This window comes from Cupriavidus sp. C2SS-8b (assembly GCF_057073745.1).
In genome coordinates this window covers 2,492,834-2,548,889 of record NZ_CP172716.1, presented here as the reverse complement: position 1 = coordinate 2,548,889, position 56,056 = coordinate 2,492,834, and the positions used below count along the sequence as shown (strand labels likewise).

Here is a 56,056-nt window from a genome sequence, read left to right as displayed (position 1 = left end):
CTTCATCCGGCAACTTCGTGCTGGTACGCGTGGGCGATGACGATGACGCCGGCGCGCGTGTCAATCTGGCATTGCTCAGGCAGGGCGTGATTGTCCGTCCCGTGGGCAACTACGGTTTGCCGCGCTGGCTGCGTGTCACGATCGGCTTGCCTGATGAGAACGCTGCATTGATCGCGGCGCTGGAGCGCGCGCTGAAGTAAGCTGCGCGACGACATGCATCCCTGTTTTCGCTATTTTCAAATTCGCTGTATTGCCCGCCCCCGAGGGCTGAGATTGTGAGCGCTCTGCATTTTTCCCGTGTTGTGATTGTTGGTGTCGGCCTGATTGGCGGTTCGCTCGCGCTTGCGCTCAAGCGCGCCGGTGTGGTCGGCACGGTAGTGGGCGTGGGTCGTTCGCCAGCCTCGCTGCAGAAGGCGCTGGACCTCGGTGTCATCGACGAAGCTGCATCGCTGGAAGACGCAGCACGCGATGCCAGCCTGATCGTGCTGTGCGCGCCGGTGGCGCAGAATTTTGCGCTGCTGCACGCGCTGGAGCCGCACCTGCAGCCGGGCACCATCGTGACCGATGCGGGCAGCACCAAGTCCGATGTGATCATGGCGGCCAAGACGGCGCTTGGCGACAAGGCGGCACAGTTTGTCCCGGCGCATCCGATTGCGGGTCGCGAGCTCAATGGTGTGGAAGCCGCGCTCGCCGACCTCTATGTCGGCAAGAAAACCGTGGTATGCCCGCTGCAGGAAAACGCGAGAGCCGATGTCGCTGCGGTGCGAGCGATGTGGGAAAGCGCCGGTGCCGAGTGCCACATCATGTCGGCGGTGCAGCACGACGCAGTCTTTGCCGCCGTCAGCCATTTGCCACACGTGCTGTCGTACGCGCTGGTCGCGCAGGTAGGCAATGCCGAGGACGCTGCGCTCAAGCTCGCGTTCGCCGGTGGCGGCTTCCGCGACTTCACGCGCATTGCCGCGTCGTCACCGGAAATGTGGCGCGATATCTGCGTGGCCAATCGCGAGGCACTGCTGCGCGAGCTGAATACCTACCAGTCGGTGCTGACGCATCTGAGGTCGCAGATCGAGAAGGGCGACGGCGCGGCGCTGGAGCGCATTTTTGCGCGCGCTAGCAAGACTCGCCTGCAATGGGGCGCGGACCGCGAGGCCGCGGCCAACACTGAACCCTGAATCGGCGCAGCCGTGATGCGCGCCCTAGTGTGAAGACCATGGAACACCTGACGATTGGCCCTCTTACCCGCGCCGCGGGCACCGTCCGTCTGCCGGGCTCGAAGAGCATTTCCAACCGGGTGCTGCTGCTGGCAGCGCTGGCAAGCGGCGAGACACGCGTGCGCGACCTGCTCGACTCGGACGACACCCGCGTCATGCTTCAGGCGCTGAAGACGCTCGGCGTCGCGTGGCGCCAGGAAGGCAACGACTATATCGTCACCGGCTCGGGCGGCAATTTTCCCGTCAAGGCGGCGGAGCTGTTCATGGGCAATGCCGGCACCGCGATTCGTCCGCTGACCGCTGCGCTCGCGCTGCAGGGTGGCGACTACAAGCTGTCGGGCGTACCGCGCATGCACGAGCGGCCTATCGGTGATCTCGTCGACGGCCTGCGCCAGGTTGGCGCGGACATCGGCTACCTCGGCAATGACGGCTTTCCTCCCTTGCATATCCGCGCCGCGCAGATCCGCATCGATGCGCCGATCCGCGTGCGCGGCGATGTGTCGAGCCAGTTCCTGACCGCCTTGCTGATGACCTTGCCCATGGCCCAGGCAGCCAGTGGCAGGATCGAGATCGAAGTGGTCGGCGAACTGATCTCCAAGCCGTATATCGAGATCACGCTGAACCTGCTCTCGCGTTTTGGCATCGAGGTGGAGCGGCAAGGCTGGGAGCGCTTCATCGTTCCCGCCGGTGCGGTGTACCGGTCGCCGGGAGAGATCTTTGTCGAGGGCGATGCGTCCTCCGCGTCCTATTTTCTTGCGGCCGGCGCAATTGGCGGCGGCCCCGTGCGGGTGGAGGGCGTGGGCATGGCGAGCATCCAGGGCGATGTGCGCTTTGCCGAGGCGCTGAACCGGATGGGCGCCAACGTCATGGCGGGCGATAACTGGATCGAGGTGCGCGGCACCGAACGCGACGACGGACGCCTGAACGGCATCGAGCTGGACTGCAACCATATTCCCGACGCCGCCATGACGCTGGCGGTGGCTGCGCTGTTTGCCGAAGGCACGACAACGCTCACCAATATCGCCAGCTGGCGGGTCAAGGAAACCGATCGCATCACGGCCATGGCGACGGAGTTGCGCAAGCTCGGTGCGCAGGTCGAGGAGGGCGCGGATTACCTGAAGGTGGTACCGCCCGCACAGTGGCAGACCCCGGCCGATGGCATTGGCACCTATGATGACCATCGCATGGCCATGTGTTTCTCGCTGGCCGCATTCGGCCCGCTGCCGGTCCGGATCAACGACCCGGGCTGCGTGGCCAAGACGTTCCCGGACTATTTCACGGTATTCGGCGGCATCACGCGCTAAGCGCCGTGGTGCCCGTTTGCGCCGGTTCGTGCCGGCGCTCCCGTCGTTCCCAGTAGCGGTCGAAGAAGTAGTGCGCCACAGTATTGATGGCAGGCTCGATAAAGGTAACCGCACCACTGACGGCCAGGCTGCCCGTCAGCGTGTAGGTCACGCTGAAGGCGATGCCGAGGTGCATGATGCCGAACGTCAGGGTCTTGGCCATGGTAGATTGCCTCGCGCATGAAGAGGGAATAACCGGAACGAGCGGGGCGCTGCGTCCTGGTAGGATGAATCAAATGATAACGATTCTCAATTGATTTTCAAATCGAAGTTTTCTGTCGGCATCATCAGCAATGACTATCGTTCACGTCATCACCATTGACGGTCCAACCGCCTCCGGCAAAGGCACTGTGGCGCACAAGGTGGCCGATGCGGTCGGTTACCACCTGCTCGACAGCGGCGCGTTGTACCGCCTGGTGGCGCTTGCCAGTGACCGCGAGGGCGTGGACATCGGTGATGTCGAGGCCCTTGCAAGAACCGCCTCCCGCCTCGATGTGAAGTTCGGCCCGGACCGTGTCTGGCTGTCCGGCGAGGAGGTAAGCCTGGCGATCCGTGCCGAGGCGATCGGGAACCGGGCCTCGGCCCTGGCTGTGCACCAGCCGGTACGCGACGCGCTGACCAAGCTGCAGCGCGATTTCCGCAAGCTGCCGGGGCTGGTTGCCGACGGGCGCGATATGGGCACGGTGATCTTCCCCGATGCCCAGCTCAAGGTATTCCTGACGGCAAGTGTTGAGGCGCGCGCTCGCAGGCGCTATAAACAATTGATTGATAAGGGAATTTCTGCTAATATCGAAGACCTTTTGCGTGACCTGGAGTCGCGCGACGCGCGGGATCGAAACCGTGCCGCCGCGCCGCTGCGTCCCGCCGAGGATGCGAACCTGCTCGATACCTCCGACATGACGGTGGATCAGGCAGTGGCGCAGGTGCTGGAGTGGTTCGCCGCTGTGCGCAAACACTGACTTTCGTCAGGCGTACCCAAGCGATGGACGCTACCTGCACCATGGTGCCGGCCCCCATGTGGGAGTGGCCGGCAGTGTTCAACTTGACCCCGCTGCACATGGCAGACTGAGCACGATCGTCGTGCCGGCCGGTGTACCGCGGATTGCTACTTACGTTTATGTCCGACCTGCAAACTAACGAATCCTTTGCCGCACTGTTCGAGGAATCGATCGCCCGCTCCAATATGAAGGCTGGCGAAGTGATCTCCGCTGAAGTCGTGCGCATCGACCACAACTTCGTGGTCGTCAACGCCGGCCTCAAGTCCGAGGCATTTGTGCCGGTGGAGGAGTTCCTGAACGACCAGGGCGAACTCGAAGTGCAGGCCGGCGACTACGTCTCCGTGGCCATCGATGCACTCGAGAACGGCTATGGCGACACCATCCTGTCCCGCGACAAGGCCAAGCGCCTGGCATCGTGGCTGAACCTCGAGAAGGCGCTGGAAGACGGCGAGATCATCTCGGGTACCGTGACCGGCAAGGTCAAGGGCGGCCTGACGGTCATGGTCAACGGCATCCGCGCGTTCCTGCCGGGCTCGCTGGTTGACGTGCGCCCGATCAAGGACACCACCCCGTACGAAGGCAAGACCCTGGAATTCAAGGTCATCAAGCTGGACCGCAAGCGCAACAACGTTGTGCTGTCGCGCCGTGCCGTGGTTGAAGCCACGCTGGGCGAAGAGCGCCAGAAGCTGATGGAAACCCTGAAGGAAGGCGCCATCGTCAACGGTATCGTCAAGAACATCACCGACTACGGCGCGTTCGTTGACCTGGGCGGCATCGACGGCCTGCTGCACATCACCGACCTGGCCTGGCGCCGTGTCCGCCACCCGAGCGAAGTGCTGTCGGTTGGCCAGGAAATCACCGCCAAGATCCTCAAGTTCGACCAGGAAAAGAACCGCGTTTCGCTGGGCGTGAAGCAGCTGGGCGAAGATCCGTGGGTGGGCATCTCGCGCCGCTACCCGCAAGGCACCCGCCTGTTCGGCAAGGTCACCAACCTGACCGACTACGGCGCGTTCGTCGAGATCGAAGCCGGCATCGAAGGCCTGGTGCACGTGTCCGAAATGGACTGGACCAACAAGAACGTGGCGCCGTCGAAGGTTGTCCAGCTGGGCGACGAAGTGGAAGTCATGGTCCTGGATATCGACGAAGACAAGCGTCGTATCAGCCTGGGCATGAAGCAGTGCAAGGCCAATCCGTGGGACGATTTCGCGCGCAACCAGAAGAAGGGTGACAAGCTGTCGGGCCAGATCAAGTCGATCACCGACTTCGGCGTGTTCATCGGCCTGCCTGGCGGCATCGACGGCCTGGTGCACCTGTCCGACCTGTCCTGGCAAGAAACCGGCGAAGAAGCCGTGCGTAAGTACAAGAAGGGCGACGAAGTGGAAGCCGTGGTTCTGGGCATCGACGTCGACAAGGAACGCATCTCGCTGGGCATCAAGCAGCTGTCGGGCGATCCGTTCAACAACTTCATCTCGGCCAACGACAAGGGCTCGCTGGTGACCGGCACCATCAAGGCTGTCGATCCGAAGGGCGCCGTGGTTCAGCTGGCTGACGACGTGGAAGGCTACCTGCGTGCATCGGAAATCTCCGCTGACCGCGTGGAAGACGCCCGCAACGTGCTGAAGGAAGGCGAGCAGATCACTGCCCTGGTTGTGAACGTCGACCGCAAGTCGCGCAACATCAACCTGTCGATCAAGGCCAAGGACAACGTCGAGCAGCAGGAAGCCATGCAGAAGTTCCAGGCCGACACCAGCACCGCTGGTACGACCAACCTGGGCGCACTGCTGAAGGCCAAGCTCGGCCAGGACAACCAGTAATCGCAGGCCCTGACGCCCGCGCGAACGCCAATGACCAAGTCGGAGCTCGTCGAAAAACTGGCTGCCCGTTTCCCGCAGTTGCTGCTGCGGGATGCGGACATCTCGGTAAAAACGATACTCGACGCGATGTCCGATGCGCTGGCCGATGGCCATCGCATCGAGATCCGCGGATTCGGCAGTTTTGGTCTGAACCGGCGTCCGCCGCGCGTTGGGCGCAATCCCAAGTCCGGCGAGCGAGTGCTGGTGCCCGAAAAACGGGTGCCGCACTTCAAGGCGGGCAAGGAGTTGCGCGAACGGGTGGACCGCAGCCTGACGCCGCCTTCGGGTGGCGCAAGCAACGGACACCTGACCGGTTCGCCGTCCGGCAAGGGGCCCCAGGGAACCACGCCGGCTGGTTCGACGGTGGTGCATGACGGAAGCGGGCTGAATCTGGCTCGTTCCTGACCGCCTCCGAAGGCCGGCACTGTGTTGTCGTGAAAGAAAAAAGCGCTCCACCCGGGGCGCTTTTTTTGTTCAAGGCATCCCCCGGTGGCGTGCCGTTTTCGATTGCGCGAAGTGATTCCGCTACAATGCCGGGGTCTGCCGCACGCAGGGATGCGCCTGTGCGCTCCCGCAACGCCACGCCTGCCACTACCGCATGAAACTCGTCGCCTGGATTATCCGCATCGTCCTGTTTGCGCTGCTGTTCGTGCTGGCGCTGCGCAATACCGCGGACGTTTCGCTGCAGCTTTTCTTTGACGCCGTCTGGCGCGCACCACTGATCCTGATCCTCTTCGTGGCCTTCGTCCTGGGTGCGGTTGCCGCCCTGGCCGCGATTGCACCAGGCCTGATGCGCCAGCGCATGGAGGTGGCGCGGTTGCGCCGCGCGCTCGGGGATGCCTGCCGCCAGCCGCCATCTGTCGATACCGAACGTGACGGCAAGAGCGCTCCTTACAACGTAGTTGGCCCGAAAGTCTGATCCATGATGTTTGAAACCTGGTGGCTGCTGGTGCTGCCACTTGTCTTTGGCCTGGGATGGATGGCGGCACGCCTCGATGTGCGCCAGCTCATCAGCGAGCAGGGTGCCTTGCCGCGCTCGTATTTCAAGGGCCTGAATTTCCTGCTCAACGAACAACCGGACCAGGCCATCGATGCCTTCATCGAAGTGGCCAGGCTCGATCCCGAGACGACCGAGCTCCACTTCGCGCTGGGCGCACTGTTCCGGCGTCGCGGCGAAACCGAGCGTGCCATTCGGGTCCACCAGAACCTGGCCACGCGTCCGGACCTGCCCGAACCCGAACGCGAGCATGCGCTGTATGAACTGGGGCAGGATTTCCTGCGCGCCGGGCTGCTCGACCGGGCCGAAGAATCATTGCGCCGGCTGATGTCCGGCCCGTATGCGGCCGCGGCCAAGCGCGTGCTGCTCGAGCTCTACGAAGTGGAGAAGGAGTGGCAGAAGGCCATCGACGCCGCGCGCGAGCTGCAGTCGCTCGAGAAGACCGACTATCGCTTGCAGATCGCCCAGTTCTGCTGCGAAATCGCGCAGGATGCGCTGCAACGCAAGCGCCCTGAAGACGCGATCAAGTGGCTGCACCAGGCCATCCAGGAAAATCCCGCCAATGTGCGCGCGCCGATCCTGCTGGGCGACGTGGCCGCCGCGGCCGGCGACGCCCGCGCCGCGCTGGGCCATTGGCTCGGCATCGAGCGGCAGGATGCCTCGTACCTACCGCTGGTGGCCGAGCGCGTGGTGAAAGCCTATGCCGGGCTCGGAGAACAAGGCGCCGCGCTCGACTGGCTGCGCGGTCTGCTCAAGGGCAGCCTTGCGCCGGAGTTGCTCGATGTTGCATTCAAGACCGAGCTGGAACAAAACGGGCCTGAAGCCGCGACGCGCCTCATGCGTGAGCAATTGCGCCGCCAGCCGACGCTGCTGGCGCTGACCAAGTATTTCGAAGCGCAAGCTGCCGATATGGCGCCAGCCACCGCGGTTGCCGACGCCGGCGATGCGCTGGTGGCTGCCGATGAATCCGCTGGCGACGAAAAGGCCAGGGAGACGGTGGCGATCCGTGATCTTCTGCAATTGCGTACGCGCAACCTTGCCCGCTACACCTGCCGCGAATGCGGCTTCCGCGCGCGTCTATTCTATTGGCAGTGCCCCGGTTGCAACCGCTGGGAGACCTATGCGCCCCGGCGCTCGGAAGCGCTGGGCTGACCCGGCCGCAGTGCGAAACCATTCCATGTACATGCTATGAAAGTCACCATTATTGGCAGTGGCTATGTTGGCCTTGTCACCGGCGCGTGCCTGGCCGAACTCGGCAACGATGTGTTCTGCCTCGACGTCGACGAAAAGAAGATCGCCATGCTCAACGCTGGCGGCGTGCCGATCTACGAGCCGGGCCTGCAGGAAATCATCCAGCGCAACCGCGCGGCGGGACGGCTGACGTTCTCGACCGACGTGGCCGCCAGCGTCGACCACGCGGATGTGCAGTTCATCGCCGTAGGCACGCCGCCTGATGAAGACGGCTCCGCCGATCTCAAGTATGTGCTGGCCGCGGCACGCAATATCGGCCGCCATATGACCGGGTTCAAGGTCGTGGTGGACAAGTCCACCGTGCCGGTGGGCACGGGCGACCGCGTTGCGGCAGTCATCCGGGAGGAACTCGCCGCGCGCGGCCTGGAGGATCTCCAGTATTCCGTGGTGTCGAACCCAGAGTTCCTCAAGGAAGGCGCTGCGGTGGAAGACTTCATGCGGCCGGACCGCATCGTGCTGGGCTGTGGCGCCGACGCCGCCGGCCGCCACGCCCAGGCCACCATGCGCCAGCTCTATGCGCCGTTCAACCGCAACCACGAACGCACCTTCTATATGGATGTGCGCTCGGCCGAGTTCACCAAGTACGCGGCCAATTCGATGCTGGCCACGCGGATCTCGTTTATGAACGAACTGGCCAACCTGGCCGACGAAGTGGGCGCCGATATCGAACTCGTGCGCATGGGCATCGGCTCTGACCCGCGCATCGGCTACAGTTTCCTGTATGCGGGTGCCGGCTATGGCGGTTCCTGTTTCCCCAAGGACGTGCAGGCACTGATGCGCACGGCGGCGGACCACGGCAAGCCGATGCGCGTGCTGGAGGCCGTCGAGGCCGTCAACGGCGCGCAGAAGCAGGTGCTGGGCGACAAGGTGGTGCGCCACTTCGGCGAGGACCTCAGCGGGCGCACGTTCGCGCTCTGGGGCTTGGCCTTCAAGCCCAATACCGACGACATGCGCGAAGCGCCGTCGCGCGTGCTCGCACGGGAACTGGTGTTGCGCGGCGCCACGCTGCGCACGCATGACCCGGTGTCGATGGACGAGGCCCGGCGCGCTCTGAAGGCGGATCTCGCGGATATCCCGGGCGGTATCGACAAGATCAGCTTCCATACCGGCCAGATGGAGACGCTCGATGGTGCCGACGCGCTGGTGATCGTGACGGAGTGGAAGGTGTTCCGCAGCCCGGATTTCGAGCAGATCAAGCGGCGCCTGAAGACGCCGGTGATCTTCGATGGCCGCAACCTGTACGAGCCGGAGGCCATGGCACAGGCCGGCATCGAGTACCACGCGATCGGGCGTTCGGCCGCGAAGCGCTGAACGTATCGGCAGGCAACCGTGTCCGAGTAGGATCGGTATGCCGGAGGAACCAAGGGTATGAATCAAATTTCGCAGGATCAGATCCGCCAGGCGCGCATCCTGGTGGTCGGCGACATGATGCTGGACCGCTACTGGTTCGGCGACGTCGAGCGTATTTCGCCGGAGGCGCCCGTCCCGGTCGTCCAGATCAAACGCAGCGATGAACGCCTGGGCGGCGCCGCAAACGTGGCCCGCAACTCGGCCGCGCTGGGTGCGCAGGTCGGCATGCTCGGCGTCGTGGGCGACGACGAGCCCGGCCGGACCATCGAATCGTTGCTGGCCGCCTGCAAGGTCCAGCCGTACCTGCACCGCGACGCCAGCGTCAACACGACGATCAAGCTGCGCGTGCTGGCCCACCAGCAGCAGCTGCTGCGCGTGGACTTCGAGAATCCGCCGGCACATGAAGTCCTGCTGTCCGTGCTGGACGGTTTCCAGGAGCTCGTGAAGCAGTACGAGGTGCTGCTCCTCTCGGACTATGGCAAGGGTGGCCTGACGCACGTCGGCCGCATGGTCGAGGCCGGCCGCGCGGCGGGCCGGATGGTCCTGGTCGATCCCAAGGGCGATGATTACTCTCGCTATCGCGGCGCCACGCTGATCACGCCCAACCGTGCGGAGATCCGCCGGGTCGTGGGGGCCTGGAAAAGCGAACAGGACCTCACCGCGCGCGCGCAGAACCTGCGTCGCGACCTGCAGCTCGAAGCGTTGCTGCTGACCCGTTCGGAAGAGGGCATGACCCTGTACACCGAGGCGGAAGTGCTGCATGTCTCGGCACAGGCGCGCGAAGTCTATGATGTATCTGGTGCCGGTGATACCGTGATCGCCACACTGGCGACCATGCTCGCCGCCGGCGTGCCGCTGAAGCAGGCGGTGCAGTTCGCCAATCGCGCGGGCGGCATTGTCGTCGGCAAGCTCGGTACGGCCGTCGTCAGCTATCCGGAGCTGTTCGGCTCGGCGAGCTGAACGCCAGGCTTGCGGCGCCCCTGTTGAACTCTCTGTCGGACCGATCATGACCATCATCGTCACCGGCGCTGCGGGATTCATCGGCAGCAACCTTGTCAAGGGACTGAACGCGCGTGGCGAGGACCAGATTGTCGCGGTCGACAATCTCCATCGCCCCGACAAGTTCCACAACCTGGTTGATTGCGAGATTCGCGACTACCTGGACAAGGACGACTTCCTGCCCCGCTTCGAGCGCGGCGAGTTCGGCAGGGTGCGCGCGGTGTTCCATCTGGGCGCCTGCACCGACACGTTGGAGCAGGACGGCCGCTACCTGATGGAGAACAACTACCGCTACAGCAAGCGGCTGATGGAATCCTGCCTGGCGCAGGATGCGCAGTTCCTCTATGCATCGTCGGCGGCGGTCTACGGCGAGTCGCCGACCTTTCGCGAAGTGCGTGACTGCGAGCGGCCCGTGAGCATCTACGGCTACTCCAAGTTCCTGTTCGACCAGGTCGTGCGCAAGCGGCTGGAAGGTGCGCTGTCGCAGGTGGTCGGCCTGCGCTATTTCAACGTGTATGGTGCCGGCGAGGCGCACAAGAACCGCATGGCCTCGATCGTCTGCCAGCAGTTCGAGCAGTTCCGTGCCGAGGGCACGGTCAAGCTGTTCGGCGAACATGCTGGCCATGGGCCGGGCTGCCAGAGCCATGATTTTGTCGCGGTCGAGGATGTGGTGAGGGTCAACCTGTTCTTTCTCGACCATCCGCGCCGCTCGGGCATCTTCAATGTCGGGACCGGACAGGCGCGTTCGTTCAACGACGTCGCCGCGGTCGTGGTCAACACGCTGCGCGCGGCAGAGGGCAAGCCACCGCTGGCGCCCGACGAACTGGTGCAGGAAGGCCTGCTGGAATACATCCGCTTCCCCGATGCGCTGCGCGGCCGGTACCAGAGCTTCACGCAGTCGGACCTGTCACGCCTGCGCGACACGGGCTATGCCACGCCCTTTGTCCCGATGGAAGAAGGTGTGGCGCGCTACTGCCAGTGGTTGCTCGAACGCTGCCATTGATTGTGCCCGGCGGGGCTATCGCAGAAGCGTTCCGAAACATCTCCGTGCAATCCACGTGAACTTTGGTTGCGGCGCGCGCCGGCGTACGCGGCCGGTCCTATCCTGAGCGCACCTTGCCAATCCCGGCGAGGCAACGCAAACGCAAACGGATAAGGAACTCACCCATGTTCAAGACATTGCTCAGGCGCGGCTGCCTGGCCGCAGCGCTCTGGATGTCGTTCACCGGAGCCGCGATGGCCGCGGTGGACGTCAATTCGGCGGACGCTTCAGCGCTGACCTCGGTGAAAGGCATCGGGCCCGCAACCGCCAAGAACATCATTGACGAGCGCACCAAGCACGGGCCCTACAAGAGCGCGGAGGATCTTGCCGAGCGCGTCAGCGGCGTCGGCACCAAGTCGGTGGCCCGCATGCAGGAAGCTGGCCTGACGATCGGCGCCAAGGCCGCTCCGGCAGCGGCGCCCGCTGGCGCGGCGGCTGCCTCTCGCCCCGCCAAGCGCTGATATCGCATGGCGCCGCCGGTGCAAGGGAGGGCACCGCGGCGCCATGGTCCTGCTGCTTCAAGTCCAATCCATCGGGGCCCATGTTGCGCCATGGGTATGTGCGTGCCTGACAGTTGCCCGCTGCTTCGCTTGCCGACAGCAGCGGAGTATCATGCGGCAGCCAGCGAAGGCCCCGGTGTTCCGTCGGCCGCGCGCGATCCGAAAAAATCAGGCCGGGCCTCGCCCTTTACCGAAGGGCCAGGGAGAGCCGGACAGAACAACAGGGAGCATGACAATGACGAATGGCGAGGACGCAGGGTTCCTGCCGAAATGGCGGTTGAAGACGGAAGGGGTCATCGGCCCCGATGAGCGTCTGCCTGCGGGGCAAACCGTGCTTGCCGGCATCCAGCACGTGGTGGCGATGTTCGGCTCCACGGCGATCGCCCCGATCCTGATGGGCTTCAATCCGAATATCGCCATCCTGTTTTCGGGCATCGGCACGCTGATCTTCTTCCTGTGCGTGCGCGGTCGGGTGCCGAGCTATCTTGGTTCCAGCTTTGCGTTCATTGCCGTCGTGATCGCGGCCACCAGTTACGCTGGAAGCGGGCCTAATGCCAATATCCCGGTGGCCCTGGGCGGCATCATTGCCGCTGGCGCGCTGTACACGGTCATCGGGCTCGTTGTGCAGGCGGTTGGCTATGGCTGGGTCGAGCGGTTGATGCCGCCTGTGGTTACCGGCGCGATCGTTGCGGCCATCGGGCTGAACCTGGCCCCCGTCGCGGTCAAGGCGGTGAGCGGCTCCTCGTTCGACACCTGGGTTGGCCTTCTGACCGTGCTGGCGGTCGGGCTGCTGGCCGTTCGGGCGCCGGGCATGATCGGACGCCTTCCGGTGCTGATCGGGGGCTTGTTTGGCTACCTGATCTACTATGCCGGCGCGAACCAGATGGGGCTGGGCAAGCCGATCGATTTCTCGGGCGTGGCAGCCGCGAGCTGGTTCGGGCTGCCGTCGTTTGCCTCGCCGGTGTTCCAGGCCAGCGCCATGCTGCTGATTGCCCCGGTGGCCATCGTGCTGGTGGCGGAGAACCTGGGCCACATCAAGGCCATCGGCGTGATGACCGGGCGCAACCTGGATCCGTACATCGGCCGCGCCTTCATTGGCGACGGCATCGCGACCATGCTGTCGGCCAGCGGCGGCGGCACGGGCGTCACCACGTATGCCGAGAACATGGGCGTGATGGCCGTCACCAAGATCTATTCGACGCTGATCTTTGTCGTGGCGGCCGTGGTCGCCATCGTGCTTGGTTTCTCGCCCAAGTTCGGCGCGCTGATCCTGACCATCCCGGGCCCGGTCATCGGCGGATTGACCATCGTGGTGTTCGGCCTGATTGCCGCTACGGCTGGCCGTATCTGGGTCCAGAACCACGTGGACTTCTCGAGTTCGCGTAACCTCATCACGGTTGGCGCCACGCTGACGGTGGCCGCGGGCGACCTGACGCTGAAGCTCGGAGGCATGACGCTGGGCGGCATCGGCACCGCAACCTTTGGCTGCATCCTGCTTTATCACTTGCTGGGCGAAGGCAACAAGGAGGCGTGAGCCACTGCGGCCCTACCGGCAGTGGGCCTAACGGCCCTGCCGGCGAGGCTCGAAGGCCTGGTTTACAATGTGCGGGACCAATTCCACCCCGCACCATGGCCTACAAGACAATCGAAGACACCATCGGCAATACGCCGCTGGTCAGACTGCAGCGCATTCCCGGTGCCGCCAACGACGCACGCGGCAATGTCATCCTGGGCAAGCTAGAGGGCAACAACCCGGCCGGATCGGTCAAGGATCGACCGGCAGTCTCGATGATTGCCCGCGCAGAGGCACGTGGCCGCATCAAGCCCGGGGATACGCTGATCGAATCCACTTCCGGCAACACTGGCATCGCGCTTGCCATGGCTGCGGCAATCCGCGGCTACAAGATGGTGCTGATCATGCCGGAAGACCTGAGCCTGGAGCGCCGCCAGAGCATGGCCGCCTATGGTGCGGAGATCATCCTGACGCCGGTCAAGGGCGGCATGGAGTACGCGCGTGACCTCGCGGATTCCATGGAGCGCGACGGCAAGGGCGTCATCCTGGACCAGTTCTCCAATCCGGACAATCCGCTGGCCCATTACGAAACGACCGGGCCGGAGATCTGGCGCGATACCGAAGGCCGGATCACGCATTTCGTTTCGGCCATGGGTACGACCGGCACCATCACGGGTGTCTCGCGTTACCTGAAAGAGCAGAATCCCGCCATCGAGATCATCGGCGCGCAGCCGGAGGAAGGCTCGCGCATTCCCGGTATTCGCAAATGGCCGGAGGCCTATCTGCCGAAGATCTATGACCCGAAGTATGTGGATCGCACCGAGCCTGTCAGCCAGGCCGATGCGGAACATATGGCGCGCCGCATGGCGAGCGAAGAGGGCATTTTTTCCGGTATTTCGGCTGCGGGGGCGCTGTGCGTGGCCATGCGCGTTGCCGAGGAAGTGGAAAACGCGACGATCGTTTTCGTCGTCTGCGACCGCGGGGACCGGTATCTGTCCACCGGGGTATTTCCGGCCTGAGAGGCTTGCGTCAGCAGCATTCGGCGGCCGGCCTTGCCAGTTGCCGAATGTTGATGCGTGGGCTTATGCCGCGGCCTTGTCCCGGATCCACCCCTCGACAACCCTGAAGACGGACTCCGGACTGATCCGGTACATGCAGTCGCAGGTCATCGTCTCCAGCTTCGCGCAATTGGTACAGCTCTTATCCTCGACAAGGTTCTGCGCTCGACTTCCCAGCGCCGCCCATCGGCCCGGATGCATCGGGCGCGTGGGCGGGAACAGTCCGAGCGTGCGCTGTCCAATCGCAGCCGACAGGTGCAACGGCCCGGTGCCGCTCGCAATCAGGCCGTCAGCCTGATGAATGAAGGTGGTGAGCTGGCCAAGCGTTTGCGTACCGCACAAGCTGGTCACGTTTGGCTGTGACAGCAGCGCGCTGCCGTGGGCCTTCAGCCACTCTCCTTCCTTCGCACTGCCCGACAACCAGAGGTGGACGTCCTTTCTGGCCGACAGCATGGTGGCGAGCCTGGCGTAGTGTTCGATCGGCCATTCGCGGCCATGTCCGTTCGACTTGGTATGCAGAACCAGGTTGAACGCATAGCGGCCCTGCATTTCGGCGATGGCCGCGTCTGACGGAATGTCGAAGTGGTATAGGCCGGGAATTTCCTCCAGGGACGGCGTGCTGAGGCTTCCGAACGGGCTCAGGAACTGAAAGTTGATCTGTGCCTCATGCTCTTCCATGATCCGCTTGCTGAAGCGCACGCGCTGGTTGCAATAGAACAGCAGGTAGAGCTTCTGGCGGGCATTGCCGATCCGGTGCCTGATGCCGGCGCGAAAGGCGGCCATGGCCAGCGTGCGATCGGGCTGCGCCAGGATGACGGTATCGATCCCGGACTTTTTCAGAAATTCGACCGGCGCATCGGCCATGCTTTCCAGTTCGATGACTTCGTCGATGTCGGTGCAAAAACGGACCAGCGGCGCGGCATAGGCACGGCAAAGAAAGCTGATCTTTGCGTTCGGGTTCAATTGCCTCAGTCGGGCGACCATGGGCAAAGTCAGTACTATGTCGCCGATATTGTCGGTGCGGCTGACCAGTATGTGTTTGCTTCGAATTGCCATTTATCTTCGATGTGAGAGCAGGGAGATGTCATGCCATCGGGGCATTACCGCCGCGCCCGCTTGCGCAGATACCGCAAATACCACTTCAGGCTTTCCACGGGTTTCCCCTGGCGGAACATGAAGCGCGAATGCATGCGCATTTCCTTGGTGTTCCTGGGCTCCGGATCGAGTGGCTTGTCGTGCCACGGTGACAAGGCCAGATACTTTCGGAATAGGGTCCGGGCCTCGTGGCCGCTCCAGTCCGCCCACGGTTTGACCGAGCCTGCGAAATGGATAAAGACGGCCTTGCCGACCGGACGCATTGCGAAGCGGTTGACGTTCAGGTCGTGGATCAGGTCGTACAGGTAGTTCCAGCGCGGCGATATATACCGCGCGCGGCCATTGAGCACTTTATTGAGTGCGTCCTGATCGTTGAAACGCATATCGGTGCTGGTATCGAGCAAGGCTTCCAGCGTCTGCGGCGTAATGTTTTCCGCCAGCCACTTCTCGATATTCATGAACAGCACGCCGCCGTTGAAGTATTCCTCGCGGGCCAGGCCCAGCGCGGCGACGCGGCGGCGCAGCGTGACCGGCGCGTCGGGAACGACGACGGCGATGTCGTTGCTGATATCCATGTCGACCAGTTCGTCGAGACGGCCGACACAAAGGATATCGGCGTCCAGGTACAGCACGCGTTCGGTCTGGCCGCGCAGTACTTCCGGAATGACCAGCCGCGTGAAAATGGACAGCGAATAATGCGAGTGGCCAAGGAAATGCGAGAACTGCGTGAATGAAGCCAGGTCGAGCAGATGCAGCTGCGTGCTGACGGGGTACATCTCTTCCAGTTGCTTCAGGCGGCGCTGATTATCCTCCAGCGCCGAGAACGTCAGCACATGGAAGGTGAAATGCTGCCCCGGGTTGTGGTCGATGATCGAGGCGATGGTGGCGCCCATCGGCCGGAAGTAGTTGTCATCGACGCAGAAGGCGATATGGAACGACGGCTTGCCATTGGTGCCCGTCATCGGCGCGGACGCGGGGCTGGTGGACGAGGTCAGGTTCATTGCATGGCCTTCATGACTTGTTCGACGGTGACGGCCTTGACCCAGTCCCGTCGGTTGGGGGCGGTGATGACCGTGCTGTGGTCGCGGTCGATCGGCACCCATTCCGGGTTTTTCTGGCGCATCAGCGCGATGACCGGCACATGCACGGCATTGGCCAGGTGCATCACCGCCGTTTCCACCGAGATGATCAGGTCGCATTGCGCCAGGATGGCCGGCAGCTGGAAGAAGTTGTCTTCGGCGCTGAACAGCTCGGTGCGCGCGAGGGCGTATCCGCCGATGACTTCGCGCGCATGGGCCAGCTCCTGCGGCACGGCATTGACAATAAAGCAGCTGTCGCGCCAGTGCGGCTGCTGCTGCATGCCCTGGATCAGGGCTGCGACCTGCTCCAGCGACCAGCAGCGCTTCTTCGTCTTGGCATAGGGGTTGATGAAGACCAGCTTCCCCTGGCGCGGGGCAAAGCCCCAGGCGGCCAGCGTTTCCTGCGCATACTGTTGCCATCGCGCGGGAATGTCGACAAACGGAAAGCGCTCCGCTGCGCTGACTTCCAGTCCGCTGATCTGTCGGAACCAGTGGGCGTACACATCGCTGATGTGCTGCGGCGCGGACCGGTCGACCTTGTACGGCGGAATCGATGCGTCGAGCTTGCGGTAGGCAAGCAGGTGGTGCGGCTGATAGAAACGGACCGGCCGCGTCATGCCGACCACGAAGCCGTCCGGGCTGATCGTGCGCGCCAGGTCCGCATACTGATGCGGGCGCAGCGTCGCCAGCGACACCACGATCGGGTAGTGCTCCTGCCGGGCCTCGCGAATCGATTCCTCATAGAGTTCCGGGCTGTACGTGCGCGTATAGATCTTGCTGAAGAACGGGCACGCGGCGACCCAGTCGTAGAGCGAGTACTTGCGGAGATATTCCCAGGCCTTGGTATCGCTGGTGCGACGGACTTCATCGACCCAGAGATGGATTTCCAGGTGCGGGTTGGCCTGCGCGAAGGCTTTGAAGAAGTTTTGCAGATAGGTGAAGTCGCCCAGGGCAAGGTGGGCGATAAACAGTATCTTCTTCGACTGCTTCAGTAAATCTGCGGGAATCAGGGTCTGGGATGGTGTCACGAATGGCTCGCGGGAAGTCACGTGGCGTCAGGCCGCTATTGTAAGGGAGGGCAAGAGTTGGCCCGGAAATTGCTGTGGCTTTCGGCGCACAATCCTTGCGCGCAATGAATCGGCCCGCCAGCAAGAGGCTGGCGGGCCACAAGGTACGTCGGTTGCCTGGGGCGTCAGCCCATCGCGGCCTTGACGGCCTCGCCCAGCTGATACACCGCAAGCGCATAGAAAAAGCTGCGGTTGTAGCGGGTCAGCACATAGAAATTGCGCAGGCCGATCATGTACTCGATAGGCTGGTCGGGCGTGGGCAGGTCGACCACCAAAACGCCGGTCTCGCCTTCACGCACCGCGTCGATGGGCTCATCGAGCCTCAGGCCGGCCTTGGTCAACTGGTTCAGCGTGCGAGTCGGCCAGGGTTCGCCGTCCGCGGCCGCGGCTGCGATGCCGCGGCTGCCCTCATCGGGCGCCAGTCGCCAGACCACGGGCCTGCCTGCCTCCCAGCCATGCAGCTGGAGAAAGCGGCCGACGCTGCCGATGGCGTCGGCCGGGCTGTTGCGCAGGTCGATCCGACCGTTGCCGTCATAGTCCGTCGCGTACTCGCGCAGGCTGGTCGGCATGAACTGCGGAATGCCGATGGCGCCCGCGTAGGAGCCGAGCACCGAAAAAACGTCGGTGCGGGTGTCGCGGCACCACAGCAGGTAGTCCGCAAGCTGGTTGCGGAACAGTGTCGTCCTGGCGTCGCGGTTGGGCGTGGACGGGTAATCGAAGGCCAGCGTCGAGAGCGAGTCGATCACGCGGAACGTGCCCATGTCACGCCCGTAGATCGTCTCGACGCCGATGATGCCGACGATGACGGAGGCCGGGACGCCGAACTCCGCTTCGGCGCGGCGCAGCGTGTCGCGGTTCTCCTGCCAGAAGCGCACCCCCGCGTTGATGCGGATCGGCTCGATAAAGCGCGAGCGATAGGCGCGCCAGCTTTTGCGCCCGGGCGTGGTCGGCGGCAGGATCAGGCGTGCCACGGTGGCGGAATAGACCGCTTGTCCGAACCAGTTTTCCAGCGTGGCGCGGTCAAAACCATGGCGCGTCACCATTTCGTCGATGAAGGCCCGCGTCTGTGCGTTGTCGCGATAGCGCCCGGGTTCGATTTCTTCTTCCCGCACGCTCACGCGGCGCTTGCCGGCGGCGAGAAGGTTGGGCGAGAGGCCGCAGAGTCCCAGTGCGGCAGCGGAGAGTGCGGCGCCCAGCAACGGGCGGCGCAATGAACGCTGGGTGTCGGTCATGGTGTCCTTAGCAAGTCGCAGCGAGTATAGCGGATGGCACTCCGCTACTCCCCTGCGAATGCGGCATCGCGACAGGCCTGGCGCGACGCTGGCGGCCTTGTCCTGTGCTAACGTAACGTTTGGAGACAAAATACGAAGACAAGACATGCCGACGGGCTATTACACGCATCCGGAGTTCCTGCGGCACGAGATGGGTCATTTCCATCCCGAGTGCCCGGAACGCCTGCAGGCGATTGAGGATCACCTGATTTCCCACGGCATGGACGGCCTGCTGGAACGCCGCGAGGCGACGCCGGCCACCCGCGAGCAGATCGAACGCGTGCACGGGGCCGACTATGTCGATTCGCTCGAGCGCGCCAGCCCTGCCAGCGGCTACTACCCGATCGATCCGGACACCTCGATGAACGCGCATACGCTGGCTGCGGCAAAGCTGGCAGCGGGCGCGGCGGTCGCGGCTACCGACGCCGTGATGGCGGGCGAGGTGGAAAACGCATTCTGCTGCGTGCGCCCGCCCGGACACCACGCCGAGCCCGACCGCGCCATGGGTTTCTGCTTCTTCAACAACGTGGCGGTCGCCGCGCGCCATGCGCTGGCGGCGCACGGACTGGAACGCGTGGCGATCGTCGACTTCGACGTCCATCACGGCAATGGCACCGAGGCCGCGTTCCGCGGCGACCCGCGCGTGCTGATGTGCAGCTTTTTCCAGCACCCGTTCTATCCTTACAGCGGCACCGAGCATATCGCCACCAATATGGCGAACATCCCGTTGCCCGCCTATACCAACGGGCTGGCCGTGCGCGAAGTGGTCGAGACCATCTGGCTGCCGCGCCTGAATGAATTCCGTCCGCAGATGGTGTTTATCTCGGCCGGCTTCGACGCCCACCGCGAGGATGACCTCGGCCAGATGGGCCTTGTCGAGCAGGACTACGCCTGGATTACCGGACAGCTCGTCGATGTGGCGCGCGCCCACGCAAACGGACGCATCGTCAGTTGCCTGGAGGGCGGCTACAACCTGAGCGCGCTGGGCCGCAGCGTGCTGGCGCACCTGAAAGTGCTGCTGGAACGATAAGGAGGATAGCCGGCATGGCCGACACCGATCCGCGCGCAAGCGCGCCGCTGCTGACTGAATCGCGCGACGCCGCCGGCGTGGCCCGGCTGACCCTGAACCGCCCGGAGGCGTTCAACGCGCTGTCGGAGCGACTGCTCGACGAACTGACGGATGCCTTTGCCCGATTGGCTGCCGATGACACGGTGCGGGTCGTGGTGCTGGCCGGCGCGGGGAAGGCTTTCTGTGCAGGACACGACCTGCGCGAAATGCGCGCCGAGCCGTCGCACGATTACTACCGGCGCTTGTTCGACCGCTGCACGCGCATGATGATGGCGATCCAGAAGATGCCGCAACCGGTCATCGCGCGCGTCCACGGCATCGCGACCGCGGCGGGGTGCCAGCTGGTGGCCATGTGCGACCTGGCGGTAGCCGCGGACAATGCGCGCTTTGCCGTGTCAGGCGTCAATCTCGGCTTGTTCTGTTCCACACCCGGCGTGGCTTTGTCGCGCAACCTGTCGCGCAAGCAGGCCATGGAGATGCTGCTGACGGGCGCCATGATCGATGCTGCCACCGCTTGCGCCCGCGGCCTGATCAACCGTGCCGTGCCCCTCGCACAGTTGGATGAAGAGGTCGCGCGCCTGGCTGCGAGCGTCTGCGCCAAGCCTGCGGCCGCGGTGGCGGCGGGCAAAGGGCTGTTCTACCGGCAGCTCGAAATGGGCATCGAGGCGGCGTACCAGCTGGCCGGACAAACCATGGCGTGCAACATGATGGACGATTCGGCGCTGGAGGGTGTCCAGGCTTTCCTCGACAAGCGCCCACCGGATTGGCGTGCGCCGTAAGGCATATTAAACGCCCTATATACCGGGAGCGCATAAGGGAATCGGCAAAAATTCGTTTAGGGTATGAAGCGAATCGCTTAAAATGCTCGCTTCATAAAAATAACGTGCGGCAACAGCGCTGGAGATTTTCTCGCCTGTTGCCGTTTTCTTTTGGTCACTCTCATGATCGAACTGCAAGGACTCTCGCAGCGCTTCCCCGGCGGATCGGGTGAGGTGCATGCATTGCGGGACGTCAGCCTGTCCATCGGGGCGGGCGAAGTCTTCGGCATTATCGGCCGCAGCGGCGCGGGCAAGAGCACGCTGGTGCGCGCCATCAACCTGCTCAACCGACCCACCAGCGGACGCGTGATCGTCGCCGGCCAGGACCTGACCGCGCTGGACAACGGCGCGCTGCGCCTGGCGCGACGCGAGATCGGCATGATCTTCCAGCACTTCAACCTGCTGTCGTCGCGCACCGTGTTCCAGAATGTGGCGCTGCCGCTGGAGTTGGCGGGCAAGTCGAAGTCGGAAATCGAGGACACGGTGGTGCCGCTGCTCGATCTGGTCGGCCTGTCGGCGCTGAAGGACCGCTATCCGTCGCAGATTTCCGGTGGCCAGAAGCAGCGCGTGGGCATTGCGCGCGCGCTGGCAAGCAAGCCCAAGGTGCTGCTGTCGGACGAGGCGACTTCCGCGCTGGACCCGGAGACCACGCGCTCGATCCTTGACCTGCTCAAGCAGATCAATCGTGAACTGGGCCTGACCATCGTGATGATCACGCACCAGATGGAGGTGATCAAACAGGTCTGCGATCGCGTGGCCGTGCTCGAAGCCGGCCGCGTGGTGGAAGAAGGGCGCGTGATCGACGTGTTCCTGCGTCCCCAGCATGAAGTCACGCGCGCCATGATTGGCGACGTGATCGCGCAGGAACTGCCCGAGAGCGTGCTCAAGCGCGTGGAAAGCCGTCTTGGCAACGGGCGCGATCATGTCTACCGACTGGCCTTTACCGGCGAGGGCGTGGACCAGCCGGTGCTGGCGCAGGCCATTCGCCGCTATGGGCTCGATTTCAATATTCTGCATGGCCATATCGATGAAATCCAGGGGCAGGCCTTTGGCTCCCTGGCAATCATGGCGACTGGCGAACTGGCCGACGTGAAGGCGGCAATGGAATACCTGCAGCAACAAGGCGTGGTGGTCGAGGAGATCGAACATGTTGTCTGAAATGTTTGACCTGTTCCTCACGTCGTTCAACGAAACGCTGCTGATGGTCGCGATCTCCGGCGTGGTCGGCTCGCTGCTGGGCGTACCGCTGGGCGTGCTGCTGCATCTGACCAACCGTGGTGGCGTGCTGTCGCATCCGCTGTTCAACAGCACCATCGGCGTGGTCGTCAACGCGGTGCGTTCGATCCCGTTCATCATCCTGCTGGTGGTGGTGATCCCGTTCACGCGCGTGATCGTGGGTTCGTCGATCGGCACCACGGCCGCCATCGTGCCGCTGACCATCGCGGCGATACCGTTCATCGCGCGCCTGGTGGAAAGCGCGCTGCGCGAGGTCGACAGGGGCCTGGTCGAGGCGGCGCAGTCGATGGGCGCCACTACGGGCCAGATCGTCTGGAAGGTGCTGCTGCCCGAGGCAATGCCCGGCATCGTCGCCGGCCTGACCATTACGTTCGTGAGCCTGGTCGGTTATTCGGCCATGGCGGGCGCGATCGGCGGTGGCGGTCTGGGCGACCTGGGTATCCGCTATGGCTACCAGCGCTACATCACGGAAGTGATGGTCGCGGTGGTCGTCATCCTGATCATCTTCGTGCAGGCCGTGCAGAGCTTTGGCGACTGGCTGGTCCGGCGCATCAGCCATCGCTGATGGTCACCAGAGTCGATTCACGGGCAACCAAACAGGCTGTGCCGCACCCGCGGTCAGCCGGCTACTTGAGAAAGAAGACAAGACATGCAACGTCGCAACCTGCTGCAATGGATTCTCGGCGCCGCACTCGGCGCCACGCTGGCCACGGGCGCCATGGCCCAGGACAAGCCAATCAAGATCGGCGTCACCGGCGGCCCGCACGCGCAGATCATGGAGCAGGTCAAGAAGGTCGCGGCCAAGGATGGCCTCAACATCCAGGTGATTGAATTCAGCGACTACGTGCAGCCCAACGCCGCGCTGGCCGCTGGCGACCTGGATGCCAACAGCTACCAGCACCTGCCGTATCTCGAAGCCCAGATGAAGGACCGCGGCTACAAGTTCACGCATATCGCCTTCACGGTCACGTTCCCGATGGGCGTGTATTCCAAGAAGATCAAGTCGCTGGACCAGCTCAAGGCCGGCGCGCGCGTCGGCGTGCCGAACGATCCGACCAACGGCGGCCGCGGCCTTCTGCTGCTGCAGAGCAAGGGGCTGATCAAGCTCAAGCCGAATGCCGGCCTGAAGGCGACGCCGCTGGATATCGTCGAGAACCCGAAGAAGCTGCGCATTGTCGAGCTGGACGCCGCGCAACTGCCGCGCTCGCTCGATGATCTCGACGCCGCGGCGATCAATGGCAACTATGCCGAGTCGGCGGGTTTGTCGCCCACACGTGATGCAATCGCCATGGAAGGCCCGAAGGGGCCCTATGCGAACCTCATCGCGATCCGGGAAGCCGACAAGAACAAGCCCTGGGTCGCCAAGTTGGTGAAGGCCTACCAGTCGCCGGAAATCAAGCAATACATCACTTCCACCTTCAAGGATTCGGTGATTACGGCCTGGTAAGTCGGGGACTTCATCCAAATCGACGATGTGCGTGCCGTCCGGGTGGCGGCACAATCACCAGCGTGCAAAAGGCCTGCCGGGCTATGCCCGGCAAAATTTTGCCGATAAAATAGTACGATCGTTCGAAAAATATGAGAGCCGCCAACCCGGTGGTTATAATGACGAGCGGACAAATTTCTGACTATCAGCTATCAGTGGAGTGAGCGCATGAAAGTACTCGTCGCAGTCAAGCGGGTGGTGGATTACAACGTGAAGGTGCGGGTGAAGGCCGACGGCACCGGCGTGGATCTGGCCAATGTCAAGATGAGCATGAACCCGTTCGACGAAATCGCCGTCGAAGAGGCCGTGCGCCTGAAGGAAGCGGGCGTTGCCACCGAAGTCATCGCCGTGTCGTGCGGCGTGACGCAGTGCCAGGAAACCCTGCGCACCGCCATGGCCATTGGTGCCGACCGCGGCATCCTGGTGGAGTCGAACGAAGACCTGCAGCCGCTGGCCGTGGCCAAGCTGCTCAAGGCGCTGATCGACAAGGAGCAGCCGCAGCTGGTGATCCTGGGTAAGCAGGCCATCGACGACGATTCGAACCAGACCGGCCAGATGGTGGCCGCGCTGGCCGGCCTGCCGCAAGCGACCTTCGCTTCGAAGGTGGTCGTGGCTGATGGCAAGGCATCGGTGACCCGTGAAGTCGATGGCGGTCTCGAAACCCTGTCGCTGAAGCTGCCGGCCGTGGTGACGACCGACCTGCGCCTGAACGAGCCGCGCTACGTCACGCTGCCGAACATCATGAAGGCCAAGAAGAAGCCGCTCGATACCGTCAAGCCGGAAGACCTCGGCGTGGACGTCAAGCCGCGCCTGTCGACCCTGAAGGTGGTCGAGCCTGCCAAGCGCAGCGCGGGTGTGATGGTGCCGGACGTTGCGACGCTGGTGCAGAAGCTGAAGAACGAAGCCAAAGTTATCTGAGCGCGGGGAGATAGAACATGACTGCACTCGTCATTGCTGAACACGACAATCAATCGATCAAGGCCGCCACGCTGAACACGGTGACGGCAGCTGCCCAATGCGGCGGCGATGTCCACGTGCTGGTGGCTGGCGCCAACGCCGCTGCCGCTGCCGCTGCCGCCGCGAAGATCGCCGGCGTGTCGAAGGTTCTGCTGGCCGACGCCGCCTACTTCGGCGACGGCCTGGCCGAAAACATCGCCGAGCAGGCGCTGGCCATTGCCAACGACTACAGCCACATCCTGGCTCCGGCCACCCCGTACGGCAAGAACGTCCTGCCGCGAGTGGCCGCCAAGCTGGACGTGGCCCAGATCTCGGAAATCTCCAAGGTCGACGCCCCGGACACGTTCGAGCGTCCGATCTATGCCGGCAACGCCATCGCCACCGTGAAGTCCTCGGACAAGATCAAGGTCATCACCGTGCGCGGTACGGCCTTTGACGCCGCTGCCGCCGAAGGCGGTTCGGCTGCCGTGGAAAACCTGCCGGCCGTGGCCGACGCAGGCGTGTCGCAGTTCGTTTCGCGCGAAGTGGCCAAGAACGACCGTCCGGAACTGACCGCCGCCAAGGTGATCGTCTCGGGTGGCCGTGGCGTGGGCTCGGGCGAAAACTACACCAAGGTGCTGACGCCGCTGGCCGACAAGCTCGGCGCCGCGCTGGGCGCTTCGCGCGCGGCCGTGGACGCCGGCTTCGTGCCGAACGACTACCAGGTCGGCCAGACCGGCAAGATCGTCGCGCCGCAGCTGTACATCGCCGTCGGTATCTCGGGCGCGATCCAGCACCTGGCCGGCATGAAGGATTCCAAGGTGATCGTCGCGATCAACAAGGACGCCGAAGCCCCGATCTTCTCGGTGGCGGACTACGGCCTGGTTGGTGACCTGAACACCGTGGTGCCGGAGCTGGTCGCGGCACTGGGCTGATCCATCGCCGGCTCTTGTGGCCGGCTCTGCAGAGATGCTACATAAGCCGTTCCGGGCCTGCCCCGCGAACGGCTTTTTCATACACGTTTGGAGACATCGATGACCTACCGCGCACCGCTCAAGGACATGCTGTTCGTGATGAACGAGCTGGCGGGGCTGGAAGCCGTCAGCCAGTTGCCGGGCTTCGAGGAAGCCACGCCGGAAACCGCCCAGGCTGTGCTGGAAGAGGCCGCCAAGTTCAACGAGCAGGTGGTCGCGCCGCTGAACCGCGCCGGCGACCTGGACCCGAGCAGTTGGAAAGACGGCGTGGTCACTACCACCCCGGGCTTCAAGGATGCGTTCCGCCAGTTCGCCGAGGGTGGCTGGCAAGGCGTGCAGCATCCGCAGGAATTCGAAGGCCAGGGCCTGCCCAAGCTGATTGGGACGCCCTGCAACGAAATGCTCAACAGCGCGAACCTGTCGTTCTCGCTGTGCCCGCTGCTGACGGACGGCGCCATCGAGGCGTTGCTGACGGCCGGCTCCGATGCGCAGAAGGCTACCTACCTGCCCAAGCTGATCTCCGGCGCGTGGACCGGCACCATGAACCTGACCGAGCCGCAGGCCGGTTCGGACCTGGCTGCGGTGCGCACGCGTGCGGAGCCGCAAGGCGACGGTACCTTCAAGATTTTCGGCACCAAGATCTTCATTACTTACGGCGAGCACGACATGGCGGACAACATCGTCCACCTGGTGCTGGCCCGCACGCCGAATGCGCCGGAAGGCGTGAAGGGCATCTCGCTCTTCATCGTGCCGAAGTTCCTGGTCAACGCGGACGGTTCCACCGGCGCGCGCAACGATGTGCATTGCGTGTCGATCGAACACAAGCTGGGTATCAAGGCCAGCCCGACCGCGGTGCTGCAGTTCGGCGACCACGGTGGTGCCATCGGCACGCTGGTGGGCGAAGAGAATCGTGGCCTCGAGTACATGTTCATCATGATGAACTCGGCGCGTTTCGCGGTCGGCATGCAGGGCATTGCCGTTTCCGAGCGGGCCTACCAGCAAGCCGTCGGCTATGCGCGCGAGCGCGTGCAGAGCCGCCCGGTCGATGGTTCGGCGCGCGAGGCGGTGACGATCATCCACCATCCGGACGTCAAGCGCATGCTGATGACCATGCGAAGCCTGGTCGAAGGCGCGCGTTCCGTGGCCTACGTGGCTGCCGCCATCAGCGATGCCGCGCACAACCATCCGGACGAGGCGGTGCGCAAGCAGAACCAGGCCGTCTACGAATTCCTGGTGCCGATCGTGAAGGGCTGGAGCACCGAGCTGTCGATCGATGTGACGAGCCTTGGCGTGCAGGTGCACGGCGGCATGGGCTTTATCGAGGAAACCGGCGCGGCCCAGCATTATCGCGATTCACGCATCCTGGCGATCTACGAAGGCACGACCGCCATCCAGGCGAATGACCTGGTCGGCCGCAAGACGGTGCGTGACGGTGGCGCGGTGGCGCGTAGTCTCTGCGCCGGCATTGCCGAAACCGAAGCCGCACTGGGCAAGCACGGCGGCGCTGCCTTTACGGCAGTGCAGGCGCAACTGGCCAAGGGCCGTGCAGCGCTCGAAGCCGTGGTGGAGTTCGTCGTCGCCAATACCAAGTCGGATCCGAACGCGGTGTTCGCGGGCAGCGTGCCTTACCTGAAACTGTGCGGCATTGTGTTCTCGGGCTGGCAGCTTGGCCGCGCGATGCTGGCTGCGGACGCGAAGCGTGCGGAGGATCCGGGCTTCCATGATGCCAAGATCGCCACGGCGCATTTTTTCGCCGAGCATGTCTTGTCGCAAGCGTCGGGGCTGCGCGATGCCATCGTCGCGGGCTCTGCGCCGGTGAACGCCGTATCGCCTGAGCAGTTCTGATTCGGCGGTTTCGGGCATACAAAAAGGGCGGCCTATAGGGCCGCCCTTTTTGCTGATATGGCGGGCCCGGTCAGGCCGTCGCGGGGCGCGGCATGCCGTGCGTGCGAGCCGGCTTCAGGTACCGTGCCACGGAAAGGTCGTCCGCGCGGATCGCGGGGGACTTGCCCGAGACCAGATCCGACAGCAGCTTGCCCGAGCCGCAGGCCATGGTCCAGCCAAGCGTGCCGTGGCCAGTATTGAGCCAGAGGCCGCGAACCTGCGTCGGCCCGACGATGGGGGTGCCGTCCGGCGTCATCGGGCGCAGGCCGGTCCAGAAGGTGGCCTCGCTGACATCGCCGGCGCCCGGGAACAGGTCGGTGACCACGTGTTCCAGCGTGCGGCGCTTGGCCGGATCGAGCGAACGGTCATAGCCGACGATCTGCGCCATGCCGCCGACGCGGATGCGATCCTCGAAGCGCGTGATCGCGACCTTGTAGGTTTCGTCCAGCACGGTCGATACCGGGCTGCGCGAGGCATCGGTCATCGGCACCGTGATCGAGAAGCCCTTGAGAGGATAGACCGGCAGGTTCGACATGCCGTGCAGGAACGGCTTGACGAGCTGCGTCGACCAGCTGCCCAGCGCCACGACGACGAGGTCGGCCGGCATGGGCTCGCCATCGACCACGGCGCCGGTCACGGCGTCGCCCTGGGTCATCAGGTTGTTGATCGAGCGGTTGTAGAGGAATTTCACGCCAAGCGACTCGGCCATGGCTGCCAGCCGTCCGGTAAACAGCTGGCAGTCGCCGGTTTCGTCGTTGGGGAGGCGCAGGCCGCCGCTCAGCTTGTGGCTGACGGCGGCCAGCGCCGGTTCGCTCGCGGCGAGTTCCTCGCGCGAAAGCAACTGGTAGGGCACGCCGGCTTCTTCAAGCACGGCGATGTCCTTCGCTGCGCCTTCGAGCTGATCTTGCGTGCGGAAAACTTGCAGCGTGCCTTGCTGGCGTCCTTCATAGGCAATGCCGGTCTGGGCGCGCAGGTCGCGGATGCAATCGCGGCTGTATTCGGCCAGCCGCACCATGCGTTCCTTGTTGACGGCGTAGCGCTCGGCGCTGCAGTTCTGCAGCATCTGCCACATCCATTGCAACTGGAACAGGGTCCCGTCCGGGCGAATGCTCAGCGGCGCGTGTTCCTGGAACATCCACTTGATGGCTTTGAGCGGCACGCCCGGAGCGGCCCACGGCGATGCGTATCCCGGCGAGATCTGCCCGGCATTGGCAAAGCTGGTGCCGAGCGCGGGGCCAGCTTCGCGGTCCACAACCGTTACTTCATGACCAGCTTTGGCCAGATACCACGCACTGGTGACGCCAATGACGCCACTGCCAAGTACGAGAACGCGCATGTTTCGGGGGCTCCTAACCAGGATGTCAGGGTATTGAAGGATTTGTCTCTATACTATTGAATCTAATCCAGTCATAGTTTTCGAATTTCTTAGAAAAACAGGAATAACTCATGAGAACGAGTCGCCAGCCGGTGCGTGCCCTTGACCGCCTCGACCGCAAGATCCTGATGCTGCTGCAGGCGGATGGCCGGATGTCGATGAAAGACCTGGCCGAGGCGGTCGGGCTGACCATCACGCCGTGCATCGAGCGGGTCAAGCGCCTGGAGCGCGATGGTGTCATCATGGGCTACTACGCGCGGCTGAATCCGGGCCTGCTCGGCAGTGCGCTGCTGGTGTTCGTCGAGATTTCGCTCGGCAACAAGTCGGGCAATATGTTCGAGCAGTTCCGCCGCGAAGTCCTGCGCATTCCGGAGGTGCTGGAGTGCCATCTGGTCTCCGGCGACTTCGATTACCTGATCAAGGCGCGCATCCGCGAGATCGGCGAATACCGGCGCCTGCTCGGCGATATCCTGCTGCAGTTGCCGGGGGCCGCGCAGTCGAAGAGTTATGTGGTGATGGAAGAGATCAAGGAGACACTGGCCATTTCCGTGGAGGAGAAGGCGCAGCCAGCCTGACGATGAGACGTTCCCCGCCGGATTCCGCCCCCGATCCGCACGGTGCATTGCGCCGCGAACGCGACGCCGAAGACGCGAGCGCCACGGCCGGCGTTCGTCCGCCCGTGGCGCGCAAGGGGCGGGGCGCGGTCAGCAATATTCAGGGCCGGTTCGAACGGGACCAGCGCGAGCCGTTCGATGACGGCTGGGGAGCGGCCGGCAACGACGAATGCGCCGGCGAGTCCGCCGGCACGGGCGAAGAAGCCGCGACGCACAGGCCCGTCATTCCGATCGTCCCGGTGGACACCGAGCCCCTTGCGCCGCTGCGCACCGAAGTCACCATCGAGCGCGCGCGCTCGATCCTCACGCACAATGCGTCTCCGGATATCCCGTTCGATGTCTCGCTGAATCCATACCGCGGCTGCGAACACGGCTGCATCTATTGCTTTGCCAGGCCCACGCACGCCTACCTGGACCTGTCGCCTGGGCTGGACTTCGAGACCCGCCTGTATGCCAAGACCAACGCCGCCGAACGGCTGCGCGCGGCGCTGATCCGGCCGGCTTACCGTTGCGAGACGATTGCGCTTGGCGTCAATACCGATGCCTACCAGCCGATCGAGCGCGAGCATCGTGTGACGCGCGGCATCCTCGAAGTGCTAAGCGCTTGCGACCATCCGGTGGCGCTGATCACGAAATCCTCGCTGATCGAGCGCGATATCGACCTGCTGGCGCCCATGGCGGCCAAGGGGCTCGCCGTGGCGGCCGTGACGCTGACCACGCTGGATGCCACCATCGCGCGCACCCTGGAGCCGCGCGCGGCTACGCCATCGCGGCGCCTGCGTACGATCCGCACCTTGTCGGAGGCAGGCATCCCGGTTGGCGTCAGTATTGCGCCGGTCATTCCGTTCATCACAGAGCCGGACCTGGAGCGCGTGCTGGAGGCGGCGCGCGAAGCGGGGGCCGTCTATGCCAACTACATCGTGCTCAGGTTGCCGTGGGAAGTGCGTCCGCTGTTTGAAGAGTGGCTGCAGGCCCATTTTCCGGACCGGGCCGAGCGGGTGATGAACCGCGTGCGTGACATGCGCGAGGGCAAAGCCTATGACGCCAGCTTTGCCACACGCATGCGGGGGACAGGGGTGTGGGCCGATCTGATGCGCCAGCGCTTCTACAAGGCGGCAGACCGGCTGGGATTCCGTTACAACCGATTCGAACTCGATACGTCGCGATTTCGCGTGCCGCCCAGTTGGACGGCCGGTGCGGACGACGCGCAGGGCACCTTGTTCTGAGTGGCGGCGGTCGCTTCCTGATCGCGAATCATGCTGCTTGCCAACTCGAGCGCGGCCCTGGCGCGGGCCGGTGCCAGCCCTGAAGACAGCGCGAGCCTGACTGCGATGGCCGCCAGGCGTCCTTCTTCATACGTAGGCATGTCGGTCTTGCTCCTTTGCACGGTCGGTGTCAGGACCGGGCGGACGGATTGCCGCCGTAGGCCGGCGGTTTTTCCAGTATGGGCGATTTGCCCGGAAGGGAAACCCGTCATTGGCCACCCTTTGCGTGCGGACAAGTCGGACGGAGATCCGGTCACGGTCTGGCAGGTGCCACTTGCATCGCCGGGCAAGCCCGGCTACACGGCTGGCCGGGGTCAGCAGGCGGCTTACTGCGACAGGGCGCGCGCCGCCTCTACCTGCGACTCGAAGAAGGTCTGGAAGCTGATGGCAAGCCCGGCCATCAGCAGCCCGGTACCGATCAGCAGCGACAGGATCACCAGGATCACAACTGGCCATCCTGAGCGCGTGGGCGTGCCATTTGGGTTGAAGCGGGCGTCCCATTTCTCATCCGGGCGCAGGCCATAGATGATCGCGGCCAGGAAGGCGCCGATCACGGAGGCGCCGCCGGCCACCGCGAACGTCCAGTTCAACGCGGGCGATCCGGCGTCGGCCGCCATCGAGGCAACGCCAACCACACCCGCAAGCATGGCCAGCAGGTGCAGCCAGCCATACTGGTCGCGCAGTCCGCCAAGGTAGAAGCGGTGCGCGCCAAGGCTGCCGAACAGGAAGGCGAGTGCCACCGTCAGCAGCTTCGATCGGGAGCGCGTCGACGGCGCGGCGGTGGGCCGGGAGGCTTGTGGCGCGTGGCTGGCTGCGGGCATGGGGAGGGCAACGTGGCGAAGGTGTCGGCGGCATGCCACCGGCAGCGGTCAATGGGGCGCGGCGGCAGCGGGTGCCAGCCGGGATACATTGTACGACAGGGTCTTTGCCGTGGAGGCTGTCGCCCGGCTGATCTCCCCGCCTTGCAGGAGGTGCCGGGCAGAGGCAGGTCAGTTTGGTATGCCGTCCGCGCGGACGGTACGCTGCACGTTGCGGGGCAGCTTGAGGGCGACAGCCTGTGCGCGTGTTGGGCGCGCACTCAGATAGTGACCGCAGTCCCCCGGACGAGTTCCGAGGTGCTTAGCGGCCGCCTTCGCGGCCGCGGGCCTGCCAGCCCGGACCTACGCTGGCCGGGCGGTTGTCATTGCGGTTGCCATCATTCTGGCTGGTACGTTCCTGCGGGCGCGAACGGTTGTCGTCGCGGCCATTCGGGGCATTCGGCCTGCCGCTCAGCCGATCATCGGCGCGGGCGCGCGCTTCCATGCGATCGATCTGAGCCTGGACGTGGTCGCGGCTCTCGGCGCGGACGCTGGCCATTTGCCAGCCGCCGGCCTGGAGACGCGGGGCATGGGCATCGGCATGCGAGCGAGGCCAGAACGTGACTTGTGCATGACTTGCGGCGACGGCGCCGATCAAGCCCGCAACGGCGAGGATGCCAGCCACCAGGTCGCGCAGGAATGAGCGGGTGAACATGCGGAATCCCAGGATCCAGACGCGCAGCGTTGTGTTTCAAAGTTGGGTTCATGGTACGCATGGGGCATCGGCCCGCCTATGCGAATCGCGTTACCGGTGTAACGGATTGTTTCGTTGCAATCAGGGGCTTCTTGGTCGGATTTCAGGGGGCGTAGCGGATGCGATAAATCGCGCCTGCGTGGTCGTCGCTGACCAGCAGCGAGCCGTCGGGCGCGACCAGCACATCCGCCGGGCGGCCCCAGGCTTTGCCATGCTGGAGCCAGCCCTGCGCAAAGATTTCCTGGCTGGTCGCCTTGCCCTGCGCGTCCAGTGTCACGCGCACGACCCGGTAGCCGATGGGCTCGCTGCGGTTCCAGCTGCCGTGCTCGGCAATGAAGATGTTGTTCCGGTACGCGGCCGGAAACTGCGTGCCGGTGTAGAAACGCATGCCCAGCGCAGCGACATGCGCGCCGAGCCTGGCGACCGGTGGCACGAACTCGGAGCAGGGGCGCTGCTTGCCGAATTCGGGATCGGGGAGGTTGCCCGCGTGGCAGAACGGATAGCCGAAATGCTGCCCGGCCTGCGTAACGCGATTGAGTTCGTCGTCGGGCTGGTCGTCGCCGAGGTTGTCGCGGCCGTTGTCGGTGAACCACAGTTCGTGCGTCGCCGGATGCCAGTCGAATCCGACTGAATTGCGCACGCCGCGAGCCACCACCTGCAGGTCCGAGCCATCGGGCCGCATCTTCATGATGTTGGCGTAGCGGTTCTCGTCCGGGGCGCAGATATTGCAGGGGGCGCCGACCGGGACATAGAGATAGCCGTCCGGGCCGAAAGCGATGAATTTCCAGCCGTGGCTCGTTTCCTTGGGAAACCGGTCGCTCACGACGACAGGTGCCGGCGGGTTGTCGAGGCGAGCATCGATGTCGTTGAGCCGCACGATGCGTGAGGTGGACGACGCATAGAGGCTGCCATCGCGAAAGGCCACGCCGACTGGCATGGCAAGGCCGCGGGCCACTACGCGTGTCACCGGCTTGCCGGTCAGCGCCGCAGGCAGGGCGTAGACCTTGCCTTGGGAGCTTGAGCCGACGAACAGGGTGCCGGAGGGGCTCAGTGCCATTTCGCGGGCGCCCGGCACGGTATCGCTGAGGACTTCGATGCGGAACCCTGGCGGCAACTGGATCTCTGCTAGAGGCAGGGCCGCGAACGTGGTGGAGGGCGCGCCCAGCAGCGTGATGCAAGCCAGTGCGGCCAGATGCGCGGTGCGATCAACGAAGTGCCTGACGATTCCCATGGCGTGCCTCCAGTCGCGGATTTCGCCACGATGCCCTTGCGCACGCATCGCGTCAACCGTCTAAGTGTTTGTTTGACCACGGATATTGGGCTATACTCTTGCGTTTCGTGTTCGAACACCAAGTTTTCTGAGGAACCATCTCATGGTCGTTATCCGTCTGGCTCGTGGCGGCAGCAAGAAGCGCCCCTTCTTCAACATCGTCGCTACCGATTCGCGCAACCGTCGCGATGGCCGCTTCATTGAGCGCGTTGGCTTCTACAATCCGCTGGCTTCGGCAGGCGAAGAAGGCCTGCGCGTTGTGCAGGACCGTCTGGCCTACTGGCAAGGCGTTGGCGCCCAGCTGTCGCCGACCGTTGCCCGCCTGGTCAAGCAGAACGCCGCCAAGGCTGCTGCCTGATAGCAGGTTGCAGCGCGCTCCCTAACGGGGCGCGTTTTTCATTGCACACGTGACTGAACGAAAGCAGGGCGCCGCTGCGCCAAGGCCGCTGAACCGGCCTCAAGGCGAGTCGTCCAAGGCGGTCAAGCTGCCGGCGACGCTGCTGTATGCCGATCCCCTCCCGGATGACCTGGTAGAGGTCGGCTATGTCGGTGATGCCTATGGCATCCGCGGCTGGATCAAGATCCAGCCCCATGCCAATGATGCGTCCGCGCTGCTCCATGCGCGCCGCTGGTGGCTGCTGATGCCCCCGCAGGCTGGCCTGGTGGCCACGGCGGAGGCTTCGCGTGCCCAGGCGGTGTGCGTCAAGATCGCGCAATCGCGCGAGCACAGCGGAACCGTTGTGGCACAGGCAACCGGCGTTTCGGACCGCAATCTGGCCGAAGCGCTCAGGGGGCGACGCGTGTGGATCCGGCGCGAGGACTTTCCGGCGCCGGACGAGAATGAGTTTTACTGGGTAGATCTGATCGGCTGCACCGTGAGCAACGAGCAAGGCGAGTTGCTGGGCGAGGTGTCCGGTCTGATCGATAACGGGGCTCACCAGATCCTGCAGGTGGCTTACGCATTGCCCGACGGCCAGGCCGCCGAGCGGCTCGTGCCGTTTGTCGATGCGTTCCTGCGCACGGTCGACACCGCGGGCAAGCGCATCGTGGTGGACTGGGGGCTCGACTACTGAACTTGTACCGGAGCCGGTGCGGTTCGGAGGGGGAAGGCGGATGCAGTTCGATGTAATCACGCTGTTTCCCGATATGTTTCGCGCGCTGACCGACTGGGGCATTACCAGCCGGGCAGCCAAGCAGCAACGGTATGCTCTGCGTACCTGGAATCCGCGGGATTTCACCACGGACAACTACCGTACGATCGATGATCGGCCGTACGGCGGCGGTCCCGGCATGGTCATGCTGGCCAGGCCGCTGGAAGATGCGATCGATGCGGCCTCGGCCGCGCAGGCTCAGGCAGGCGTCGAGACGCCGCATGTGGTGCTGATGTCACCCCAGGGTGCGCCACTGACACACCAGAAGGTCATGTCGCTCGCGCAGCGGCCCGGACTGGTGCTGTTGTGCGGCCGCTATGAGGCCATCGACCAGCGCCTGATCGATCGTCGCGTGCATGAGGAAATCAGCCTTGGCGATTTCGTGCTGTCCGGCGGCGAGCTGCCCGCGATGGCCTTGATCGATGCCGTGGTGCGGCACCTGCCCGGTGTGCTGGGCGACGCGCAGTCGGCGGTGCAGGACAGTTTCGTCAACGGCTTGCTCGATTGTCCGCATTACACGCGGCCGGAGGAGTACGACGGTGTGCGGGTACCCGAAATCCTGCTCGGCGGCCATCATGCCGAGATTGAAAAATGGCGGCGCCACCAGGCGCTGGCCAATACCGCGAGAAAGCGTCCCGACCTGATCGAGACGGCTCGCGGGCAAGGTTTGCTGACCCGTTCCGACGAGAAGTTCTTGTCGGAATGGCAGGCGAAAGAAGGGCGGGAGATTTCTCCCGCCAGGTAAAACCCCATCCTCTGCCGGGGCCCGGGCAATGCTCGGGGCATCCAACGCCGGCACGATGGTTACGGAGAAAGAACGATGAACATCATCGAGCAGATCGAGAAAGACGAGATCGCGCGTCTGACCGCGAACAAGACCATCCCCGCATTCGCACCCGGCGACACCGTGATCGTCAGCGTGAACGTGGTGGAAGGCAACCGCAAGCGCGTGCAGGCTTACGAAGGCGTGGTGATCGCCAAGCGTAACCGTGGCCTGAATTCGTCCTTCATCGTGCGCAAGATCTCGTCGGGTGAAGGCGTGGAACGTACGTTCCAGCTGTACTCGCCGCTGATCGCCGGCATCGAAGTGAAGCGTCGCGGCGACGTGCGTCGTGCGAAGCTGTACTACCTGCGCGAGCGCTCGGGCAAGTCGGCACGTATCAAGGAAAAGCTGGTTTCGAAGGCAGCCAAGGCTGCCCAGTAAGCCGGACATGCTGGCCGGTTTTGCTGGCCGGACATTTCCTCGGGAAGGGCACCGCAAGGTGCCCTTTTTGCGTTTTGGCAACTGTGCCGGATTGCTGCGCTGCCGGAAGACGAGCATCTGTCATACTTCAACCTGTTATGCGCCCCGCCTTTGACCCCGAATCCCTCCCCATCATCGATACCGACACGCGCCGACCGGCGCTGAGCGCGCCGCGCCTGAAGGCGGATTTCATCCGCCACCGGCTGCAGGTGCCGCCGGCCTGGGCGCCCGAGCTGACCGATGAATCCCGTGTGTACGACCGTAGCCGAAGCCTGCGCCAGGCCTCCGTGCTGGTGCCGATTGTCGAGCGCCGGGACGGCCTGACGATCCTGCTCACCGAGCGCAATGCCAACCTGAGCGCGCACGCGGGGCAGATCAGTTTTCCGGGCGGCAGCCAGGAAGACTATGACACCAGCCGCATCGATACGGCCTTGCGGGAAACCGAAGAAGAAGTGGGCCTGGCACGCGACTATGTGGAGGTGCTGGGCGCGCTGCCGGACTACATCACCGGCACCGGTTTCCATGTCAGCCCGGTGGTGGGCCTGGTGCGCGACGGCTTTACGTTGCAGCCCGATGCGTCAGAAGTGGCCGATGTGTTTGAGGTGCCGCTGGCTTTCCTGATGGACCCTTCGCACCATGAGCGGCGCCTGTTCCGCTGGGTCGATGGCGAACGGATGTTCTATGCCATGCCCTTCCCGCGCGAAGGCGGTGGCCATCGCTTCATCTGGGGCGCGACGGCCGGCATGCTGCGCAACCTCTACCACTTGCTTGCCGCGTGAGTTTCGCGGCGGCCCGGACAATCAGGCTGCGGCCTGACCTTGCTGCCCGATGCAATGCGGGCAGCTCTTGCCAACGACATACTGCGGGCTTTGCTGCTCTTCGGCCGTGACCACGGCGCGGCAGGCAAAGCACTGCTTGGGTCCAGCAGGTTCAAGGTTGGGGTTCAGCGCCGTGCGGTAGTCAAAGACGAAGCAGTCGCCGCGATAGTGGCTGCCGCCGACTTCCTCGAAATACTTCAGGATGCCGCCTTCGAGCTGGTAGACGTGATCGATGCCGACTTCCTGCATATGGATCGCGGCCTTCTCGCAGCGGATGCCGCCGGTGCAGAACGACACCACGGTCTTGCCCTCGAAATCCGCCTTGTGGGCTTCCACGGCTTCGGGGAATTCGCTGAACTTGGCGAGGTTGTATTCCACCACCGTATCGAACGTCCCGACCGCGACTTCAAAGTCGTTGCGCGTATCGAGCATCACCACCGGGCGGCCTTCGTCGTCGTGGCCCTGGTCGAGCCAGCGCTTGAGGTCGACCGGCCGTACCGACGGCGCACGCCCTTCCTCGGGTCGGATCAGCGGGCGCTTCATGGTGATGATTTCCTTCTTGGCGCGCACCAGCATGCGCTTGAAGGGCTGGTTGTCCGACAGGCTTTCCTTGGGGGCAATGTCGGCGAAGCGCGCGTCGGCGTGCAGCCACGCCATAAAGCCGTCGATGGCTTCGCGCGGGCCGGCCAGGAACATGTTGATGCCCTCCGGCGCGAGCAGGATGGTGCCCTTCAGGTCGAGGTCTTCGCAGCGCGAGCGCATTTCCGGCCGCAACGTCTCGATGTCGTTGAGCGAGACGAACTTGTAAGCGGAGATGTTGACGATCTGCATGATGGGCTGCGCTGCGGTCGCGCGCGCAAAGCACGCGATAACTGCCTGATTGGAAACGTGAAATTATAGCGCGCCGGCCCGCTGCCGACCGCCATTTCCTAGCGTCGTCCTCGGCTATCGTGGCGTGTCGGCGATGATTGCGGCCCGGCCGTTGCCCATGCCGAGCCGGTACAATGTCGCCCATGTCTGCCCCCCGTTTCGTACACCTTCGCGTCCATTCCGAGTATTCCGTCGTCGACGGCATCGTCCGCCTGGAGGATGCCGTCAAGGCCGCGGCCAAGGATGGCATGGGCGCGCTCGCTCTCACCGACCTTGCCAACGCCTTCGGCCTGATCCGCTTCTACAAGGAAGCGCGCGGCGGCGGCGTCAAGCCCGTGGTCGGCGCCGATGTCTGGCTGTCCAATGCGGACGACCGCGACAAGCCCGCGCGGCTGCTGTTGCTGGTGCAGGACCGCATCGGCTACCTGAACCTGTGCATGCTGCTGTCCCGTGCATGGCTGTCGAACCAGCACCGTGGCCGTGCCGAAATCGAGCCCGGCTGGTTCAGCGAACCCGGTGAAGCGGGGCAGCCGCTGGCGACAGGGCTGATCGCGCTGTCGGGCGCGATGGGTGGGGATGTCGGCATGGCGCTGGCCAATGGCAACGTCGAAGGCGCCCGCCGCGCCGCCGAGCATTGGGCCACCGTCTTCCCGCAGCGTTTCTACATCGAGGTGCAGCGCGCCGGCCATCCCGGCACGGACGCCTATGTGCAGCAGGCCGTGCACCTGGCCGCGGAGATGCAGTTGCCCGTGGTGGCCACGCATCCGGTGCAGTTCATGACGCCGGATGAGTTCACCGCGCACGAGGCGCGCGTCTGTATCGCCGAAGGCGAACTGCTGGCCAATCCGCGCCGCACGCGCCGCTTCACCACGGACCAGTATTTCAAGACGCAGGACGAAATGTGCGCGCTGTTCGCCGACATTCCGTCCGCGCTCGAAAACGCTGTCGAGATCGCGAAGCGCTGCAACCTGACGCTGGAGCTGGGCAAGCCGCGCCTGCCGCTGTTCCCCACGCCCGACGGCATGTCGCTCGACGACTACCTCGTCTTCATGGCCAAGGATGGCCTGGAGAAGCGCATGGCCGTCCTGTTCCCGGACGAGGCACAGCGCGAGGCGAAGCGGCCCGAATACTACGCGCGATTGGAGTTCGAGACCGGCACCATCATCAAGATGGGCTTCCCCGGCTACTTCCTGATCGTGGCGGACTTTATCAACTGGGCCAAGAACAACGGCGTGCCCGTGGGCCCGGGCCGCGGCTCCGGCGCCGGTTCGCTGGTGGCCTATGCGCTCGGCATTACCGACCTGGACCCGCTCAAGTACGCGCTGCTGTTCGAGCGTTTCCTGAATCCGGAGCGGGTGTCCATGCCCGACTTCGATATCGACTTCTGCCAGCACGGCCGTGACCGCGTGATCACGTACGTGAAGGAAAAGTACGGCAAGGACGCGGTATCGCAGATCGCCACCTTCGGCACCATGGCGGCCAAGGCCGCGGTGCGCGACGTGGGCCGCGTGCTCGACCTGGGCTACGGCTTCGTCGATGGCATCGCCAAGCTGATTCCGTTCAAGCCGGGCAAGCTCGTCACGATCGAGGAAGCCAAGAAGGAAGAGCCGCTGCTCACCGAGCGCGAGAACAACGAGGAAGAAGTGCGCCAGCTGCTGGAACTGGCGCAGCGTGTCGAGGGCATGACCCGTAACGTCGGCATGCACGCCGGCGGCGTGCTGATCGCGCCGGGCCGCCTGACCGATTTCTGCCCGCTCTACACGCAGGGCGCGCAGAACGACGGCATGAGCGGCGTCGTCAGCCAGTACGACAAGGACGACGTGGAAGCGGCCGGCCTGGTCAAGTTCGACTTTCTGGGCCTGACCACGCTGACCATCCTTGACTGGGCCGAGCGCTATATCCGCCGGCTCGACCCGGGCAAGGCGGACTGGAACTGCAGCCAGATTCCCCTGGATGACGGCCCGGCCTTCGACATCCTGAAGACGGCCAACACGGTTGCCGTGTTCCAGCTGGAAAGCCGCGGCATGCAGGGCATGCTGAAGGACGCCAAGCCTGACCGCTTCGAGGACATCATCGCGCTGGTGGCGCTGTACCGCCCGGGCCCGATGGACCTGATCCCCAGCTTCTGCGCGCGCAAGCACGGCCGCGAGAAGGTGGAGTATCCGGATGCGCGCGTCGAGCCGGTGCTCAAGGAGACCTACGGCATCATGGTCTACCAGGAGCAGGTGATGCAGATGGCGCAGATCATTGGCGGCTACTCGCTCGGTGGTGCCGACCTGCTGCGCCGCGCCATGGGCAAGAAGAAGCCCGAGGAAATGGCGCAGCACCGCGTGATGTTCCGCGAAGGCGCCGCCAAGAATGGACTCTCCGCCGAGCAGGCCGACGATATCTTCGACCTGATGGAGAAGTTCGCGGGCTACGGCTTCAACAAGTCGCACGCGGCCGCGTACGCGCTGCTGGCGTACTACACCGCCTGGCTCAAGGCGCATCATCCGGCCGAATTCATGGCAGCCAACATGTCGCTGGCCATGGACGACACCGACAAGGTCAAGATCCTCTACGAGGACTGCAAGCTCAACAAGCTTGCCGTGCTGCCGCCTGACGTCAACGCCAGCGAATACCGCTTCGCGCCGACCGATGCCAAAACCATCCGCTATGGACTCGGCGGCATCAAGGGTTCCGGCCAGGGCGCCATCGAAGACATCCTGCGCGCGCGCGAGGAACGGCCGTTCACGGACCTGTTCGACTTCTGCGAGCGCGTCGACCGCCGCCAGGTGAACCGCCGCACCATCGAGGCGTTGATCCGGGCCGGTGCGTTCGACAGCCTCAACGACAACCGCGCGCAGTTGCTGGCCTCTGTCTCGATCGCCATGGAAGCGGCCGACCAGAAGGCCCAGTCGGCCAACCAGGTCTCGCTGTTCGACCTGATGGGCGATGCCGGCGACGCGCACCGCCCGGAACTGCTCGACGAGCCGCGCTGGACGCCCAAGCGCACGCTGCAGGAAGAAAAGCAGGCGCTCGGCTATTACTTCTCGGGACACCTGTTCGACGCGTGCCGCGACGAGGTGCGCCGCTTCGTGAAGAGCACGCTGGCCGGGCTCGAAAAGGAAGTGCAGGGCAATGGCGGCGGTTTCGGCCGCGACGTGCGCGGCAAGACCATCGCCGGCGTGATTGCCGGCGTGCGCACGCAGATGACGCAGCGCGGCAAGATGATCATCGTGCAACTCGACGACGGCACCGGGCTGGTGGAGATGACCGTTTTCAACGAGCTGTTCGATGCCAACCGGCACATGTTCCGCGAGGACGAGCTGCTGATCGCCACCGGCAACGCACGCCACGACACCTTCACCGGCGGCGTGCGCTTTACGGCGGAGTCGGTGATGGACCTGGCCACCGCCCGCAGCGCCTATGCCAGCGCGCTCAGCATTGCGCTGGCACCGGAAGACTCGACCATGGAGCGTTTGCGCACCATGCTCACCCAGTACCGCGCCAAGCCGCGCGACGCGGGCCCTGCTGGTCTTGGCCTGCTGGTGCGCTACCGCAATCCGAGTGCCGCATGCGATATCCACCTCGGACCGAACTGGCGCGTCGAGCCGGACGAAGCCCTGCTCGGCGAACTGCGGCAGTGGCTCGGCAACGAGGCGGTCGAGCTGATGTATTGAGGCCGGGCGGGCGCGCAAGACTGGCGCCGCGCCATCCCTTGCGCCCGTTTCGGCGCGTCTGCCGCGCCGGGTAATGCGGTTACAATGGCTCCGTTTTTTGCGCCTGCATGTGGTGTTTTCGCCATGCCGGGCAGCCAATTTCCGTGGTTCTTAGGCGTTTTCCGTGGCACCCGTCAGACGGGTGCGCGTCGCATCATTCAAATTAAGGGTGGTAGTGAGCAATCCAGCGAAGTCCGAACAGTCGGCCGGACAAGACGTAAAGGTAGGCAAGCGCCTGATGGGCTATCTGCGCCCGGAGCTGCGCATTTTCATTGCCGCCATCCTGGCCATGGCCGTGGTCGCGGCCAGCGAGGGCGTGATCCCGAAGGTCGTCAACGACCTGCTCGACAAAGGCTTTGGCGGCGACTACGCCGGCAAGCTGTGGCACGTGCCGGCCATCCTGACCGGTGTCGCGCTCATTCGCGGCGTGGCACAGTTTGCATCCGGCTACTTGCTGAGCCTGATTTCGAACCGCGTGCTGCTGAAGATGCGCATGCAGATGTTCGACCGCTTGCTGCACGCGCCTGCCCAGTTCTTCCACCGCAATACGGCGGCTTCGCTGATCAACGCGGTGATCTTCGAAGTCAACCAGGTACTGTCGATCCTGACCAACGTGTTCATCACGCTGGTGCGGGACTCGCTCACCGTGGTGGCGCTGCTGATCTACCTGTTCTACACGAACTGGCGCCTGACGCTGATCGTGGCCGTGATCCTGCCCGTGATCGGCTACCTGATGTCGAAGATCAACCGGCGCCTGCGCCGACTCAACCGCGACCACCAGACGCTGACCAACAGCGCGGCGTATGTGGTCGAGGAGGCAGTCGGCGGCTTCAAGGTCGTGAAGCTGCATGGCGGCGAGGCTTACGAGATGAACCGGTTCCGCAACATGGCGGAACGGCTCAAGAATTATTCGATGCGCATGGCCGTGGCCGGTGGCCTGAACCAGCCCGTGACGGCGTTCCTGGCCGCGCTGGCGCTGTCGGTCATCATCACCATCGCCATGGTCCAGGCGCAGGGCAACCAGACCACGATCGGCGGTTTTACCGGTTTCGTGATGGCCATGCTGCTGTTGATCTCGCCGCTCAAGCACCTGACCGACATCAACCAACCGCTCACGCGCGGCCTGACCGCGGCCGAGCTGATCTTCCGGCTGATCGACGAACCGCCCGAGCCGCAGGACGGTGGCGTGCGCATCGAGCGTGCCAAGGGCGACCTGGTATTCGAACGCGTCGGGTTCCACTATGGCGAAGGCACACGGCCGGCGCTGGAGAGTATTGATATCCGCGTACCGGCTGGCGAGGTGGTGGCGCTGGTCGGTCCTTCGGGCAGCGGCAAGACCACGCTGGTCAACCTGGTGCCGCGCTTCTTCGACCCGACCGATGGCCGCATCCTGCTGGACGGCCATGCGATCGGCGACATCGCGCTGCGCGAACTGCGCAACCAGGTCGCCTTCGTGAGCCAGGACGTGGTGCTCTTCAACGACACCGTTGCCGCCAACGTGGCATACGGGGTCGGCCCGGACGACAAGATCGACATGGCGCGCGTCGAGCGTGCCTTGCAGGCCGCCTACCTGACCGACGTGGTGAAGAACCTGCCGGAAGGCCTCGATACGAATATTGGCGACAACGGCATGAAGCTCTCGGGCGGTCAGCGCCAGCGACTGGCTATCGCCCGGGCGATCTATAAGGACGCGCCGATCCTGATTCTGGACGAAGCCACGTCGGCGCTCGATTCGGAATCCGAACGCCAGGTACAGGCGGCGCTGGAAGCATTGATGGTGGGCCGTACGACGCTGGTGATCGCGCACCGCCTGTCGACGATCGAGAACGCCGACCGCATCGTCGTGCTCGATCACGGCCGCGTGGCCGAGCAGGGTACCCACGACGAACTGCTGGCCGCCAACGGCCTGTACGCCGGGCTGCACCGGATCCAGTTCGCCACGCACTGATTCCTGGCCGGGCCGGGGCTGCCGGCTTGCGGGTTGCGCCTTGGCTACAATGGGGCGACAACAACGACCGCGAGAGAGACAGCCATGACCCGCCCGGCCCATCCCATCAGCCGTTACCCCGTGCCCGAACTGAAGGCGCTGCCCGACGACATCCGGCAGCGCATCCTGGAAGTCCAGGACAAGGCGGGCTTCGTGCCCAACGTTTTCCTGACGCTGGCACACCGGCCCGACGAGTTCCGTGCCTTCTTCGCCTATCACGACGCCCTGATGCTCAAGGACGGCGGCCTGACCAAGGGCGAGCGCGAGATGATCGTGGTGGCCACGTCGGCGGCAAACCAGTGCCTGTATTGCGTGGTGGCGCACGGCGCCATCCTGCGCATCTACGAGAAGAAGCCGCTGGTGGCCGACCAGGTCGCCGTCAATCACCTGAAGGCCGATATCCCGCCGCGCCAGCGCGCCATGCTCGATTTCGCGATGAAGGTCTGCAAGGCCTCGCACGAAATCGCCGACGCCGACTTTGCGGCGCTGCGCGAGCACGGGTTCAGCGATGAAGATGCGTGGGACATCGCCGCCATCACGGCATTCTTCGGCTTGTCGAACCGCATGGCCAACACCATCAGCATGCGTCCGAACGACGAGTTCTTCCTGATGGGCCGCGTGCCCAAGAGCAAGTAAGCGCGTCCTTCCGTGCCGGGCCGCTTGTTCACCGGATCTCGGCGCAATTCCCGTTGTTCGGGTTGAACAGCACCGGCCACGCCTGCTCATAGATGCCGGGCGTGCAGCGCTTCTGGCAATTGGCGTGCGCGAGCGTGATGCGCCGTGGGTCCTGCCAGATCAGCAGTTCGCATTGGGTGCCGTCGGTCGCTTGCAGCACGATATGCGGCGTCTTCTGGACTTGCTTGAAATCTGCCAGGTCGAACTGGCAGGTGCCGCGCTTGGATACCCACAGCTTCCATTTCAGCGACTTCACATCGTTCGAGACCACGCGCATCACCGCGTCTTCGCGGAAGCCGTCGTCCTCGGTGCGGCGGCAAGTGCCGGCCAGGCTGATGTCGTGGGCGGCGATTGGCGTGGGAAGTGGTTTTTCGGATGCCGGGGCTGCGGCGACAGCGGGTGACGGGGGTGGCGGAGGTGCCCGCCGGGCGATCGGCAACTGCTCGCAGGCAGTGCACAGAAACATGGCCAAAAAACACAGGCCCAGTTGCGGGGCTTTCATCCGGGGTACCTCACTACAGAACGCCAGCGACCTGCGGGCTCCCGCCCGTGCTTTTGGATGGGCTGGCGTTAACTGAGTTATAGCGGATCGCAAAGACCGCGCAGGGTCATGCGGATCACTTGCGCGTAGGTAGAAACACCACCCCTGGCGTCAGCGAGGCGAGCCGTTCCTGACGCCGCGCCGACCGCTTTGCCGTCTTTGCCGGGCTTGAAAGCTGTTACTGAAAACTCCTGGAATTTCAGTAACAAAGCCTGCTTCAACGTCGATACGATAGTTGGCGCTCTGGGATAAGAGCGAATCGCCAGTACTAGCCATCACCACGGCAATCCAGATAACGACACCTATGCCACGCCCCATCTCCTTGACCATCCACCGGTCCGCGCTCGCCAGCAACCTGGCCATTGCACGGCGTCTGGCACCAGCATCGAAAGTTTGGGCCGTGGTAAAGGCCAATGCCTACGGCCACGGCATCGCCAGGGTCTACCCGGCACTGACCTCGGCCGATGGTTTTGCATTGCTCGACCTGGACGAGGCGGCCCGGCTGCGTGACCTGGGCTGGACCGGCCCGATCCTGTTGCTTGAGGGATTCTTCGATGACAGCGATATCGCGCTGCTTGCCTCGCTGCGCCTGACCACGGCGGTCCACGGAGAAGAGCAGTTGCGGATGCTGGAGGTGGCGTCTCGCGATGGTCGCTTGCCACCGCGCTCGATCGATGTCTGCCTGAAACTGAATGCCGGCATGAATCGCCTGGGGTTCAATCCCGGAGAGTACAGCGCGGCCTGGCGTCGCCTGGGCGATATTGCCGCGGTGAAATCCGTGACCCACATGAGTCATTTCTCGGATGCGGATACCGAGAAAGGCGTGGCGGACCAGTTCGCCACGTTCCGGGCCGTCACGCAGGACCTGCCCGGAAAGATCTCCGTCGCGAACTCGGCGGCGACCATGCGTCATGCTGATTGCCACGCGGACTGGGTGCGGGCGGGCATCATGCTGTACGGCGCTGCGCCGTCGGGCTGCGCGAAGGATCTGACTGGCACCGGCCTGCAGGCAGCGCAGACCTTGACCAGCCGGATACTGGGCGTGCAGGACCTGCAGCCCGGCCAGTCCGTCGGCTATGGTTCCCACTATGTCGCGACGCGCCGCCAGCGTATTGGCATCGTCGCGTGCGGCTACGCCGATGGCTATCCGCGCACGAGCTCTTCGCACGCAGGGCATTTCGCACCGGTTCGTGTCGGCGACCGGAACACGCGCACCGTCGGGCGTATTTCCATGGACATGCTGGCGATCGATCTCAGCGAATGCCCGGAAGCCGGCGTCGGCACGCCGGTCGAACTCTGGGGGCAGCATGTTCCGATCGACGATGTTGCCGCGGCGGCGGGCACGATCGGCTATGAGCTGATGTGCGCGGTGGCGCCGCGGGTGCCGGTCGTCGTTGGCTTGTAGCCCAGATCGTCCCAATGTTCCAAAAATTGCAACAAGCTATTGTCGCGTTGGGGATTGGTCACTTCAAGGGAAAACCCTTAGTATTCGTCTACGCGATGCCGCAATGCAGCAGACCCCCAAAAAACAAAGGCGTCGCGACCATAGAGGAAAATCATGAACGCCAGCCGCTATCTCCTGATCGTCATTACCGCCATCGCTGCTGCCATCTCGGCCGCGCCGGTTCTGGCCAAGAGTGGCCAGTTCGATCCGCATACCGACGGCGCGCGTAGCAACGGCTACAGCGCCTACACCGACGGCGCCCGTAGCGGCAAGTACAACGCTTTCACCGATGGCGCAAAGACCGGTGGCAAGTTCGACACTTACACGGACGGTGCCCGGTACGTTTTCTCGACCGACGAAATGCCCCACTGAGGCGCTGCTTCCGTGGCCCGGTCTCCCGGACCGGGCAATGAAAAAGGGTTGCAGGCAGAAGCCTGCAACCCTTTTTCATTTCAGGGCTTCGGCAGCGATCGGACTTAATCCGTCGCGCGCAGGGCTTCTCCCAGCGCGTTGACCAGGTCGTCGATCTCGCGCGGTTCGGCAATGAACGGCGGCGCAAGCTGGATCGTGTCGCTGCCGTAGCGCACGTAGAAGCCCTTTTCCCAGCAGCGCTGCGCGATCTCGTACGGCCGGCGCGCGGGCTCGCCCGGCGCATGGGCAATAGAGAAACCCGCGGCGAGACCGAAGTTGCGAATATCGGTCACATGCGGGCTTCCTTTCAGGCTGTGGACGGCCTCCTCGAACACCGGTGCAAGCGCACGCACGCGGCCGGCCATGTCTTCGTTGCGTAGCACGTCGAGCGTGGCGATGGCGGCAGCGCAGGCAACCGGATGTGCCGAGTAGGTGTAGCCGTGCGGAAACTCCAGCATGTAGTCGGGACCGCCTGCCTCCATGAACGTGTCATAGATGTCCTTGCTGGCAATCACCGCCCCGAGCGGCTGCGTGCCGTTGGTCACCTGCTTGGCGATGTTCATGATGTCCGGTACCACGCCGAAGGCCTCGGCGGCCGTCGTGGCGCCGACGCGCCCAAAGCCGGTGATGACCTCGTCGAAGATCAGCAGGATGTCATGCGCGGTGCAGATGTCGCGAAGGCGCTGCAGGTAGCCTGCGGGCGGGACCAGGACGCCGGCCGAGCCTGAGAAGGGTTCGACGATCACGGCGGCAATGGTCGAGGCGTCGTGCAGCGCGATCAGGTCGAGCAGGCGGTCTGCCAGCTCGGCGCCGTGCTGCGGTTGCCCGCGCGTGAAGGCGTTCCCGGCCAGGTGCGTGTGCGGCAGGAAGTCCGATTCGATGCCCTGGCCGAACAGCTTGCGGTTCGGCGCGAGCCCGCCAACCGAGATCCCGCCGAAGTTCACGCCGTGATAGGCCTTCTCGCGCCCGATCAGGCGTGTCTTGGCGGCCTGGCCTTTCGCACGCCAATACGCGCGCGCCATCTTGAGCGAGGTATCGGCTGCTTCTGAACCCGAGCCTGTGAAGAACACATAGTCGAGCCCGGCCGGCGTCATCTCCCGCAGATTGTTGGCGAGTTCGAACGACAGCGGATGCCCGTACTGGAACGCCGGCGCATAGTCGAGCCGGGCGATCTGGCGGCTGACGGCCTCGACGATCTCGGGGCGCGCATGGCCGAGCCCCGTGCACCACAGGCCAGACAAGCCATCGAAGATCTTGCGGCCGTCGACGTCCGTGTAGTACGCGCCCTTGGCTTCGACAATCATGCGCGGACTGGCCTTGAATTGCCGGTTCGCCGTGAATGGCATCCAGTGGGCATCGAGCCAGGCGGGGTCCAGGCGGACGTCAGTGTTCTGCGGGCGAGAGGTGGCGGTGGTGGTCATGGCGGTTCGCGCGGTGCGCGGTAGCGTTGGTCTGTTGCGGATTATTGGGATCGGCGATAGGCTTTTGAATGATCAAATATCAACGTTCACTTGTCAGTTCATGCAAGTAACCACAAAGCGCCGTGCCCTGCTCGGGCTGATGAGCGACATGGACCTGCGTCTGCTGCGGGTCTTCAAGGCCGTGGTCGAGTGTGGCGGCATGGCATCGGCAGAGCGCGAACTCAACATCGGCATCTCGACCATCAGCCGCCATATCAAGGATCTGGAAACGCGGCTGGGCCTCACGCTGTGCCGTCGCGGGCGCGCGGGGTTTGCGCTGACAGCCGAAGGGCATGGCATCTACGAGCAGACCTTGCGCTTGCTCGCGTCGGTCGAGGCCTTCCGCAGCAGCGTCGACGACCTGCATGGGCGCCTTGGCGGGGAGCTGAACGTGGCGGTCGTCGACAAGACCGCCACCAATCCGCGGGCGCGGCTTGGCGATGCGATCGCCCGGTTCTCGGAGGCCGCGCCTGAGGTGGTGCTGAACCTCCACGTCGCTTCGCTGGTGGCGGTGGAGCAGGGGGTCATCGATGGCCGCTTCCATGTCGGGATCGCCCCGGTGTACCGTCCCGCGCGCGGCTTTATCAGTAGTGCGCTGTTCGACGAGACCATGCTGCTCTATTGCGGCGCCAGCCATCCGTTGTTCGATGCACCGCAAGAAGGGCTCACGTGGCGGCAGATGCGCAACTACCGTTTTGCTGGACTCGGCTACAACTCGCCCAATATGGAACTCGCCCACCGCGAAAAGCTGTCGCGCAAGGCGACGGGATTCGACCAGGAGTCGATCGCGACGCTGATCCTGTCGGGCGCCTACCTTGGCTTTCTGCCCGATCACTATGCCGCTAGCTTCGAAGGTCGGGGCTTGATGCGGCCTGTCGCGCCGAAGCGTTTTCGCTATGCTTGCCGGTTCACGTCGATGTTGCGGCGCTCACCCGAGCCCGCACGCGCGGCGTTGCTGTTCCAGGAGTGCCTGACGCACGCTCACCGGTCCCCATGAGGCGCGGTGGGCCACCGAGTCGCCTCGATGAGGACGGTTTAACGGGACCCCAAGCGCTCCTGCAGCGGATAGCGCTGCATGGTGCGCTCCATGCCTTCAAGAAACATCCGCTCCGCCGGGTTCATCTTGCGTCCACGGTGCCATAGCAGCTGAATATCGATGTCGGCCACGCCATCATCGGGCGGCAGGCGCCACAGGCGCTGTTGCAGCAGGTCGTCGCGCACGATGTGCTCGGGCAGGCAGCCGATGCCATAGCCAGCGAAGATCAACCGCCGCACTTCGTCCAGGCTCGACGAGACCGCGATGGTCTGGCCGGTGAACCGGTGCTCGTCGCGGAACACGCTGATCGGCGCAAGGCTCTCGCCAAGCAGTTCGGTCGTGAACGAGACGAAGTCCTGGTCGAGCAGGTCCGCCATCGCCAGGCCCTGGCGGCCGAACAAGGGGTGATGCCGGCCACAGAAAATTGCATAGCGCTGGCGCAGGAAGCATCGCTGCTCGAGCTTGTCTTGCGGCGTGCGGCACACACTGAGACCGGCGGTTGCGGTCATCTGCAGCAAAGACGAGACGATATCCGACGAGCGCATGACCTCGATCTGCAGGTCGACGCGCGGATAGCTGCGATGGAACTCCGCCAGGTATTCGTCGTAGATCCACGAATCCATCCGGCTGACGCAAAGGAGCCGGATCGAGCCCGTGATGTCTTCCCCTTTGTCGGCCAGCTCCGTTTCCAGCTTCGACAGATGGCCATAGATCTCGCCGGCAATGCGAAAAACCTCTTCCCCGGCCGGCGTTGGCTTGAATTGCTGGCCACGCCGCTGGATCAGGGAGTGCCCGAGCGTCTCTTCCAGGCGCTTGAGCGCCAGGCTGATGGCGGGCTGGGTCAGGTGCAGGCGCGCGGCGGCGCGGCTCACGCTGCGCTCTTGCATGATGACCAGAAAGGTTCTCAGAAGATTCCAGTCGAGCCGGTCATTCAGGAAGCGCACCACTTCAGGTCTACTTCGCGACATCGAGGATAATTCTCGCTATATAAGTTGAAATTATGTAGAGAATAATAACTATAAATTTGATTAATAAAATCGAGGGGGCTATAAAACTGTCACCGCAGTGTCCGCGCAACGCTGCAGACTTGAAAACGACAGGAGACAACCCAATGCAAACCCCTTCCACGGTCAAGCACCAGCCCAGACGCGCTGCTGCCGCCGCCTTCATCGGCACGGCGATCGAATGGTATGACTTCTACATCTACGCAACTGCCGCCGCACTGGTGTTCGGCGAACTGTTCTTTCCGTCGGATGACCCGTTCATCAGTACGATGGCGTCCTTCGGCACCTTTGCCGTCGGGTTCTTCGCGCGTCCACTCGGTGGCGTCATCTTCGGTCACCTTGGCGACAAGATCGGCCGCAAGAAGGAGCTGATGACGTCGCTCGTCATGATGGGTCTCGCCACTGTTGGCGTGGGGCTGATGCCGACGCAGTTTTCGTCCCCGTGGGTCGCTCCCGCCTTGCTGATCGTGTTGCGCATCATCCAGGGCATCTCGGCTGGCGGCGAGTGGGGCGGGGCAGTCCTGATGGCGGGCGAGCACGCGCCGCCGGGCCGCCGCATGTTCTTCGCGTCGTTCGCGCAGCTTGGCAGCCCGGCCGGGATGCTGATGTCGCTGCTGGCGTTTCGCGCCGTGACGTCGCTCGACCACGCGGACTTCATGGCCTGGGGCTGGCGCGTGCCGTTCCTTGCCAGCGCGCTGCTGCTGGTGGTCGGCATCTTCATCCGCATCAGCGTCGGCGAGTCGCCGGAATTCGAGCGCGAGAAGCAGCGCCACCGCACTGTCAAGCTGCCGATTGCCGAAGTGTTCCGCAGCGCTCGCTGGCTGGTGCTGTTGTGCATTGGCGCCAATACCCTCGGCATTGCGGGCGTGTACTTCACCAACACGTTCATGATTTCGTACACGACGCAGTACTTCGGCGTGCCCCGCTCGCTGATTCTTGACTGCCTGTTCGTTGTGGCCGTGATCCAGTTCCTGATGCAGCCCCTTGCCGCGTACTGGGCGGAGAAGATCGGCACCGCGCGCTTCCTGAAGCTGGCCGCGCTCGCCGCGATGATGACACCGTACCCGATGTTCCTGCTCGTGCAGTCTGGCGATCGCTTGTCGCTGATCGCGGGCATCGCGCTCGCGGTGGTGTGCCTGGCCTCGTTCTATTCGGTGATCGCGGGCTTCATGACCGATGTATTCCCGACGCACGTGCGCTATTCCGCGATCTCGTTGTCGTACCACGTCTGCGCCGCGATCGCGGGTGGCCTCACGCCGCTCGCCGCGACCTGGCTTGCGCATCGCTACAGCGGGCAATGGTGGCCGCTGGCGCTCTTCTTCACGGGACTCGCGGTGTTGTCCCTCGTGTGTGTGATGGCGCTCGACGCGATGAAGTCGCGCCGCGCCATCGCCTTCGAGGCGGTCAGCACGCCCTGACCCGCGCTTTCCCCTGACTGACGCTTTCCCTGTATGGCGGGTACGCCAGGCATCGCTACGCCTGCCCGCCTGACTTCTACAACGACAAGAGACGACTGAACATCATGCTGACCTACTTCCACCCCCAACAGTTGAAGCATCATCCGCGCAGCTATTTCTCGCGTGGCCAGATGCGCGAGCCGCAAGAGGTGCCCGAGCGCGCCGTGCAGTTGCTGCAGGCGGCCCGCGCACTGGACTTCGACGTGCGCGAGCCCGCCGATGCCGGTCATGCGCCGCTAGCCGCCGTGCATGGCATGGACTACCTGCGCTTCCTCGAAGAGGCGCACGGCGAGTGGAAGCAGATGCCGGAAGACTGGGGCAACGAAGTCATGTCCAATATCTTCGTGCGCGAGAACAACCCGCTGCGCGGCGTGCTCGGCAAGGCCGCGCGCTTCCTGGCCGATGGCAGTTGCCCGATAGGCCCCGAAACCTGGCGCTCCGCCTACTGGTCCGCGCAGAGCGCGGTCGCCGGTGCGCGCGCAGTGCTGGAGGGTGCCGGCGAGGCCTATGCACTGTGCCGCCCGCCCGGCCACCACGCCCGCGTCGAAGGCGCCGGGGGGCTGTGCTACCTGAACAATGCGGCCATCGCCGCGCAAGTGCTGCGCGAACGCTTCGGCCGCGTGGCGATCGTCGATACCGACATGCACCACGGCCAGGGCATCCAGGAGATTTTCTACGGCCGCGACGACGTGCTGTACGTATCGATCCACGGCGATCCCACCAACTTCTACCCGGCCGTGGCGGGCTTCGAGGAAGAGCGCGGCAGCGGCGAGGGCAGCGGCTACAACGTCAACCTGCCGATGGCGCATGGCTCGAGCGAGGCGGTGTTCTTCGAACAGCTCGACGCGGCCCTGCGCACCGTCAAGCGCTTCCAGGCCGACGTGCTGGTTCTGGCGCTGGGCTTCGACATCTATATGGAGGATCCCCAGGCTGTCGTCGCGGTGACGACTGAAGGGTTTGGCCGCCTGGGCGAGTCCGTCGGCGCGCTCTGCCTGCTCACGCTGATTGTGCAGGAAGGCGGCTACCACATCGAAACGCTCGACCTCAACTCGCGCACGTTCTTCGGCGGCTTCGGCGCGGCCCGCAAGGCGCGTTGATGCCAACGTCCGACCGTCTTTCCAGGGAGTCCAGCTTGAACACCGAATCCACCAATGCAGCGCTTCCGGGAGGCCGCATGATGCTGCAACGCTATACCCACTACATTGACGGCCAGATGGTCCCGCCGGCCGGCGGCGCCTACTTCCCGACCGAGAACCCGTTCACCGGCGAGGCCTGGGCGGAAGTCGCGCGCGGCAATGCCGACGATGTGGAGCAGGCCGTGCGGGCCGCGCATCGCAACCTGCGTAGCGGTGCCTGGCCCGCGCTGACCGCGAGCGAACGCGGCCTGCTGCTGCACCGCCTCGGCGACCGCATTGCCGCGGAGGCCGAGCGCCTTGCGGCCATCGAAGTGCGCGACAACGGCAAGCTGATCTCCGAGATGCTCGGTCAGCTGCGCTATATCCCCAAGTGGTTCCACTACTTCGGCGGACTGGCGGACAAGGTCCACGGCGACGTGATCCCGCTCGACAAGAAGGGCTACTTCAACTACACGCGCCAGGAGCCGCTGGGGGTCGTGGCGATCATCACGCCGTGGAACTCGCCGCTGATGCTGCTGGCATGGAAACTGGCACCCGCGCTGGCGGCCGGTTGTACGGTCGTCATCAAGCCGTCCGAGTTCACCTCGGCCTCGACTGTCGCGCTGGTGGCCTTGCTCGACGAGGTTGGCTTCCCGCCGGGCGTCGTCAACGTCGTGACCGGCTTCGGCAATGAGGCCGGTGCGGCGCTCGTGTCGCACCCGCTGGTGCGCAAGGTGACGTTCACGGGCGCCGACTCCACCGGCAAGCTGATCGCCCAGCAGGCCGCGCGCGAGCTGAAGCACGTCGGGCTGGAACTCGGCGGCAAGTCGCCCAACATCGTGTTCGCCGATGCCAACCTCGATGACGCGGTCAATGGCGCGGTGTCGGGCATCTTCGCGGCAACGGGGCAGACCTGCATTGCCGGCTCGCGCCTGCTGCTGCAGGACGATATCCACGACGCCTTTCTCGAGCGGCTACTTGAACTGGCGCGTTCCGCGCGGATGGGCGATCCGATGGATCCGGACACCCAGGTCGGGCCGGTCACCACGCGGCCGCAGTACGAGAAGGTGCTGTCCTACATTGAGTGGCCAGGCGCGACGGGGCCAGGCTGGTGCTTGGCGGCAATCCCGCGCAGCGCCCGGAATGCGGTCGTGGCTGGTTCGTCGAGCCGACCATCTTCGCCGATGTGCGCAACGACATGCGCATCGCGCAGGAGGAGGTGTTCGGTCCGGTATTGTCGGTGATCCGCTTCCGCGACGAGGATGAAGCCATCGCGCTGGCCAACGATATCCGCTTTGGTTTGGGCGCAGGCGTGTGGACCAGCGATATCCGCCGCTCGTTCCGCATGGCGGAGCGGCTGGAAGCCGGCACGGTCTGGGTCAATACCTATCGCGCGGTGAGCTATATGTCGCCGTTTGGCGGCTACAAGGATTCCGGGCTGGGCCGCGAGAACGGCGCGGATGCGATCCGCGAGTACCTGCAGACCAAGAGCGTGTGGATCAACACCGGCGCGGAAACGGCCAATCCGTTCGTGATGCGGTGATGTCGTCAGGGGCCCGGGTTTGCCCGGCCCCTGACGGCGTCCCGCTTACATCAGAATGATGTCGTACTGCTCCTGGTGGAACGTCGATTCCACCTGCAGCGAGATCGGCTTGCCGATGAAGTCGCCCAGCATCGCCAGGTGCTGGCTTTCCTCTTCCAGGAACAGGTCGATGACTTCCTGCGACGCCAGGATGCGGAATTCGCGCGGATTGAACTGGCGCGATTCGCGCATGATTTCGCGCAGGATGTCGTAGCACGCCGTGCGCGGGGTCTTGACCTGGCCCTTGCCCTGGCACACCGGACACTGCTCGCACAGCACGTGCGCGAGCGATTCGCGCGTGCGCTTGCGCGTCATCTCGACCAGGCCGAGCTGGGAGAAGTTGTTGACCGTGATGCGCGTGCGGTCGCGCGACAGTGCGCGCTTGAGTTCCGACAGCACCGCTTCGCGGTGCTCGACATTCTCCATGTCGATGAAGTCGATGATGATGATGCCGCCCAGGTTGCGCAGCCGCAGCTGGCGCGCGATGGTGTGTGCCGCTTCGAGATTGGTCTTGAAGATCGTGTCGTCGAAATTGCGCGCCCCGACGTAGCCGCCGGTGTTGACGTCGATCGTCGTCATCGCCTCGGTCTGGTCGATCATGAGGTAGCCGCCGGACTTCAGGTCCACGCGCCGCGACAGCGCCTTCTCGATCTCCGCATCGATATTGAACAGGTCGAAGATCGGCCGCTCGCCGGTGTAGTGCGACAGGCGCGGCAGCACCGCCGGCGTGTATTCCTGCGCGAATTCCACCAGCCGCTGGTAGTTCTCGCGCGAATCGATCTGGATCACGCCAGTGGCGTCGTTGATGAAGTCGCGCAGCACGCGCTGGGCCAGGTCCAGGTCCTGGTAAAGCAGGCTCGGCGCCGGCTGCGTGGTGGCGTTCTGGCGGATCGTTGCCCAGATCTTGCGCAGGTAGGCGATGTCGTTGCCAAGCTCTTCATCGCTGGCTTCCTCGGCGATGGTGCGCACGATGAAGCCGCCGCGCTCGTCGGTCGGTACCAGGCCCTGCACGCGGCTGCGCAGCGCCTCGCGATCGACCTCGCCCTCGATGCGCTGCGAAATGCCGATATGCGGATCCTGCGGCAGGTACACGAGCGTGCGCCCCGCAATGCTGACCTGCGTGGACAGGCGCGCGCCCTTGGTGCCGATCGGGTCCTTGATGACCTGCACCATCAGCGCCTGTCCTTCGAACAGGGTCTTCTCGATGGCGAGCTGCGTGCCGTTCTTGTTGTCGGGATCGCGCGGATGCCAGATATCGGCGACGTGCAGGAATGCCGCGCGTTCCAGGCCGATATCGATGAAGGCCGACTGCATGCCCGGCAGCACGCGCACGACCTTGCCCAGGTAGATGTTGCCGACCAGTCCGCGCGTCAGGGTGCGCTCGACATGCAGTTCCTGGACGGCGGCCTGCTGCACGATGGCAACGCGCGTCTCTTGTGGCGTGATGTTGACGAGGATGTCTTCAGTCATGGCGGATGAAACGCGTTGCCGGTGTACCGGCGATGTATTGTCTGCCCGGGTCTGCAGGCCTTGGAGGGTGCCGTTCAGAACCGCAGGCGGGCCTGCCTGAGTAGCGCTGCCGTCTCAAACAGGGGTAGGCCCATGATACCTGAATAGCTGCCTTCGATCCGCTCGACGAACTCCGCCGCGCGGCCCTGGATGCCGTAGGCGCCGGCCTTGCCGAGCGGCTCGCCGCTGGCCACATAGCCCTCGATTTCGGGCGCGGTCATCGCGCGGAAGGTCACGCGGGAAATCGACAGCGCATGGTGCATGCCCAGCGTCGAGACCACGGTGACGGCGGTCAACACGCGGTGCGTCGCGCCGGAGAGCGCGGCCAGCATGGCCGTGGCGTCGGCGCCATCGGCCGGCTTGCCGAGGATGTCGCCGCCAAGGCACACGGTGGTGTCGGAGGTGAGCACGGGGGCGTCGGGCAGCGCGCGCCGTTCGCGGCGCCGCAGCGCGGCTTCGGCCTTGAGCGCGCAGACGCGCTGGACATAGTCGTCGGGCGTCTCGCCGGGCTGTACGATTTCCAGTGCCTCGGCGTCTTCGTCATCGTCGGCGAGCAACAGTTCATAGCGCACGCCGAGCTGCGTCAGCAGTTCGCGGCGGCGCGGGCTTTGGGAAGCGAGATAGAGGTAATCGTGCATCGGGGCGGGAGCAGTGATTCGGGAACAGGCAAGCCCGAAGCGGCCGCCCAAGGCCCGCATTGTACTGCCGGCGCCGGCGCCGGCGCCGGCTCAGGCCCGGTGATAGGGGTGGTTCTGCGTGACCGACCAGGCGCGGTACAGCTGTTCGGCCAGCAGCACGCGCACCATGCCGTGCGGCAGCGTCAGGCTGGACAGCCGCAGCAGCGTCTGCGCCCGCGCTTTCAACGCGGGATCGAGGCCGTCGGCGCCGCCGATCAGGAACGCAACGTCGCCGCCTTCGCGTTGCCAGTCGGTGAGCTGACCGGCGAG

At 64.4% G+C, this 56,056-nt stretch carries 53 protein-coding genes and 1 pseudogene (2 of these 54 cut by a window edge); 38 read left to right on the top strand and 16 right to left on the bottom strand.

The features are described 5' to 3' along the window. The 3 genes from hisC to aroA all read left to right on the top strand — a co-directional run. Window positions 1–200, top strand: the final stretch of a protein-coding gene (gene hisC, locus ACIGJB_RS11815) for a histidinol-phosphate transaminase (RefSeq protein ID WP_483729991.1). 931 nt of this gene lie to the left of the window's left edge; only the last 200 of its 1,131 coding nucleotides appear in the window; its start codon lies off the left edge, out of view; its stop codon occupies window positions 198–200. 75 nt (window positions 201–275) lie between these two features. Next, window positions 276–1,172 carry a prephenate dehydrogenase gene (locus ACIGJB_RS11810; RefSeq protein ID WP_483729990.1) on the top strand — a complete coding sequence of 299 codons (897 nt, stop codon included), beginning with the start codon at window positions 276–278 and terminating at the stop codon, window positions 1,170–1,172. A gap of 38 nt (window positions 1,173–1,210) precedes the next feature. After that, a complete protein-coding gene (aroA, locus tag ACIGJB_RS11805; protein WP_483729989.1) occupies window positions 1,211–2,515 on the top strand; it encodes a 3-phosphoshikimate 1-carboxyvinyltransferase in 1,305 nt (434 codons plus the stop codon). Here the strand turns inward: aroA and ACIGJB_RS11800 are convergent. After that, the gene (locus ACIGJB_RS11800; RefSeq protein WP_483729988.1) at window positions 2,505–2,717 is read right to left on the bottom strand and encodes a DUF2061 domain-containing protein; all 213 of its coding nucleotides are present in this window, start codon (window positions 2,715–2,717) and stop codon (window positions 2,505–2,507) included. The two genes, aroA and ACIGJB_RS11800, sit on opposite strands and share 11 nt — an antisense overlap. 130 nt (window positions 2,718–2,847) lie before the next feature. Here ACIGJB_RS11800 and cmk point away from each other — a divergent pair, with 130 nt between their 5' ends. From cmk to cysM, 11 genes are all read left to right on the top strand, one after another. Then, window positions 2,848–3,513, top strand: a complete 666-nt coding sequence (cmk, locus tag ACIGJB_RS11795) for a (d)CMP kinase (protein WP_483729987.1) — start codon at window positions 2,848–2,850, stop codon at window positions 3,511–3,513. Window positions 3,514–3,671: 158 nt separating this feature from the next. Next, window positions 3,672–5,366, top strand: coding sequence for a 30S ribosomal protein S1 (gene rpsA / locus ACIGJB_RS11790; RefSeq protein WP_483710733.1), 1,695 nt, complete (start codon window positions 3,672–3,674; stop codon window positions 5,364–5,366). A 30-nt stretch (window positions 5,367–5,396) separates the two neighbouring features. After that, window positions 5,397–5,810, top strand: a complete 414-nt coding sequence (locus ACIGJB_RS11785; RefSeq protein ID WP_483729986.1) for an integration host factor subunit beta — start codon at window positions 5,397–5,399, stop codon at window positions 5,808–5,810. Window positions 5,811–6,003: 193 nt separating this feature from the next. After that, window positions 6,004–6,324, top strand: a complete 321-nt coding sequence (locus ACIGJB_RS11780; RefSeq protein ID WP_483729985.1) for a lipopolysaccharide assembly protein LapA domain-containing protein — start codon at window positions 6,004–6,006, stop codon at window positions 6,322–6,324. Between the two features lie 3 nt (window positions 6,325–6,327). Next, on the top strand, window positions 6,328–7,554 hold the full coding sequence (gene lapB / locus ACIGJB_RS11775; protein WP_483729984.1) for a lipopolysaccharide assembly protein LapB: 1,227 nt from the start codon (window positions 6,328–6,330) through the stop codon (window positions 7,552–7,554). Between the two features lie 36 nt (window positions 7,555–7,590). Further along, window positions 7,591–8,964: a UDP-glucose dehydrogenase family protein gene (locus ACIGJB_RS11770; protein WP_483729983.1), complete on the top strand. Its 1,374-nt coding sequence runs from the start codon at window positions 7,591–7,593 to the stop codon at window positions 8,962–8,964. Between the two features lie 57 nt (window positions 8,965–9,021). Then, window positions 9,022–9,963 carry a D-glycero-beta-D-manno-heptose-7-phosphate kinase gene (gene rfaE1 / locus ACIGJB_RS11765; RefSeq protein ID WP_483729982.1) on the top strand — a complete coding sequence of 314 codons (942 nt, stop codon included), beginning with the start codon at window positions 9,022–9,024 and terminating at the stop codon, window positions 9,961–9,963. 46 nt (window positions 9,964–10,009) lie between these two features. After that, on the top strand, window positions 10,010–11,005 hold the full coding sequence (gene rfaD, locus ACIGJB_RS11760) for an ADP-glyceromanno-heptose 6-epimerase (protein ID WP_483729981.1): 996 nt from the start codon (window positions 10,010–10,012) through the stop codon (window positions 11,003–11,005). A gap of 164 nt (window positions 11,006–11,169) precedes the next feature. Continuing rightward, on the top strand, window positions 11,170–11,505 hold the full coding sequence (locus tag ACIGJB_RS11755; protein ID WP_483729980.1) for a ComEA family DNA-binding protein: 336 nt from the start codon (window positions 11,170–11,172) through the stop codon (window positions 11,503–11,505). Between the two features lie 274 nt (window positions 11,506–11,779). Continuing rightward, window positions 11,780–13,078, top strand: a complete 1,299-nt coding sequence (locus ACIGJB_RS11750; RefSeq protein ID WP_483732320.1) for a solute carrier family 23 protein — start codon at window positions 11,780–11,782, stop codon at window positions 13,076–13,078. A 95-nt stretch (window positions 13,079–13,173) separates the two neighbouring features. Then, on the top strand, window positions 13,174–14,076 hold the full coding sequence (gene cysM, locus ACIGJB_RS11745) for a cysteine synthase CysM (protein WP_483710741.1): 903 nt from the start codon (window positions 13,174–13,176) through the stop codon (window positions 14,074–14,076). Between the two features lie 63 nt (window positions 14,077–14,139). Here cysM and ACIGJB_RS11740 read toward each other — a convergent pair whose 3' ends face one another. From ACIGJB_RS11740 to mltB, 4 genes are all read right to left on the bottom strand, one after another. Further along, window positions 14,140–15,171, bottom strand: coding sequence for a glycosyltransferase family 9 protein (locus tag ACIGJB_RS11740; RefSeq protein WP_483729979.1), 1,032 nt, complete (start codon window positions 15,169–15,171; stop codon window positions 14,140–14,142). Window positions 15,172–15,215: 44 nt separating this feature from the next. Continuing rightward, window positions 15,216–16,211, bottom strand: coding sequence for a glycosyltransferase family 8 protein (locus ACIGJB_RS11735; protein WP_483729978.1), 996 nt, complete (start codon window positions 16,209–16,211; stop codon window positions 15,216–15,218). Further along, the gene (locus tag ACIGJB_RS11730) at window positions 16,208–17,317 is read right to left on the bottom strand and encodes a glycosyltransferase family 9 protein (protein ID WP_483729977.1); all 1,110 of its coding nucleotides are present in this window, start codon (window positions 17,315–17,317) and stop codon (window positions 16,208–16,210) included. The genes ACIGJB_RS11735 and ACIGJB_RS11730 overlap by 4 nt, the downstream gene beginning before the upstream one ends. 164 nt (window positions 17,318–17,481) lie before the next feature. Beyond that, window positions 17,482–18,588 (bottom strand): lytic murein transglycosylase B, encoded by a 1,107-nt coding sequence (gene mltB / locus ACIGJB_RS11725; protein WP_483729976.1) that lies wholly within the window; start codon window positions 18,586–18,588, stop codon window positions 17,482–17,484. 145 nt (window positions 18,589–18,733) lie between these two features. Here mltB and ACIGJB_RS11720 point away from each other — a divergent pair, with 145 nt between their 5' ends. The 8 genes from ACIGJB_RS11720 (at window position 18,734) to ACIGJB_RS11685 (ending at window position 26,991) form a co-directional block, all read left to right on the top strand. Continuing rightward, window positions 18,734–19,657: a histone deacetylase family protein gene (locus ACIGJB_RS11720; RefSeq protein WP_483729975.1), complete on the top strand. Its 924-nt coding sequence runs from the start codon at window positions 18,734–18,736 to the stop codon at window positions 19,655–19,657. A 14-nt stretch (window positions 19,658–19,671) separates the two neighbouring features. Then, entirely contained in the window at window positions 19,672–20,475 is an 804-nt protein-coding gene (locus ACIGJB_RS11715) for an enoyl-CoA hydratase (protein ID WP_483729974.1), read from the top strand. Window positions 20,476–20,637: 162 nt separating this feature from the next. Beyond that, window positions 20,638–21,672 carry a methionine ABC transporter ATP-binding protein gene (locus ACIGJB_RS11710; protein WP_483729973.1) on the top strand — a complete coding sequence of 345 codons (1,035 nt, stop codon included), beginning with the start codon at window positions 20,638–20,640 and terminating at the stop codon, window positions 21,670–21,672. Further along, window positions 21,662–22,315: a methionine ABC transporter permease gene (locus ACIGJB_RS11705; RefSeq protein WP_483729972.1), complete on the top strand. Its 654-nt coding sequence runs from the start codon at window positions 21,662–21,664 to the stop codon at window positions 22,313–22,315. Before ACIGJB_RS11710 ends, ACIGJB_RS11705 begins: the two co-directional genes overlap by 11 nt. A gap of 84 nt (window positions 22,316–22,399) precedes the next feature. Further along, complete coding sequence (locus ACIGJB_RS11700; protein ID WP_483710749.1) at window positions 22,400–23,197, top strand: MetQ/NlpA family ABC transporter substrate-binding protein; 798 nt, start codon at window positions 22,400–22,402, stop codon at window positions 23,195–23,197. Window positions 23,198–23,404: 207 nt separating this feature from the next. Then, window positions 23,405–24,154 carry an electron transfer flavoprotein subunit beta/FixA family protein gene (locus ACIGJB_RS11695; protein WP_483729971.1) on the top strand — a complete coding sequence of 250 codons (750 nt, stop codon included), beginning with the start codon at window positions 23,405–23,407 and terminating at the stop codon, window positions 24,152–24,154. Window positions 24,155–24,171: 17 nt separating this feature from the next. After that, window positions 24,172–25,107, top strand: coding sequence for an electron transfer flavoprotein subunit alpha/FixB family protein (locus ACIGJB_RS11690; RefSeq protein WP_483729970.1), 936 nt, complete (start codon window positions 24,172–24,174; stop codon window positions 25,105–25,107). A 99-nt stretch (window positions 25,108–25,206) separates the two neighbouring features. Next, on the top strand, window positions 25,207–26,991 hold the full coding sequence (locus ACIGJB_RS11685) for an acyl-CoA dehydrogenase (protein ID WP_483729969.1): 1,785 nt from the start codon (window positions 25,207–25,209) through the stop codon (window positions 26,989–26,991). A 70-nt stretch (window positions 26,992–27,061) separates the two neighbouring features. On the opposite strand, the gene ACIGJB_RS11680 is transcribed toward ACIGJB_RS11685, so the two are convergent. Beyond that, window positions 27,062–28,366, bottom strand: coding sequence for a D-amino acid dehydrogenase (locus ACIGJB_RS11680; RefSeq protein ID WP_483729968.1), 1,305 nt, complete (start codon window positions 28,364–28,366; stop codon window positions 27,062–27,064). A 110-nt stretch (window positions 28,367–28,476) separates the two neighbouring features. Between ACIGJB_RS11680 and ACIGJB_RS11675 the strand changes: the two genes are divergently transcribed. Then, entirely contained in the window at window positions 28,477–28,980 is a 504-nt protein-coding gene (locus ACIGJB_RS11675) for an Lrp/AsnC ligand binding domain-containing protein (RefSeq protein ID WP_276099779.1), read from the top strand. A 2-nt stretch (window positions 28,981–28,982) separates the two neighbouring features. After that, the gene (locus ACIGJB_RS11670) at window positions 28,983–30,245 is read left to right on the top strand and encodes a PA0069 family radical SAM protein (protein ID WP_483729967.1); all 1,263 of its coding nucleotides are present in this window, start codon (window positions 28,983–28,985) and stop codon (window positions 30,243–30,245) included. A gap of 365 nt (window positions 30,246–30,610) precedes the next feature. On the opposite strand, the gene ACIGJB_RS11665 is transcribed toward ACIGJB_RS11670, so the two are convergent. From ACIGJB_RS11665 to ACIGJB_RS11655, 3 genes are all read right to left on the bottom strand, one after another. Continuing rightward, complete coding sequence (locus ACIGJB_RS11665) at window positions 30,611–31,105, bottom strand: TM2 domain-containing protein (RefSeq protein ID WP_483729966.1); 495 nt, start codon at window positions 31,103–31,105, stop codon at window positions 30,611–30,613. A 298-nt stretch (window positions 31,106–31,403) separates the two neighbouring features. Next, window positions 31,404–31,796, bottom strand: coding sequence for a hypothetical protein (locus ACIGJB_RS11660; protein ID WP_483710756.1), 393 nt, complete (start codon window positions 31,794–31,796; stop codon window positions 31,404–31,406). A 142-nt stretch (window positions 31,797–31,938) separates the two neighbouring features. Beyond that, entirely contained in the window at window positions 31,939–33,066 is a 1,128-nt protein-coding gene (locus ACIGJB_RS11655) for a PQQ-dependent sugar dehydrogenase (protein ID WP_483729965.1), read from the bottom strand. A 142-nt stretch (window positions 33,067–33,208) separates the two neighbouring features. On the opposite strand from ACIGJB_RS11655, the gene rpsP reads away from it, so the two are divergent. The 5 genes from rpsP (at window position 33,209) to ACIGJB_RS11630 (ending at window position 36,278) form a co-directional block, all read left to right on the top strand. Then, entirely contained in the window at window positions 33,209–33,463 is a 255-nt protein-coding gene (rpsP, locus tag ACIGJB_RS11650) for a 30S ribosomal protein S16 (protein WP_483710758.1), read from the top strand. A gap of 49 nt (window positions 33,464–33,512) precedes the next feature. Then, entirely contained in the window at window positions 33,513–34,178 is a 666-nt protein-coding gene (gene rimM, locus ACIGJB_RS11645; protein WP_483710759.1) for a ribosome maturation factor RimM, read from the top strand. A 40-nt stretch (window positions 34,179–34,218) separates the two neighbouring features. After that, window positions 34,219–35,001, top strand: coding sequence for a tRNA (guanosine(37)-N1)-methyltransferase TrmD (gene trmD, locus ACIGJB_RS11640; protein WP_483729964.1), 783 nt, complete (start codon window positions 34,219–34,221; stop codon window positions 34,999–35,001). A gap of 75 nt (window positions 35,002–35,076) precedes the next feature. Continuing rightward, window positions 35,077–35,460, top strand: a complete 384-nt coding sequence (gene rplS / locus ACIGJB_RS11635; RefSeq protein ID WP_483729963.1) for a 50S ribosomal protein L19 — start codon at window positions 35,077–35,079, stop codon at window positions 35,458–35,460. Between the two features lie 137 nt (window positions 35,461–35,597). Continuing rightward, complete coding sequence (locus ACIGJB_RS11630) at window positions 35,598–36,278, top strand: CoA pyrophosphatase (RefSeq protein WP_483729962.1); 681 nt, start codon at window positions 35,598–35,600, stop codon at window positions 36,276–36,278. 21 nt (window positions 36,279–36,299) lie between these two features. Here the strand turns inward: ACIGJB_RS11630 and ACIGJB_RS11625 are convergent, their stop codons facing one another. After that, on the bottom strand, window positions 36,300–37,148 hold the full coding sequence (locus tag ACIGJB_RS11625; protein WP_483729961.1) for a sulfurtransferase: 849 nt from the start codon (window positions 37,146–37,148) through the stop codon (window positions 36,300–36,302). A gap of 182 nt (window positions 37,149–37,330) precedes the next feature. Between ACIGJB_RS11625 and dnaE the strand changes: the two genes are divergently transcribed. The 3 genes from dnaE (at window position 37,331) to ACIGJB_RS11610 (ending at window position 43,511) form a co-directional block, all read left to right on the top strand. Continuing rightward, a complete protein-coding gene (dnaE, locus tag ACIGJB_RS11620) occupies window positions 37,331–40,849 on the top strand; it encodes a DNA polymerase III subunit alpha (protein ID WP_483729960.1) in 3,519 nt (1,172 codons plus the stop codon). 277 nt (window positions 40,850–41,126) lie between these two features. After that, window positions 41,127–42,836 carry a lipid A export permease/ATP-binding protein MsbA gene (gene msbA, locus ACIGJB_RS11615; protein WP_483732319.1) on the top strand — a complete coding sequence of 570 codons (1,710 nt, stop codon included), beginning with the start codon at window positions 41,127–41,129 and terminating at the stop codon, window positions 42,834–42,836. A gap of 84 nt (window positions 42,837–42,920) precedes the next feature. Next, window positions 42,921–43,511, top strand: coding sequence for a peroxidase-related enzyme (locus ACIGJB_RS11610; protein WP_483710765.1), 591 nt, complete (start codon window positions 42,921–42,923; stop codon window positions 43,509–43,511). A 28-nt stretch (window positions 43,512–43,539) separates the two neighbouring features. On the opposite strand, the gene ACIGJB_RS11605 is transcribed toward ACIGJB_RS11610, so the two are convergent. After that, window positions 43,540–44,052, bottom strand: a complete 513-nt coding sequence (locus ACIGJB_RS11605) for a hypothetical protein (RefSeq protein ID WP_483729959.1) — start codon at window positions 44,050–44,052, stop codon at window positions 43,540–43,542. A gap of 343 nt (window positions 44,053–44,395) precedes the next feature. Between ACIGJB_RS11605 and alr the strand changes: the two genes are divergently transcribed. Together alr and ACIGJB_RS11595 are read left to right on the top strand one after the other, a co-directional pair. Next, the gene (gene alr / locus ACIGJB_RS11600) at window positions 44,396–45,496 is read left to right on the top strand and encodes an alanine racemase (RefSeq protein ID WP_483729958.1); all 1,101 of its coding nucleotides are present in this window, start codon (window positions 44,396–44,398) and stop codon (window positions 45,494–45,496) included. Window positions 45,497–45,649: 153 nt separating this feature from the next. Then, window positions 45,650–45,907 carry a hypothetical protein gene (locus ACIGJB_RS11595; RefSeq protein ID WP_483729957.1) on the top strand — a complete coding sequence of 86 codons (258 nt, stop codon included), beginning with the start codon at window positions 45,650–45,652 and terminating at the stop codon, window positions 45,905–45,907. 104 nt (window positions 45,908–46,011) lie between these two features. Here ACIGJB_RS11595 and aptA read toward each other — a convergent pair whose 3' ends face one another. Then, entirely contained in the window at window positions 46,012–47,367 is a 1,356-nt protein-coding gene (aptA, locus tag ACIGJB_RS11590) for an omega-aminotransferase AptA (RefSeq protein ID WP_483729956.1), read from the bottom strand. 100 nt (window positions 47,368–47,467) lie between these two features. Between aptA and ACIGJB_RS11585 the strand changes: the two genes are divergently transcribed. Then, window positions 47,468–48,403: a LysR family transcriptional regulator gene (locus ACIGJB_RS11585; RefSeq protein ID WP_483732318.1), complete on the top strand. Its 936-nt coding sequence runs from the start codon at window positions 47,468–47,470 to the stop codon at window positions 48,401–48,403. Between the two features lie 38 nt (window positions 48,404–48,441). Here ACIGJB_RS11585 and ACIGJB_RS11580 read toward each other — a convergent pair whose 3' ends face one another. Then, a complete protein-coding gene (locus ACIGJB_RS11580; RefSeq protein WP_483729955.1) occupies window positions 48,442–49,410 on the bottom strand; it encodes a LysR family transcriptional regulator in 969 nt (322 codons plus the stop codon). A 143-nt stretch (window positions 49,411–49,553) separates the two neighbouring features. Between ACIGJB_RS11580 and ACIGJB_RS11575 the strand changes: the two genes are divergently transcribed. The 3 genes and pseudogenes from ACIGJB_RS11575 to ACIGJB_RS11565 all read left to right on the top strand — a co-directional run bounded on the left by ACIGJB_RS11575 (window position 49,554) and on the right by ACIGJB_RS11565 (window position 53,561). Beyond that, window positions 49,554–50,864 carry an MFS transporter gene (locus tag ACIGJB_RS11575; RefSeq protein WP_483729954.1) on the top strand — a complete coding sequence of 437 codons (1,311 nt, stop codon included), beginning with the start codon at window positions 49,554–49,556 and terminating at the stop codon, window positions 50,862–50,864. Window positions 50,865–50,968: 104 nt separating this feature from the next. After that, complete coding sequence (locus tag ACIGJB_RS11570; RefSeq protein WP_483729953.1) at window positions 50,969–52,000, top strand: histone deacetylase family protein; 1,032 nt, start codon at window positions 50,969–50,971, stop codon at window positions 51,998–52,000. An 80-nt stretch (window positions 52,001–52,080) separates the two neighbouring features. After that, window positions 52,081–53,561: pseudogene (locus tag ACIGJB_RS11565) on the top strand (aldehyde dehydrogenase). Window positions 53,562–53,606: 45 nt separating this feature from the next. Here the strand turns inward: ACIGJB_RS11565 and rng are convergent. From rng to rlmH, 3 genes are all read right to left on the bottom strand, one after another. Next, entirely contained in the window at window positions 53,607–55,070 is a 1,464-nt protein-coding gene (rng, locus tag ACIGJB_RS11560; protein WP_483729952.1) for a ribonuclease G, read from the bottom strand. Between the two features lie 74 nt (window positions 55,071–55,144). Continuing rightward, window positions 55,145–55,747 carry a Maf family protein gene (locus tag ACIGJB_RS11555; protein ID WP_483729951.1) on the bottom strand — a complete coding sequence of 201 codons (603 nt, stop codon included), beginning with the start codon at window positions 55,745–55,747 and terminating at the stop codon, window positions 55,145–55,147. 90 nt (window positions 55,748–55,837) lie between these two features. Further along, window positions 55,838–56,056, bottom strand: partial view of a 23S rRNA (pseudouridine(1915)-N(3))-methyltransferase RlmH gene (gene rlmH / locus ACIGJB_RS11550; protein ID WP_483729950.1) — the end only. Its footprint extends 261 nt past the window's final position; the window shows 219 of its 480 coding nt (coding positions 262–480); its start codon lies off the right edge, out of view — the gene reads right to left on this strand; it ends in the stop codon at window positions 55,838–55,840.

Bases quoted from the DNA above. Each gene is read 5' to 3' on its own strand.
- aroA (WP_483729989.1), top strand. From the start codon at position 1,211: ATGGAACACCTGACGATTGGCCCTCTTACCCGCGCCGCGGGCACCGTC.
- ACIGJB_RS11800 (WP_483729988.1), bottom strand. From the start codon at position 2,717: ATGGCCAAGACCCTGACGTTCGGCATCATGCACCTCGGCATCGCCTTC.
- cmk (WP_483729987.1), top strand. From the start codon at position 2,848: ATGACTATCGTTCACGTCATCACCATTGACGGTCCAACCGCCTCCGGC.
- rpsA (WP_483710733.1), top strand. From the start codon at position 3,672: ATGTCCGACCTGCAAACTAACGAATCCTTTGCCGCACTGTTCGAGGAA.
- ACIGJB_RS11785 (WP_483729986.1), top strand. From the start codon at position 5,397: ATGACCAAGTCGGAGCTCGTCGAAAAACTGGCTGCCCGTTTCCCGCAG.
- ACIGJB_RS11780 (WP_483729985.1), top strand. From the start codon at position 6,004: ATGAAACTCGTCGCCTGGATTATCCGCATCGTCCTGTTTGCGCTGCTG.
- lapB (WP_483729984.1), top strand. From the start codon at position 6,328: ATGATGTTTGAAACCTGGTGGCTGCTGGTGCTGCCACTTGTCTTTGGC.
- ACIGJB_RS11770 (WP_483729983.1), top strand. From the start codon at position 7,591: ATGAAAGTCACCATTATTGGCAGTGGCTATGTTGGCCTTGTCACCGGC.
- rfaE1 (WP_483729982.1), top strand. From the start codon at position 9,022: ATGAATCAAATTTCGCAGGATCAGATCCGCCAGGCGCGCATCCTGGTG.
- rfaD (WP_483729981.1), top strand. From the start codon at position 10,010: ATGACCATCATCGTCACCGGCGCTGCGGGATTCATCGGCAGCAACCTT.
- ACIGJB_RS11755 (WP_483729980.1), top strand. From the start codon at position 11,170: ATGTTCAAGACATTGCTCAGGCGCGGCTGCCTGGCCGCAGCGCTCTGG.
- ACIGJB_RS11750 (WP_483732320.1), top strand. From the start codon at position 11,780: ATGACGAATGGCGAGGACGCAGGGTTCCTGCCGAAATGGCGGTTGAAG.
- cysM (WP_483710741.1), top strand. From the start codon at position 13,174: ATGGCCTACAAGACAATCGAAGACACCATCGGCAATACGCCGCTGGTC.
- ACIGJB_RS11740 (WP_483729979.1), bottom strand. From the start codon at position 15,171: ATGGCAATTCGAAGCAAACACATACTGGTCAGCCGCACCGACAATATC.
- ACIGJB_RS11735 (WP_483729978.1), bottom strand. From the start codon at position 16,211: ATGAACCTGACCTCGTCCACCAGCCCCGCGTCCGCGCCGATGACGGGC.
- mltB (WP_483729976.1), bottom strand. From the start codon at position 18,588: ATGACCGACACCCAGCGTTCATTGCGCCGCCCGTTGCTGGGCGCCGCA.
- ACIGJB_RS11720 (WP_483729975.1), top strand. From the start codon at position 18,734: ATGCCGACGGGCTATTACACGCATCCGGAGTTCCTGCGGCACGAGATG.
- ACIGJB_RS11715 (WP_483729974.1), top strand. From the start codon at position 19,672: ATGGCCGACACCGATCCGCGCGCAAGCGCGCCGCTGCTGACTGAATCG.
- ACIGJB_RS11710 (WP_483729973.1), top strand. From the start codon at position 20,638: ATGATCGAACTGCAAGGACTCTCGCAGCGCTTCCCCGGCGGATCGGGT.
- ACIGJB_RS11705 (WP_483729972.1), top strand. From the start codon at position 21,662: ATGTTGTCTGAAATGTTTGACCTGTTCCTCACGTCGTTCAACGAAACG.
- ACIGJB_RS11700 (WP_483710749.1), top strand. From the start codon at position 22,400: ATGCAACGTCGCAACCTGCTGCAATGGATTCTCGGCGCCGCACTCGGC.
- ACIGJB_RS11695 (WP_483729971.1), top strand. From the start codon at position 23,405: ATGAAAGTACTCGTCGCAGTCAAGCGGGTGGTGGATTACAACGTGAAG.
- ACIGJB_RS11690 (WP_483729970.1), top strand. From the start codon at position 24,172: ATGACTGCACTCGTCATTGCTGAACACGACAATCAATCGATCAAGGCC.
- ACIGJB_RS11685 (WP_483729969.1), top strand. From the start codon at position 25,207: ATGACCTACCGCGCACCGCTCAAGGACATGCTGTTCGTGATGAACGAG.
- ACIGJB_RS11680 (WP_483729968.1), bottom strand. From the start codon at position 28,366: ATGCGCGTTCTCGTACTTGGCAGTGGCGTCATTGGCGTCACCAGTGCG.
- ACIGJB_RS11675 (WP_276099779.1), top strand. From the start codon at position 28,477: ATGAGAACGAGTCGCCAGCCGGTGCGTGCCCTTGACCGCCTCGACCGC.
- ACIGJB_RS11670 (WP_483729967.1), top strand. From the start codon at position 28,983: ATGAGACGTTCCCCGCCGGATTCCGCCCCCGATCCGCACGGTGCATTG.
- ACIGJB_RS11665 (WP_483729966.1), bottom strand. From the start codon at position 31,105: ATGCCCGCAGCCAGCCACGCGCCACAAGCCTCCCGGCCCACCGCCGCG.
- ACIGJB_RS11660 (WP_483710756.1), bottom strand. From the start codon at position 31,796: ATGTTCACCCGCTCATTCCTGCGCGACCTGGTGGCTGGCATCCTCGCC.
- ACIGJB_RS11655 (WP_483729965.1), bottom strand. From the start codon at position 33,066: ATGGGAATCGTCAGGCACTTCGTTGATCGCACCGCGCATCTGGCCGCA.
- rpsP (WP_483710758.1), top strand. From the start codon at position 33,209: ATGGTCGTTATCCGTCTGGCTCGTGGCGGCAGCAAGAAGCGCCCCTTC.
- trmD (WP_483729964.1), top strand. From the start codon at position 34,219: ATGCAGTTCGATGTAATCACGCTGTTTCCCGATATGTTTCGCGCGCTG.
- rplS (WP_483729963.1), top strand. From the start codon at position 35,077: ATGAACATCATCGAGCAGATCGAGAAAGACGAGATCGCGCGTCTGACC.
- ACIGJB_RS11630 (WP_483729962.1), top strand. From the start codon at position 35,598: ATGCGCCCCGCCTTTGACCCCGAATCCCTCCCCATCATCGATACCGAC.
- ACIGJB_RS11625 (WP_483729961.1), bottom strand. From the start codon at position 37,148: ATGCAGATCGTCAACATCTCCGCTTACAAGTTCGTCTCGCTCAACGAC.
- dnaE (WP_483729960.1), top strand. From the start codon at position 37,331: ATGTCTGCCCCCCGTTTCGTACACCTTCGCGTCCATTCCGAGTATTCC.
- msbA (WP_483732319.1), top strand. From the start codon at position 41,127: ATGGGCTATCTGCGCCCGGAGCTGCGCATTTTCATTGCCGCCATCCTG.
- ACIGJB_RS11610 (WP_483710765.1), top strand. From the start codon at position 42,921: ATGACCCGCCCGGCCCATCCCATCAGCCGTTACCCCGTGCCCGAACTG.
- ACIGJB_RS11605 (WP_483729959.1), bottom strand. From the start codon at position 44,052: ATGAAAGCCCCGCAACTGGGCCTGTGTTTTTTGGCCATGTTTCTGTGC.
- alr (WP_483729958.1), top strand. From the start codon at position 44,396: ATGCCACGCCCCATCTCCTTGACCATCCACCGGTCCGCGCTCGCCAGC.
- ACIGJB_RS11595 (WP_483729957.1), top strand. From the start codon at position 45,650: ATGAACGCCAGCCGCTATCTCCTGATCGTCATTACCGCCATCGCTGCT.
- aptA (WP_483729956.1), bottom strand. From the start codon at position 47,367: ATGACCACCACCGCCACCTCTCGCCCGCAGAACACTGACGTCCGCCTG.
- ACIGJB_RS11585 (WP_483732318.1), top strand. From the start codon at position 47,468: ATGCAAGTAACCACAAAGCGCCGTGCCCTGCTCGGGCTGATGAGCGAC.
- ACIGJB_RS11580 (WP_483729955.1), bottom strand. From the start codon at position 49,410: ATGTCGCGAAGTAGACCTGAAGTGGTGCGCTTCCTGAATGACCGGCTC.
- ACIGJB_RS11575 (WP_483729954.1), top strand. From the start codon at position 49,554: ATGCAAACCCCTTCCACGGTCAAGCACCAGCCCAGACGCGCTGCTGCC.
- ACIGJB_RS11570 (WP_483729953.1), top strand. From the start codon at position 50,969: ATGCTGACCTACTTCCACCCCCAACAGTTGAAGCATCATCCGCGCAGC.
- rng (WP_483729952.1), bottom strand. From the start codon at position 55,070: ATGACTGAAGACATCCTCGTCAACATCACGCCACAAGAGACGCGCGTT.
- ACIGJB_RS11555 (WP_483729951.1), bottom strand. From the start codon at position 55,747: ATGCACGATTACCTCTATCTCGCTTCCCAAAGCCCGCGCCGCCGCGAA.